The following is a 57285-nucleotide window of genomic DNA, read 5'->3' on the forward strand; positions in this document are numbered from 1 at the left end:
CATCAAACGGATGCCGGTCAACACCTTTGAGGCTCAAAATCGCGGCACTCGCGGCAAAGCAGCCAACAAAATGAAAGAGGATGACGGCATCGAGCATTTCTTAACCTGCTGCGACCACGACAGCGTTTTGTTCTTCAGCGAACGCGGCGTTGTCTACTGCCTGAGCGCCTACCAAATCCCCACCGGCTCTCGCACGGCGCGGGGCGTCCCCATCGTGCAAATGCTGCCCATTCCAAAGGATGAGAAAATTACCTCCATCCTCTCGGTGAGCGAGTTCACTGAAGATGAATATCTGGTGATGCTCACCAAGAAGGGCTTCATCAAAAAAACCGCTCTCTCTGCCTTCAGCAACATCCGCACTAATGGCTTGATTGCCATTTCTCTCGAAGACGGAGACCAGCTGCGCTGGGTGCGGCGGGCCCGCGCCGAAGACAGCGTGATCATCGGAACCCGCCAGGGAATGGCGATTCACTTCCGAACTGACCACGAGCAACTGCGCCCCCTGAATCGCAACACGCGCGGCGTCAAATCCATGAAAATTGAAGAAGGCGACGAACTGATCAGCATGGATATTTTGCCGGCAAATGTCATCGCCACTATGGATCAGAGCGAATCTGAAGAAGCAGAATCCGAGGAAGAAGAGTTGGAACTTCAGAACGAAGATTCCGAACCCAACTCTCCAAATACAGCACTCAGCGCCGGTCACGGTCCTTGGGTGCTGGTGATCACCACCGGCGGCTATGGCAAGCGCGTGCCGGTGTCCAAGTTCCGGCTGCAAAATCGCGCCGGCAAGGGAGTCATCGCCACCAAATTCAAGTCCCGCAAGCGCCCAGACCAGCTCGCCGCCCTGCACATTGTCAATGCGGATGATGAACTGATGATTGTCACCAGTCGGGGGATTATCATCCGTCAAGCTGTCAAAGCCATTTCCCCACAATCGCGCAACGCCACCGGCGTGCGGGTGCAGCGCTTGGATGAAGATGACGCCATCGCCGCTGTGGCGCTCGTCCCCCCATCCAATGGAGAGGAGGAAGAGGTAGAATAACTAGGAACTATTAACCGCAAATTAACGCAGATTAACGCAGATATAGCGTTTCTCACAGAAGTGAGGTACTGAGAAACCCGGTTTCTTTAAGAAACAGGGTTTCTGGAGCCTACTTCACTCAACTGAAAACCGCTATATTTTTCTTATTTCTGCGTTATATCAATAGACAGTCAGTTTAGGACACTGGGATACTAAGTATAGACGTAGGTACGGCGTTCGCCGGGCCTAAATATCTCGCTTGACAGGCGAGACGCCTGTCTTACGTCCGTGCCCTAAGTGGCTACTGCTATAGTCTGCCTGCGTCTCCAGTTGCCAATTCAAGACCCAATCAAAACTTCATCACATGCGCTCGCTTTTCAAGACTTTGCAGCCCAGCTGGGCGGTTTTTTTTCCCCTGGGAATTGCCCTCACCAGTGGCATTTTCATGGGGCTTGCCGCCGCGCCAGTTTCGGCTTGGCCACTGGCGTGGGTGGCACTCGCTCCCCTGTGGGTGCTAGTGCTTGAAACAAGCAAGAATGCAGGGAACCCCACCCTCAGCCCGGGCGCTAGGTTTGGCCGGCACCGCCTCCTGAGCGCCAACTCCACATTTTTAAACAGCTTGGCGTGGGGGATTGGCTACCACGGCACAGCTTTATTTTGGATTACCGGCATTCACCCCATGACCTGGATGGGGGTGCCTTGGCTTGCCAGTCTGGCTATCGCAATTTTCTGCTGGGTTTTTATCACCCTCTGGGGCGCAGCATTAGTTGCAATCTGGTCAACCTGTCTGGTTTGGATTTTGGATTTTGGATTTTGGATTGGGAACGATAAGAAGAAAATATCAGGCTGGGTTTGTGTTATAATCGGAACAGCCCTGTGGTGCGGGTTAGAATCCCTCTGGAGTGCCGGCCCCCTGTGGTGGACCTCCGTCTCCTACACCCAAAGCCCTCACAACCTCGCAATTTTGCACCTCGGCCAACTCTCAGGCCCTAGCGCAGTGACAGCAGCGATTGTTGCCGTGAATGGGTTGATTGCGGAGGCTTGGATGAACCGCACGAACGCCGGAACCGCAGAGGATAAGAAGTTCTTTTCAGCACCGTTGGCGAGCGTGCGGTTGAATAATAAATATTTGCGCTTAGCTGTGGGATTGTTGCTGAGTTTGCACCTGGCCGGTTTTGCCCTCTACAGCCGCCCCCTGACTCAGCAACCGGCAGATGCCTTGAAAGTGGGCGTAATTCAGGGCAATATTCCCAACACAATCAAGCTTTACTCAGAAGGCGGGCGTCGCGCAATCGAAGGCTACACCACCGGCTACCGAACTTTAGCAGACCAGGGAGCAGACGCCATTCTCACTCCGGAAACCGCTTTGCCCTTTGTGTGGACAGAAGAGAATCTGCAGCACAGTTCTCTGTATCAGGCGATTCTGGATAAGGGTGTGCTTCTTTGGCTGGGAGGATTTGGGCAGAAAGGGCTGAGCTTTACCAACAGTTTGTTTACTGTCACCGGCACCGGGGAGATTTTCAGCCACTACGACAAGGCTAAGCTAGTCCCCCTGGGGGAGTACATTCCCTTTGAAGAATTTTTGGGAGGCTTCATTAACCGGCTGTCGCCTTTGGACGCGCACTTGGCTGCCGGTTCAGCGAACCAGCTGCTGGACACGCCTTTTGGTCGGGCGATTGTCGGTATTTGCTACGAGTCGGCTTTTGCCCAACACTTCCGGCGTCAGGCGGCGCAGGGGGGGCAATTTATCCTCACCGCCTCTAACAACGCCCACTACAGCCCGTCAATGCCGGCGCAGCACCACGCCCAAGACGTGATGCGGGCCATTGAAACCGACCGCTGGGCGGTGCGGGCGACCAACACCGGCTATTCTGGAATTGTTGACCCCCACGGCAGAACTTTGTGGATGTCAGGGATAAATACCTACGAGATTCATGCGGCGACGATTGACCGCCGGCAAACTCAGACGCCCTATGTGCGCTGGGGGGATTGGCTGACGCCGGTGCTGTTGGCGGTGGCGGGGGCAGTTGGGTTGCTCAACTCGCGAGCGCGGTGAGCCCTAGATCCGCAGTTTGCCTGAGAGGCGCATCCGTGAAATTACAGACATCTGAGCCGTATTTTTCCGGACAGCCCCTTACCGTGAATGTAACACTACGCAAAATCCCTGAAAAAAGTATTGAAGGATACTTATGAGCTATGATGTTCCCGGTCGTGCTGACCAACTGAGCGCTGAGCTCGTGGAAAAATGGAATGACAGCATCCGGGCTGCCTGCGAGCGCTTGCAGCCAGACTGGGGGAGCCGGTTTTTCAGTCTGTCGCCACAAAGCTTGACGAATCCCGTAGCGGTGGCCATTAAGTGGTTTGGCGATCCGGCAGAGCCGGCGTTCTGCCTGGGGGGGGAAATTGGGCGGCAACTCTCCAACTGGGGGGTCAGGGGCCGGCACGTCCTCCACAACGAATATTGCGAGTACCGCACCATCGAGAAACCGGACGCTACCGGCAGAATGCGGCCAAAGCGAATTCAGGTCACAACCGAACTGCGAGAGTATTGGGTCTGTATTGCCAAGCACGACCCCGTTACCGTCCGCGCAATGGCAGAGAGCACTCTCGGCTTTCAGCCGGCGTGGGAGGATCTTTATGGAGTCAGTGACCCAAAGCAGCTAACCGAAGAACAGAGGGAAATTGCCTTTTCCACACTGGTTGCCGGTAATGGCGGCGACAGGAAGCTTAAAGATGCTGGTGTTCCTGACCAGCCGGCAGGAAGGCTCAACACTGAGAGCGCCCTGTTCATGACCCATCCGATCAACGGGCTCGACGACTTGCTGTATATTGTCATGTTTGGCGCTAAGCCTTTCGCTCGCCCCACCTCCAGCGGGTTTGAGCCGGTGACGAAAGAGCAAATCTTCCGCGAATACGGCTCCGAGCATTTGGCGTGCCGGCACGCAGACCCAGCCGCCGCGATGGGCGCTTATGGAGCTGTTTTCAACGGCCAACCCGTCGCTTTTGCCAACCCTCTGGGGATGTATATTCAGTCCTTCACCAAAGATGTTTTCCTTTACCAGGACAGTCCTGTTCCAGATTCCTGGGTTCGCTTCAGCCGGGGCGAGCCCGGTATGTATCAGCGCCTGGAATTTGGGCCAGGTGACGGAGAGCCAGTCTTTCTGGATGATATTATCGTAGCGGTCGGCAGCAGCGAGGAACCCCTGACTGGCGGGTTTCAACTCCTGCAACAGCTGGAAGTCGGGCCGGTGGTGCTGATTGGAGCCCCCACGCCAGTAAAAGAGGAAGACTACCAGATTATAACTGCAAGTGATGCTGCCATTAACTGCAGCGAAGCCCGCGTGTGTGACACGATAAAAGCGCTCAAACAAGAGTATGATTCCTCCCACCAAACTGTTCGCGTAGCGCCGCGCACAATGGGAAAAATACAAGCTTGACAAATTGACTCTCCTCAGGTTTTGCCCTCGTCCTGTAGGGGCGGTTGGCTAGGAACCGTCCCGATTTTGTTTCTGTCCCGCCCCCAGGGTAAGTCAGCAAACCAGACTAATTAAATGTTGAAAGATTATGCTTCAAGAAGGCATCTATCACGCCCCGGGCGTGCGTCCCGGAAAGTTTTTTACCATCTTGTTTCTCCGAGCGGGAAGGACTTGCAGCGCTTCTCAAGTCGGAGAAGCATTTAAAACCCTGTGGGAGATGTATCAGGCTCTCAAGCGGGGCGAGGTGCGAGATTTACCCGAACATCCCCTCCCGAGTGGGGATTTAACCGTTTTGGTGGGATATGGGCCGAATGTATTTAAACTCTCTGATATCCGCCGACCTCTGCCGCCCGATCTGGGCACTCAAAATCAGTTTCGCTCGCCGCGCCCAACAGGCGGAGGACGGCTGCTCGCCGCATCGGGTCTTTCCTATGCAGATGACGTGCGGACTAATCCGGCTACTGAGGAAATTGCGGTGCAATTTATTGCTGAAACCGAACTGGCGGTGAGTCGCGCTGTTGTGGAAACCTGGAAAGTCCTGCAAGACATGACTGACCCGGAAACCGGATCGTCACCGTTATTTTTGACGAGTTTTTACGCTGGGTTTCAGCGGGATGACGGGCGCAGCTGGATTGATTTTCATGACGGGATTTCTAACCTGAAAAGCTCGGAACGAGAAAAAGCGATCGCGATCAAGCCTAGCAATGTGCCAGAGGCTCAGTGGGCGGAGGGGGGGACTTATCTTGCCTTCCTGAGGCTGGGAGTAGATTTGACGATTTGGCGGAGGCTCAACCGGCAGGAACAGGAGCGTATTGTCGGGAGGGATAAATTGTCTGGCTGTCCTCTAATATCGCTCGACAGTGAGGGGGAGCCGGTGGCGGTGAGCGGCTGTCCTTTTGCCGGCACGCGAGAAGTTATCGAGCCGGCTAACGAGGCTTTCCGCGAGGCTGCTGCTGTTTCCCTGGACTCGCCTTTGAATAAAAGCCATATCCACAGGGCGAATCAGAACAAGAAAGAGGACGCTGGATCTCGCAACTCTCTGCGCATTTTCCGCCAAGGCTACGAGTTTCTCGAAGCTGTTGATAGCGCTCCTGGCTTCAGGACTGGGCTGAATTTTGTGAGTTTCCAAGACACGCCTGAACGCCTGTTCCGAATGCTGACATCAGAGGGTTGGCTTGGCGGCACAAATTTCGGCGGGGACAGCAAAAATCAGCAGCCAGGAATGGATCGGTTGCTTAGCGTGCGTGCGGCTGCGGTGTTTTTGGTGCCACCGGCTGTTGAGGGGGAAGTATTTCCAGGCGCGAGCATTCTCATGTAGCTATAGCGAGCAGGCATAAGAAACCCGGTTTCTTATTACCTCACTAATATGAGAAAGGTTATATAGCGGGTCTAAATCATTCGTGTAAATTTCAGAACCCCGGTTTCTTAAAGAAACCGGGGTTCTGGACGAGCGATTGCGTAAATCATTTAGAACTGCTATAGCAATAGACAGTCAGTTTAGGACAGGGCATCTCGCTTAGTAGCAGGTATAGGGACAGGCGAGACGCCTGTCCTACGTCCTAACCTAAGTGGCTAGTGCTATAGCAATAAACAGTCAGTTTCGGACACGCTCGATCGGAGGGAACGCCTGTCCTACGAGGTATAGACGTAGGTACGGCGTTCGCCGGGCCTCAAAATCTAATGTCCTAACCTAACTGGCTACTGCTATATATCTCGCAGGACAGGCAAGATGCCTGTCCCAGAAACCCCGTTTCAGAGAGTTTCAGAGATGTCAATACCGGCTCTCTAGACAAACTTGAAGTCTAAAGATAAATCGGCATCGGTTCGGTCAACCAAAACAGCGATTACATCATTGCCTCTCATCACTAAGCCATCTTGAACACTGGCACTGCCGGCACCCGGCTCGTACCGGCTGCTCAGCGAGTATTCACTGCGACTTCCGCGCACTTGGATTTGATCTCCTTGCTGCCAGGAAAAGTCTTGAATAATTGCCCAGGAAGATCCCAGGTAGAAGACTCCGCTGGAATCGCCAAGCACGAAAGTATCTGCGGCGGCTCCACCTGTTAAAACATCAACTTCCCCATTCATGCTAACACTTGTCGCGCCAGCAAGCGTATCATTTCCATCATCGCCATTCAGGCTGTCATTGCCGGTTCCGCCCCACAGCTGGTCGTTCCCTGTACCGCCTATCAGGGTATCGCTATCATTTTCGCCATATAGCTGGTCGTTGCCGGCGCTTCCCAACAGCCGGTCGTTCCCATCAAAACCGTACAGCAGGTCGTTGTCAGCGTTGCCATCGAGGGTATCGTTACCCAGTCCTCCATAAAGCTGGTCGTTACCAGAATTTCCTAACAGGCTGTCGTTCCCAGCGTCTCCCCACACCCTGTCGCTGCCGGCGTTGCCTAAAATCGTGTCGTTACCTGTTCCTCCCCACAGATAGTCGTCACCAGACAAACCATCTATAAGGTCATTCCCGCTATCCCCACGAATAGTGTCATTCCCGCTATTGCCAAACAAGGTATCATTCCCGTCAAGACCAGACATACTGACTGATGTGGAACTTTGCCAATAGTAGGCGTTTGCAGCGTTTGTTCCTGTCCAGACCGCCATTGTGAGTTCCTCCCGATAAAATTCGATTTGCACTCCTTCTATACCTGTCTGTCGATCTCGTTTCAGGATGGTTCCCGATTCTTTTTCGTCAGCAGACAGTTATTAAACAGACCTCCATCCTGACTCTCACCATAAAGTTAATGCTAAGGTAGCATTAGGTTTATCAATCCCAACAATAGATAATTATTAATAGGTCTATAAACCGGCCAGGCTCTTCGAGAAAAAGCTAAAAGCCACCTGAACGACTTCTAAACTGTTAGGCTCCCAATCGGCTTGTCTCTTGAAACGAGGCAGTCACGATGAACTTCGCACACCGCCACCAATGAAAACTTGGCCGGAGCGCGGGAGATCCGGTAGGGCTAAAGCCCAACTACGAACCTTTTCAAGGCAGTCACGATGAACTTCGCACACCGCCACCAATGAAAACTTGGCCGGAGCGCGGGAGATCCGGTAGGGCTAAAGCCCAACTACGAACCTTTTCAAGTCAGAGCCTCCAAAGGGGCATTCCCAGGGGGAGTCTGGAAGGGTATAATTTAGAGGGCGGGCGCTCGGCACTAGGCCCTCGGCATCCAGTGGCCCGGGGGCAACACGCCACAGCAGACTTGTAGGGTGCGTTCCTCTTGCAACCCCCCCTACAGCCCACTGTATTATGCCGGCTTATTTAGGAATTGGTAATACTACAGCTCGACCGACGGGCTGAAAGGGCTGTGTTTGCCAAACATTACCAAATATGACAATTGAAGCCTGTTTATCTGTCCGGCTCGCTAAGATTAGGACAGGAGGCTTCTGAGTGGAGTTGAGGCTATGCAAACGCTGAGTTTCTCTGGCACTAAACAGGCTGAGCTTTTCCAGCAGCTGCAGGCACAGCTGCGCGATCGCTGGCACACGATTGAGCAGTTCGACCGTGGGGATTACGATATTTTGGTCGTCCCCTCTCTCAGCCTCGACCAGCGAGAATTGGAGAAGATTCAGGGCGCAGATCACTACGAAGAGCGACACCTTTTTTCTTTAATCCGTCTGCGGAACCCCCGGACGCGGCTGATTTACGTCACGTCGCAACCGCTGCACCCCAGCGTGATTGATTACTACCTCCACCTGTTGCCGGGAATTCCGTTTTCTCACGCTCGCGAGCGCTTGCTGCTCTTATCGACTTACGATTCTTCTCCCAAGTCTTTAATCCACAAGATTCTAGAGCGCCACCGGCTGATCGAGCGGATACGGCAGGCATTGCGACCGGGAAAATCGTACATGGTATGCTTTAACTCCACTTCTTTAGAGAAGGAGTTTTCTTTACTGTTGGGCATCCCCTTGCTGGCGCTCGATCCCGATTTGCTCTGCTGGGGCACTAAAAGCGGCAGCCGGCAAATTTTTGCTGAGTGCGGTATCCCCCATCCCGCCGGCAGCTCCCTGGTTTGGAATGCTGACGATCTTGCTGAAGCCACCGCCGAAATTTGGGGCGCGCAACCGGCTTTGCAGCGGATGGTGGTTAAACTTAATGAGGGGTTTTCTGGGGAGGGCAACGCGCTGCTAGAATTGCGCCCCCTGCAGGATGTCCCGCCGGCACAGCGAGCGGCGGCGATTCGCGCCAGCTTCCCCTTTTTGCGCTTCCAAGCTGCCGGTGAAACCTGGGAAAATTTCACCACCCGCATCCGGGAGTTGGGGGCTATTGTCGAGGCGTTTGTGGGAGGGGAAGTGAAGCGATCTCCCAGCGTCCAAGCGCGCATCACCCCCACCGGCGAGGTGGAAATCCTCTCCACCCACGACCAGATTTTAGGCGGGCCCGATGGCCAGATTTTTCTCGGCTGCCGGTTTCCGGCGGATGAGGCTTACCGGCTGAGGTTGCAGGAGCTGGGAGCGACAGTTGGCATGAAATTGGCGGAAAAAGGGGCGCTGGAGCGGTTTGGGGTGGATTTTATGGCGGTGCGGCAAGAGGATGGCCGGTGGGATTTGCAGGCGATTGAGATTAACCTGCGCAAAGGCGGGACGACTCATCCGTTTATGACGCTCAAGCTGCTCACGAATGGCCGGTACGAGCGCTCGACCGGCCTGTTTTACAGCCAGCACGGGCGTCCGAAGTATTACGTCGCCACCGACAACCTGCAAAAAGAGCGCTACCGGGGGTTGCTGCCCAACGATTTGATGGATATCATTGCTTACAACCAGCTGCACTTTGACAGCAGCACGGAAACCGGCACGGTTTTCCATCTCATGGGCTGTCTGTCTCAGTTCGGCAAGTTGGGGCTGACGAGTATTGGCAATTCTCCGCAGCAGGCTGAGGAGATTTACAGCAGAGCGGTTAGCATGCTCGATCTCGAAACCCAACCCAGTGCCGGTGATGCCGGTGAGCAAGCCCAGCCCAGTCTCCCCATTTCTTGGCACACACAGGATTGATGTCCTGTTTGCAGTAAGGGCTTTAGCCCCTACCTTTAGCCCTTACTTGGGTGAGGGCTAAATCTCTCACTACACACTGAGAGCGTTTTTCATATGAGTGAGCTGCTGAAAAACCCGGTTTCTTAAAGAAACCGGGTTTCTGGAATTTAATCGGTCAGCAAGCTCGGTGAAGTCAGGACAAATACGTCCCGCGTTCCCTCAGCGTCAGCTACCGGTTTAATGGGAGTGGTGAAGTGGAAAAATTCCCTGTCATCCAGCAACAGCAGTTCGCCCGGGTTCAGGATTTTATGAAAAATGGGCTTTTCTTTCTTGGCTGTGTACAGATGGGTTTCTCCGCCTTGGATATTTTGCCGGTCAACCGAGAAGATGCCGATAAACTCGCACCCGTCTCGGTGAATCCCTTCCGGCGCAGGGTTGCCAAAATTGTTCGGCGAGCAGGTTGTCCTGATTTGGTGAACCCCTATTTCAACTCCCGGAGCGAGTTTGCAGTAATCGCTAAATTCAAAGACAAGTTTTTTAAACTCATCAAGGGCGATAAGCGCCTCATCGAGTTCGGCAAACTCTCTCTTGACATCTCCCACTAAGGGGTTGTAGTCTTTGCTTTGGTAAAGGTAGCCATGAGGGAGCTGGATTAGCTCGTTCCCAGAGATTTGGAAACGAGATAATCTCCGGTAGCGATATTTCCCTCTCACATAAGGGTCTGCCGGCAGATCGGCAAAAAATCGCTTGAATCCCTCTAGCTTTATGGAACTGACTTTTTCTAAAGCAAAGCTAATCGCGTAATCTAAAATTGGCCATCCCAATACGGTTTGCATACTTTTTTCCCTCGTTTTCCCGCGAGCCTTGTCCTTAATCCTTACTTAAGGGGGTTTCTACCCTCAGTATAGAACACATTTTTTAAAAGCGTTGCTAAATTGACTACAAAAAGTGCCAAGTTATGATATAGCGCGGTGGGACTTGCCAGCCAGCTCGGAGCGGAGGCGAACGGTCCTGCCAGAGAGAACAGCCGTTCGCCGGTGCAGCAAAACTCTCCGCCGTTTCAATCCGGCAGAAACGTCAGTTTTTGAGTTGGGTGAGCAGACGGTAGGGCCTTCCCTAACTCCGCACCGCTTTGACGAGCGCCTCGCACGCTCGCAGGAAGATGGCCACATCGACGCCCAGTCCAATGTACTGAACACCGGCATCAATCCACTGCTTGGCGATTTCGGGACTGTCGGCAAAGGTGCCGGCAGCTTTGCCTGCGCTGCGGATGCGGGCCACGGCGCTTTGCATCAGCTCGATGACGCGCGGATCTCGCACCTGTCCGGGAATGCCCAAGGACTGGGACAGGTCGTAAGGTCCGAGAAAGATAACGTCAATGTGAGGTGCGGTGAGGATCTCTTCGAGGTTCTCGACACCGCGCCGCCCTTCGACGTGAATCACCACCAGGGATTCTTCGTTGAGCTGGTCTGTGATTTGGGTGCCGGCGGCTGTGTAAAGTCCAGCGCGGGTGTTGAAGGAAAGACCGCGCGCACCGAGGGGGCTGTATTTGGCACCCCGCACCGCCGCTTCGGCGTCTTCTTTGGTTTCAATTTGCGGGACTTGGACGCCGGCACTGCCGATGTCAAGGGCTCGCTGGATTTGCGGCGCGTCATTCTTGCGCACCCGCACCACCGGCGCGAGTCCAACGCAGTCGGCGGCGCGGCAGAGGTCTTCGGCGGCGAGGGTGTCCAGCGGACCGTGCTCCATGTCAATAACGGCGAAGTCAAAGCCCGCCAGTCCGCAGATTTCAATGAAGGCGGGGTAGGGGCAGTTGACAAATGGGCCCAGTACGGCTTCGCCCCGCTTGAGTTTTCGTTTGAGTTGGTTTTCGCGCATGGCTGGGTTTCGCTCTGCTGTGTTACAGCCTCAAATTACCAGAATTAGGCGCTGCCGGATTACAGCAGTCTGTGCTATACTACATTTGTAGCTTTTGACAGGATTGGCCCATGTTGTTGAAAACGGCGAACGGCTACATGTTCTCTGAAGTTGCGTCTGCGTTCCAGAAATCCATTCGGCGCGGACTGGAGGAAGAGGCGCTTTACTGGGGAACAGAACTGGATAAGAGCGGTTATGGCGAGTATGCCTGGAAACGGATGCGGATTATTGTTTCGGAGGATATCGGGCTGGCTGAGCCGGTGATGCCGGCGGTTCTCTGGTCACTGTATCAGATGTGGCTGGCGCAGCGCAAGAAGAAAGACGAAAAACACAATCCAGAACGGCTGTTTTTAGTGCACGGGATTCTGCTGTTGGTGCGGGCGAAGAAGTCGCGGATTGTAGATCGCGCAACCATCACTTACTATGCGGGCGCGCTGCCCCATCAGGAGATTCCCGATTGCGCTCTTGACAAGCACACTTCGGCGCGGGCGTCGCATGGGTCGCGGGGCAAGACCACTTTTTCACCGAGGGGATTCAGCTGGCAAATCAGGCAGATTTGGAAGACCGGTATTTAGAACGGGCGAAGCAAATTTTAGTGGGTGCCGGCACGGCTGCGGGCGAGCTGTTTGACACGTCCGATTACGAGGAGGATGCGGGCGTGTAGCGCTCTCGTTCAGAAGAAGAAAAAAAATCCCCCCCCAGCATTTGTCTGGGAGGGGGGTGCATCAGGGTGCATCTTGCTCTTTCTATTCCCCCGCCGGTTGAGCGCTTCCGGGAAGGTTTGAAGAAGAAAAAAAATCCCCCCCCAGCACTTGTCTGGGAGGGGGGTGCATCAGGGTGCATCTTGCTCTTTGTATTCCCCCGCCGGTTGGGGGCTTCCGGGAAGGTTTGAAGAAGAAAAAAAAATCCCCCCCCAGAACTTGTCTGGGAGGGGGGTGCATCAGGGTGCATCTTGCTCTTTCTATTCCCCCGCCGGTTGGGGGCTTCCGGGAAGGTTTGAAATTTTTTCAGGGAGCCGGTGGGGGGGACTTGGGGATAAACCGCCACAGACGCGCCAGCAGCTTCCCGCAGGGTTGAGCTACCGGCGCAAAGCGCCTAGGGCATACGGCTTCCCGCAGTGCAGAGCGCCAAGAACGCGCCCGGTGCGCGGAGAGGAGGGCGTTCAGGGGTTGGGCCGGTTGGCAAAAGCTGCCTGTTGAGTCAGAAATAGAACAGGGAATATCAATTCCAGCGCCGGGCCTGATTTTATATTTATTTCAATCTTCTCTCGCCAATCGTGGGTCTGAAGCAGTTATAATAATTAGAATATGCCCCCGGAACATCAGAAAGCTCGTGAACTTTCGGCCTAAAATCCCACTCAAACGATTCCTAATTGCTGCGGCAATTGCTGTTGTAGGATTGCCGGCACTCTTCTATGGCGGACTGGCTCTCAGCCGCCCGCACCGCACCCCGCTACAGAAACAGCTGTTTCAAGGCATCACCTACAAGCGCGAACCCCGCTCAGCGCCGCGCCCTTTGATGATACACGTCGTTACTATCGACCTCACCGCGCCGGGAATTGGGGCGCTTGTTACGCCGGGAAAGAGAGACTGGCTTGAGGAGTATCCCGCCCGCACCACCTCTGAATTTCTCAGGCAGTTCAACTTGCAACTCGCCATCAATGGCAGCTTCTTTTACCCCTTCCATGAGAAAGGGCCGTTCGATTACTATCCCCACAGCGGAGATCCGGTCAATTTATTGGGGCAAGGGATCTCAAATGGCGTCAGCTACTCCCCTAGCAAGGCAGACTGGCCGGTCTTGTGTTTGGCGGCGAATAACCGTGCTCAAATCCGTCAGGAGAGTTGCCCTAAAGGTACGCTCCACGGGCTGTCCGGCAGCGATATTCTGGTGGAGCGGGGCGCAATCGTGCCCCTGCCCGATCGTCTGAACCAGGACAGCAAGCTGCATCCCCGCACAGCGGTTGCCACTGATGAGCGCGGCGAGAAAATGTGGCTGGTTGTTATTGACGGACGCCAGCCTCTCTACAGCGAGGGCGTTACCTTACCTGAACTGACGGATATTGTCATGGAGTTGGGCGCTCACACGGTACTCAACCTCGACGGCGGCGGATCGACAGCGCTGGTTGCTGCCGGTTTTTGGGGCCCGCACTCTTTGAACGCACCGATTCACACTCGCATTCCCATGAGGCAGCGCCCGGTTGCGAACCACTTGGGCTTTTACGCGCGACCGGCTTTCTGAGGGCAAGTCGTTTTTGCACGGGGGGATGCAAGGATTTCAGACCCCATCTAAAATCTAAAATCTCAACTCTAAAATCCCCTAGGCAACTTCCAGAATCATCCCCTCGCGAGCCAGAACCGAATTCGGATGAGCTTCCAGCACTTGCTCTGCCATCCCGTCGAGAAAATCATCCGAGTGAGTTGGCTCGTGATGAAAGATTACCAGTCGCTTGACACCGGCAGTCTTTGCCACTTTCACGCCTTCCTGCCAAGTCGAGTGCCCCCAGCCCACTTTGGGGGATTTGGGGTGGTGATATTCCTCGTCAGTGTACATGGCGTCGTAAATCAGCAAATCGGCGTTTTGCGCCAGGTGCAGCACGCTTTCATCCATGCGGTCGGGGAAATGTTCTGTATCCGTGCAGTAAAATACGGAGTGTCCATTCCACGTCACCCGATATCCCATTGCCTTATTCGGGTGATTGAGGTAGCCAGTTTCCAGGGTGATGTCGTCCAGCGTCACCGTATCGCCCGGTACGATGTCATAAAACTTCAGGTCAGCTTGCAAACCCGCCAGGGGAACGGGGGAGTTCGGGTGCAGCACCCGCTCGATGAAGTGGTGCTTCATGGACTCCGCATCAGGCGGCACTGTCCCGTGAATGTAAAAGCAGTTGCCGGGAATGAAGGCGGGGGTAAAAAATGGAAACCCTTGAATGTGGTCCCAGTGGTAGTGGGTAAAAAAGATGTAGGCTTCCACCGGCATCTGAGACAGCAGGCTCTGGCCGAGGCGCTGCAAGCCGGTGCCGCCATCAAAAATCAGGCGTTTGCCGCCCACGCGCATTTCTACGCAGGAGGTGTTGCCGCCGTAGCGAACCGTATCTTTTCCGGGGGAGGGAATACTGCCCCTGACACCCCAGAATTGAATCACAAACTCGGACGAAGAACTCTTTGCCATGTTGAACTTGCTAGCGAATGCGCGGGAAGACTGCACGGAATGGCCGCCGCGCCGGGTGGGGATAATCACCCAGGCTCTGGGAAGATATCACCCTGGCAACGACCCATCGGGGTATTCTTCGACTCTATCCCAACGCCACTCAAACCTCCAAGATGTTCGAGTGGGGATATTTGTACGGTAACATTTACAATTTAGCGCTTTGCGCCCCTTCAGTAAACTGGTTCAAGGCAGCCAAATATTATATCATATTTTGTTTCCTTTTAGCAGGGTTGGCTTGAGGCAACACCGGCGCTCTCAAATATCTGCAAGCCTCTCGCAACGACGAGTCCGGGGGCAGTCGGCTCGGGCGAAAGAGGGCTGCGGGCAGCTTGTATCTGGCTGCCCCCTAGCGCTGCCAGCCTGGGCCACAACAGGGCCAGACGCCCCGCCGGCGCAGGGGGGACTTGCGCTCGCGCCTCACCGGCAGCAGGCTTTGCCTCTGGTGCTGGCCACCCGACAGGGGCGTTACAGCAGCTGGCACTGGCCGTGATGGCGCAGCAGGTGGTCGCACAGGACTAAGGCAACCATTGCTTCTACCATAGGCACGGCTCTGGGCAAAACGCAAGGGTCATGCCGGCCTTTCGCCGCCAGTACCGTCTCGACACCCTCACTGGTCACTGTGCGCTGCTCTTTGCGAATTGTAGCAGTTGGCTTAAAAGCCACTCGCAAAATAATGTTTTCCCCGTTGGAAATTCCGCCTTGAATGCCGCCAGAGCGATTGGTCTGAGTGCGGACAGCGCCCTGTGAGTCGATGTAAAATTCGTCGTTGTGCTCGCTGCCGGTGAGCAGGGTGCCGGCGAAGCCGGAGCCTATTTCAAAGCCTTTACTCGCCGGTAAAGACATCACCGCTTTCGCCAAGTCCGCTTCCAGTTTATCGAATACCGGCTCTCCCAAACCTTTGGGCGCATTCCTAACCGCGCACTCCACAACCCCACCGATGGAGTCGCCCTGCCGGCGCACTTCTTCGATCAGCTCAATCATCCGCTCAGCGCATTCCGCGTCGGGACAGCGGACAATGTTACTTTCCACTTGTTCCAGCGTTACCGTGTTGGGATCGACCGCACCTTCTAAGTCTTTAATGCGCTTCACATAGCCGACAATTTCCACACCGGCCACTTTGTTAAGGATTTTTTTAGCAATTGCGCCGGCAGCGACTCGCCCAATGGTTTCCCGCGCCGAGGAACGCCCGCCCCCCTGCCAGTTGCGGATGCCATATTTAGCGTCATAAGTGGCGTCCGCGTGGGAGGGGCGGTATGTGCTCGCCATCTCGTCGTAGTCTTGGGGGCGGGTGTCTTGATTGCGCACCAAGAGGGCAATCGGCGTGCCGAGAGTTTTCCCCTCAAACACCCCGGAGAGGATTTCGCAGGTGTCTGCTTCTTTGCGAGGGGTTGTGATTTTACTCTGTCCGGGACGCCGCCGGTCGAGCTCTACTTGAATCTCTCCGGCAGAAATTTCCAGTCGCGGCGGACATCCGTCTATGACGACGCCGACGCCGCCGCCGTGCGACTCGCCGAAGGTGGTGATGCGGAACAGGTGACCGAAGGTATTGCCCATGATGTTTGCGGCTAAGCAAAGAGTGTATATTTCAATATTCTCACTCCTTGCCCACAATCCCACCCCTGCCGGCGTGGCGTTGCACCAGGATGATTAAAACTCGGGAACCCCACCCCCCAACCCCCTCCCCGCGCTTCGGCTATCCATTACCCACATCTTTCTTAATGAAGATTTATGTATAGCCCATTTGGAAGTCCATCACCTCTTTGGGGTGGCCAGAGTCCCTCAGTTGCCAAGTAGAGGCAATATCATGGAGTCTACACAGCCCACGCCAAATTGTCTTGACTCCCGGTTCCCCATCACCCTTACGACCCAAAAAGCCTCCAAGTTGCGCAATCATGCGCACGGCTTCTCGCAACGAAGGCGGTGTGGACGGGGGATTTGGCGTCCGGTGAATCGTTGCATAAAGAGACTGCCACTCGTGAGCTGACAAAACCGTGTCACAAGGAGTGTCTGGATTCTTGCGAGCTTCATAGGTCAGCCACAACAATCGCCACGCCACAATTGAATAAGTGGCCAAAGCCATCTCAAGACGACGGGCTGTTTCTAACTGAAGCTTTTCCAGACCGCAGCCACTTTTCAGAGTGTAGTGATAGCGTTCAATCAGCCATCGATAACTGTACCAGCGCAGGCAACGAACTGCATCATCAAAACTGGACACCGGAACAGTTGTGAGTAATAACCAGCTGACTGGAGTTTCACCCTGGGGTGGATTTTCTTCAACTGCTCTCACCACAGTCAGGCGAACTGGGTTGAGCTTCCGTCGGTTCAAATGATGGCGCGGTGGTTGAATTTTAATGGGGGTGAAGCCTAGGGTGAGGGTGGCCATTCTTGCCGGACGCTCTGGATGACGCTGCAGCTCTAAAATTAGGTGGCCAACTGAGGGAGTTTGACGCATGGCTTCATGCAAATAAGTTGCCTGATGTTCGACACGGCGATTGTGGGTGCAGCGAATTAACAAATGTGAATTAGCCGGGCGGAGCATGGCAAATAGTTCGTAGATGTCTCCTTCCCGATCCGCTACTGTCACTACCTCAATGTCTGGCGGGACTATCTGTTGTGTCAGCGACAGTCCATTCAGCCAGCGCTGACTCTCTTTATCTTTGGTTTCTCGCTGACGGCGCTTTTGAGCAATGCCCACCGTTTGTGGATCTCTTGCCCATACCTGTTGATCTATTAATCCCAGTGGCACTCCGAGCTCGCTGACGGCAAAGGTTGAATGGACTTTTAGCCCCCGCAGTGCCGGATGATCAGTCGGGCCAAGTCCTGAGGTGGCCGGATGATGAGTAAAGTTTAAGTCTGTGGTATCCTGAATTGCTAAAACTCGCTCAAGGCGCTGAATTCTGCCAATCGTACTCTTTTGATGAGCTTGACGGATATCAGCCGGACTAAAATAGGGAGACTTCCAAAAATCATAGGCGGCGGTAGTGGCCGCTTTATCTCCTGATGCCTGTGGCACGCTCGCCCCAGGTTGGCTCACCAAATCGTCCACAATCCGAATGAAGCGCTTGTGGCGTCGCTGATCTCCTAGTTGAGCGTATTGTAGCTCACTACTGGCCCATTCAAGCATAACTTAATTGCTCCCCGCTTCTAGCCCCAGGATGCTTAAAACTATAGCCCATCAATGTTCCAGGATTTTTTAAGAAATATGTACTTTATGTTAAGAAAAATGTGGGTAATGGATAGCCGCGCTTCGGGGAGGGGGGGAGGAGAGAAATTTATCTCACTAATGCGCAACGCTGCCGCACAGTGTCAAACCAGGGTTTCACTGTGAGTGAACCTGTAACCCGCCGCCTTGAGCTTTTGATTGGACACGCGCAGGCTGTAGGAGCGGCTGTTGTGTTCCGCCGGCTCCCACTGTATTTTGGCAAAACCGTAACGAACGCACACCCGGTCCGCCAGTTCCCGTGCCAGCACCGGCTCATCGTTAACCAGATTGTAGATTCCTTGCAATCGGTTAGCTAGGGCAAACTCCACAGCGCCTGCAATGTCGTCGAGGTGAATCCAATTGGTGAAATTGTCGCCACTTCCAGGAAGGGTTTTCCCGCAGACATTAAACCGTTTTCTAATTTCCCGTCCCGGACCGTAAATCCCTCCCAGGCGCAGGATACAGACCTGGAGGCTTTCACCAGCGGCTCCCAACAATACTTGCTCCGTGTCGCGCAGGATTTCGGCTTGCCTGTTAGCAGGAGAAAGCGGCGATTCTTCACTCACCCACTCTCCGTTCCTGTTGCCGCAGACAGCGCAGCTGCTCGTATAGATGAGCTGTTTGACCGCTGGAGAATGCTTCAAGGCGGCGACAAGATTTTCTGCTGTGCCGAGGTAGGTTTTTTCGTACCCCTCGGCGTCAACTTGTTTGTCGCCTGCCGGTGCGACGCTCAGGAGGACAGCCTCCTGATTTTGGATGGCAGATAGAAGTGATGCTTCGCTGTCAGCTTTCGTCACCACCACGCGCTGAGCGACCTCTTCCAATTCTGCCACGCGCCGGTCGCTCGTGGTGGTTGCGGTGACGAAACAGCCCAAGTTCCGCCAGTGGCGAGCGACAGCAGTTCCCACATAGCCACAGCCGATGATTGCAACGTTCATCAGTCTTATTCTCCGAGTGATATTGTGAGCCGGTTGCGTGGAATGTGAATCCAAACCCCACCACCCACTGGTGTACAATATCTACTGCCGGCTGTCCGGGGAAACACGGAATTTTTCAAAAGTCAGCGTCGCAAAAGCTTTTACAGGGGGGCTCGTGCGGCTGCCGGTGGGACTGAAGTCAGGGGCACGGAACCGATTGCTTGCCCTGAAACTCGCGAGCGCGCTATAATTTTATAATCTATAAAATGCCGTACTGAAGAGTGAGGGGCGATGGCAGAAAAGGAGCTTAGCACAATAGAAGTTGCCCGCCGGGCATTCGGGCATTTCACTCACGCCCTGAAAACCGGCGAGTCGGAAGCGTTTTTAGATATGCTCACCGACGATTTCACTTTCTGGTTCCCCGTGGGCAAATACCACGGCTTGAACGCCGGTAAAGAGCGGTTTCGCGAATTCTTGCAGTATGTTTATGAAGCCTTCCCCGGCGGGATTTCGGTGACGCTGGTAGAGCGCGTCACCAGCAACGAGACGACTGCTGTCTTCGAGTTTCGGGACGAAGGGACGCTGTTGGGAGAACCCTACAAAAATCGGATAGCGGTTTCTTTTGACATTCGGGGAGGCAAGATTTGTGGCTATCGCGAGTATTTTGGCAGCGATGGCAAATCGTATTGAAATAATTTTTTATGAGACAGTGCCGCCCCTACTGGTCCAGCCGGTGCAACTGTTCAAAAGCCAGTAGGGAGGGCACTGCCGGCTCTAGGGGTCAAGCCGGTGGAATTCTTCAAACGTCACCGTCGAAAAAGCTCCCGAATCGTCATACTTGATGGTGAGCTGTTGCAGGTAAGAGGGTGTCACCAGCCAATTTGCAGCAAGACTAAACGGAGTTCCAACACTCACTTGGCTGGGACAGCTCAACGAAATTCCGTCAGGGAAAAAGAAGCTTTGGTTTCCTTCCACCGGCCATTCCAGTTGTGCCGGCACAGGCGGCGAAACCTGTAAATCGGGTGTCATCGTCACCGAAGTTCCTTGCCAATTGCCGGTGATATTTCGATCCGGCAACAAATTGAGTTCCGCTGACCAGTATTCACTGGGGAAGCCGGTGGCGTCTTCGCGAACACTAGCCGTCCGCATCAAACTGCCGGTGCCGTCATAAACTATGCCTACGCTGTGCCGCAACTCCTCGTGCCTAAAAAACAACTCCACTCCAAAAGCCGACCCTGTTTCTATCTTTTTCTCTGCCCAAGTAGCAGCCCCCTGGTCAAAGAAAACCCCTCTCATCGACTCGCGCTGTGGGTGGAAAAGTCCATCTAGCAAGTTATTCGACTGCTTATTAAACTCCCAACTTTGCTCCTCTGTTTTGCCCTCAGCGTACATGTACCGATTGGTTTGCTCCACTTCCGTCTGTTCTGGATTAGTTTGGAAGTGTCGGAGACTTTGAAAAGATTCGGTTATCTCTCCTTGCGGGGAATATCGCGTCCAAATCCCGTGCCAGTCCCTCACATGATTATTGCATAAATTCTTCCAATTTCGCTCCTGAACATCCATAGGGCTTCTCAACCTCCTGCCGGTTTAGCCTACTATGGTAGCACATTTCCACGAATCCCAGCTGAAAACCCCTGGCTAACTTTTTGCCCTCCCTCCGATCAGAGCTTAGAGGATAGCGCCTTCGCCCGCTATGCGCCTGAGCGCGGTCGTGCGGCTCACATTTTCTTGGCCACTCTTCACGGCGGCGGTTCAAACAAAAAAGCGCCCCCCGGAAACGGAGAGCGCTTTTTTTGTCTTGCAGAGACGCAACATGTCGCGTCTCTACAGAATGACATTTCTTAGCCCTTGATAGCGGGAGCTTCAACGCTGGCCAAGTCGAGGGGGAAGTTGTGAGCATTGCGCTCGTGCATCACTTCCATACCCAGGTTGGCGCGGTTGATCACATCAGCCCAGGTGTTGATAACGCGACCTTGGCTGTCAATCACGGACTGGTTGAAGTTGAAACCGTTCAGGTTGAAAGCCATCGTGCTGATCCCCAGAGCGGTGAACCAGATACCGACGACCGGCCAAGCACCCAGGAAGAAGTGCAGAGAACGGCTGTTGTTGAAGGAAGCGTATTGGAAGATCAAACGACCGAAGTAGCCGTGGGCTGCAACGATGTTGTAGGTTTCTTCTTCTTGACCGAACTTGTAACCGTAGTTTTGAGATTCGGTTTCGGTGGTTTCACGCACCAAGGAAGAAGTCACCAGAGAACCGTGCATAGCGGAGAACAAGCTACCGCCGAACACGCCGGCAACACCCAGCATGTGGAAGGGGTGCATCAGGATGTTGTGCTCAGCTTGGAACACCAACATGAAGTTGAAGGTTCCGCTGATACCCAGAGGCATACCGTCGGAGAAAGAACCTTGGCCGATCGGGTAGATCAGGAAGACTGCGGTAGCAGCAGCAACCGGAGCGCTGTAAGCAACACAGATCCAAGGACGCATACCCAAGCGGTAGCTGAGTTCCCACTCACGACCCATGTAGCAGAAAACGCCAATGAGGAAGTGGAAGATCACCAGCTGGTACGGGCCACCGTTGTACAGCCACTCATCCAAGGAAGCAGCTTCCCAGATGGGGTAGAAGTGCAGACCGATAGCGTTCGAGCTGGGGACAACAGCACCGCTGATAATGTTGTTGCCGTAGAGCAGAGAGCCTGCAACCGGCTCGCGGATGCCGTCGATGTCCACTGGGGGAGCGGCGACAAAGGCGATGATGTAGCAGATGGTGGCGGTCAGCAGGGTGGGGATCATCAGAACCCCGAACCAGCCAACATAGATGCGGTTCTCAGTGCTGGTGATCCAGCTGCAGAACCGTTCCCAAACGTTGGCGCTTTCGCGACGCTGTAAGGTGGTGGTCATTGATTTATGAGTCCGTTATTTATTTTTCAAGGTTGTCGGTAGCGTTTTTTCTACCTTGATTACTAGATTACACACCTAATTAAGATTTGTAAAGGGGTTTAACGAAATTTTTTACTTATGAGAGTGATTAGGTTTTCTTATGGGTTGTCGGATGGAGCAGCCTGGACTTGTACCGGCGCGACGGGCGCGTTCGCACATACCCGTACACCTCGGAGCTCGACTGATGGGGCATGGCGCATGGGGCATGGCACATGGGGCATGCGGAAGATTGTCAGCAATGCCCAACGATGATGCCCCATCGCCCACTGCCCCAATGCCCAATGCCCCAATCCAAAATCCACAATCCACAATCCACAATCCAAATGTCCCGAACCGTCACCTACTGCCCCGCTCACACGCTGGTTCCGACATACGAGTGCTTTAACCGCTGCACCTACTGCAACTTCCGCACCGATCCGGGGAAGAGTCCCTGGATGGAATTGGCCCATGCAGAAAAGCAGCTGCAGGCGCTCCAAGGCACCGGCACTATCGAAATCCTCATCCTCAGCGGGGAGGTTCACCCCCAAAGTCCCCGGCGATCTGCCTGGTTCCAGCGCATTTACGACCTGTGCGAACTGGCGCTGTCTCTGGGATTTCTGCCCCACACCAATGCCGGCCCGCTGAGTTTTGAGGAAATGGCCCTCCTCAAAGAGGTCAATGTTTCGATGGGGCTGATGCTCGAACAGCTGACGCCGAAGCTGCTGGAAACGGTTCACCGGCACGCCCCGAGCAAAGTCCCAGAACGCCGGCTGCAACAGCTGGAATGGGCGGGCCAGCTCCAGATTCCCTTCACCACCGGCCTATTATTAGGAATTGGGGAGACTCCCGACGACTGGCGGGCTTCCTTGGACGCGATTGCCTTGATTCACTGCCGGTGGGGCCACATTCAAGAAGTTATCCTGCAACCCCACAGCCCCGGAAGCCAGCAGACAGGCAAGATTTCGGCGTTTAGCGCCGAAAAGCTGCCAGAAGTCGTTGCCCTCGCCCGCCAGATCCTGCCACCGGCAATGACCCTGCAAATCCCACCCAATTTAGTCCAGCAACCGCACCTGTTGCTGGCTTGCTTGGAAGCAGGTGGCCGAGATTTGGGCGGCATTGGCCCCCGCGATGAGGTGAATCCCGATTACCCCCACCCCCATTACCGGGCGCTGGCAGAAATCCTCCAGCCGGCATCTTGGCATCTGGTGCGGCGCTTGCCGGTTTACCCGCAGTATGACAGCCTCGCGCCGGTGCGCTTGCGAACTGCCGTCACCCACTGGCGCAATCGCATCGCCGGTGCCCCCTACTGAGAAACCCGGAAGGGGCGGTCTCCGTGGGTGGCACCGCCCCTACGAAACCGGGTTTCTGGGGTGCCCCACCGGCACTCCCCGCACCGGCATGAGCGCCGGCGGGCCGCTCAGACGTGGCCCAACCGGCACCGCAAAAATTTTCCTAAAAATTTTCCAAATTTTCCAGATAATTTCACGCCGGCTTCTTGCGCAGCGGTGAAAAGTTGCTATAATGAACAATGTTGCGAGCAATAAACTCTGGCGGCATAGCCAAGTGGTAAGGCAGGGGTCTGCAAAACCCCGATTCCCCAGTTCAAATCTGGGTGCCGCCTTTGCTGGAGATTAATAGAGATGCCGGCTCTAGGGGCGGGCTTCCCCCAGATGTGTGCCGGTGGCAGGGGCGGGGCTGACCCGATCTATCAAGGTCTCGCTTGACAGGCGAGACGCCTGTCCAATTCCCCGCGCCCCATACCGCATGCCCTTTCTACGCCAATTCAGCCTGTCGGGGAAGAAACCAGAGATTGAGGAACAGCCGGCTGCCCGGTAAATTGGATTTCGGGACGCTTTCTGTGGCGCACTCCACGCTGTGAGCCGCCACCAGCATTGAGTCACTGGAACGCACCACCATTTCGCCGGATGCCAGTGCTTGTCGCAGCTGACGCCCGGACTTCCAGGCATGAAACTTAACAGCGTTCCAGCGGGGGTTGGCAGGATAGCCGGCAAACCCGGCTCGCAGTGCGGGCAGGTTGGCGCTGGGGATTGCGGTGGGAAAGAAGACTCCCTCCGCTATATCTACTACAGGATTATCGTGATGCTTGAGTGTTGTGGTCACTGGCTTCACCCCCCTTGCCGTTTCCGGCCTATAAATTTATTGTTGAGCTTTTATATTACATCTATAATACAAAAACCCGGGTTTTACAGCTAGTCTCTGAGCGTCAGTTGGTATGGATTTCAGGGCGGATTGCCCCCAAGCGGCGGTTGGGGAAACCCGGCCCCCATACTACAGCCGGTGAGAGCAGGTCGCTTTGGCCTTTGCCTCGCACCGGCCCGGTAATTTACATTTCTTAGGATTATACCGGGGTGTGTAACATTTTGCAACAATCCGCGAGCCGGCAATTTTCAGTGCGCGAGACAGGAGCTGTGCATATTAAGCCCAAAAATTGATATACAACCGGCAGTGACACCTGTCAACATTTTTTTCCAGGGCTGTGCCGGCGTGGCGGGGAGCGGAAGTGCGGGGGGGAGTGCCGGCGGCAGCGGACTGGGCCAGGAGCCGGCGGGCTGAACGGGAGCCGGCTGCGGGGAGATGGGGCGAGGGTGCCGATTTGACAGCTGGCTAGCCGCCCGGATATAGATTGCAACAAGCCGGTTACAATAAAAGAAGACTTATCTGTACAGTTCCACACCGCACTTCCTGTATCGAAAAGTGCGGGGTTATATATGACCAACAACTCTGCTCTTGTTGCCGGCTCAATTTTAGAGAATCGCTATCGGATAGTGCGTGAATTGGGACATGGCGGGTTTGGGCGCACTTACCTGGCTGAAGATATGAATCGGTTCAGCGAGTCTTGCGTGCTCAAGGAATTTGCCCCCCAGGTTCAAGGGGCGAATGAGTTGCGAAAAGCTCAAGAGCTGTTTGAGCGGGAAGCCGGCATGCTCTACAAGCTGCAGCACCCCCAAGTGCCCCGCTTTCGCGAGCTGATCCGGGTCAGGAATGCCAGTCGGGAATCGCTGTTTTTGGTGCAGGACTATGTGGAGGGGCCAACCTACTACCAGCTTCTCAAGTCCCGCAAGCGGTTGAGCGAAACGGAAGTGATTCAGCTGCTGATCCAGCTTTTGCCGGTGCTGGAGTATGTCCACTCACAGGGGGTTGTCCACCGAGATATTTCGCCAGATAATTTGATTTTGCGGACGGCAGACCGGCTGCCGGTTTTAATTGATTTTGGTGCGGTCAAGCAGATAGCGGCTAGCGCCCTGTCGCAGTACACGCAACAGCCCGCCGGCACGTCGGTGGGGAAGGAGGGCTACGCCCCAGATGAGCAGATGCGTCAGGGGAAGGCTTTTCCTTGCAGCGATTTGTACGCTTTGGCGGTGACGGTTTTGGTGTTGCTTAGCGGCAAAGATCCGAAGGATCTGTACGACAGCGTTAATGCGACTTGGCGCTGGCGGAACGAGGTGAGTGTCAGTCCCCAGTTAGGCGCGGTGCTCGATAGAATGCTATCGTACCGCCCCCGGGACCGCTACCAGTCGGCTAGGGAGGTGATCGGGGCTTTGCCAGGGGGAGCTTACACTGTGCCGACGTCACCTTTTGTGCCGGTGAATCCCACCCCGACTCCAGTCTATTACACCCCACCTGCTCCTCAACCTGCTGTGCCGGTGAATCCCAAACCTGGGCAAGTGCCGGCAAATGCCAACTTTTCGACGCTCGCTACGCAAATTGTGGCTCGCGCACTGGGGCGGAATGTTCCCAATCCTACCGGGATCAGCAACAGCCAGCTGATTTGGCGTCAGCGAGGATCGTTTGCAAAAGGGATTGGGGTGGTTCTGGTTCCTGGAATTATTATTGCGTTTTTGGTACAATCAGTTGTTTCTGTGGTGAAGTTGCCGGCACTGCCGAAGTTGCCGGAACTGCCGAAGTTTCCGGAAATCCCGAAGTTGCCAAATGCGCCAAAGCTGCCGGGCACATCCATGAGCAAGACAGAACTGGCTCGCCAGGAAAAAATTGGCGAGCGCCGCAAGAAGTTGAAAATTGATAGGGCGGTGTTTTATCCGAAGGTGGATGAGCTGTTTTATCGCCGGCACCCGGAATTAAAGGGGCGTGCTTTGAGTGATAAGCCTGAAGATACTCGCTTGCGGGAGGAGTGGATGCGGGTTGCTGAGGATTTGCTGGACAGGTTGGAGCGGGGGCAGACAAAGCTTTAAGCTTTGTACCTTTGTAGGGTGCGGAGCGCGTTGCGTAACGCACCGTAATTATGGCTGAGCTATTACCCTCGTTCCCAGGCAGAGACTGGGAACGCGCCTCGGTCGGCTCTGACTTGAAAATAATCTTGTAGGGGCGATGCCCCCGTGCTCGCCCCGCCCCCGGGACAATTTTCATTGGTGGCGGTGTGCGCAGTTCATCGTGACTGCCTCTTTGGGAACGGTTTTAAGTATTCTACGGTAGTCTTGCATAGGAAAGACAGGCGTGCGCTCCCCCACCGGCAACCCCCTCTGCCCCATGACAGCCGGCTTATTCTCCCAACTCGATTTCTCTTGCCGGTGAGGGGGCGTGTATTTGCTTCGTTTGGCTTAGCTCAATCTCTGCCTCAGCTTCGACAGGTCTTCGCTCCGGAAATTCGTCTTTTTTTTGCGGGGATTTTATCGGGTTGGGCGGAACTGCTAGGGTGAGCGCTCGCGCTGTCTGGGCGATGGCGTTGTGGGGGTCGATTTGCAGAACTGTATTAAAGCAGGCTAGGGCTTCAGAGTGCCGGCGCAAATTGGAAAGCGTCACTCCTTTATTGTACCACAGGTCTGCGACGTTGGGATTGATTTCAATTGCCTTGCTGTAGCGGGCAATGGCTTCTTCGTAGTTTCCCAATTGCTCTAGGGCTATACCTTGGTAAACCCAGGCCGGTATAAAATGGGGGTTAATCTCAGTGGCTTTTTGGAAGCACTCCAGCGCTTCGGCGTGTTTGCCCTCATCCTGGAGGGCCATGCCTTCGTCAAACCAGCTTTCTTCTGTGCGGGATTTAGTCACGGTTCCTTAACTCCTGCCAGGTTTGTTTGTTGACATTTTAATGCGATTGTGATAAAGTTGTGCTGTGAAAGGCAAGATTTTAAGCGTTTGCCAAGACGGTATAATTAGCCTAACGCAAGTAGAGAGGGGAGTCGCCGGTCGAGGACTCCAGCAATGCCGCCAGGGGTATGAGCGAAATTTGGGGTGCCGGTTGGGCCAACCAAGGGAGAGTCAGATGGAAGATAAGGACATCGATAGGTTGATTGAAATCCTGCGCACCAGTCGGGATGAGGAAACTCGCCGGGAAGCCGCAGAAAGCCTGGGGAAAATCGGCACCGGCAACTCTACTGCTATCGAAGCGCTCGCAGAACTGCTGCGCACCAGTCGGGATGAGCGCACCCGCCTGCTCTCACCGCAAGCCTTACAATTTGTCGCCCATTTCCTGACATACCGGGCAGAAAATGAGAGTGAACTAGCCACTTATGAACTGCTAGAAATACCTGGTTTTATGGAATCCTTTGAGCGCGGTCAAAAAGATATCCAGGAAGGTCGTGTTGCCGAATGGAGAAGCATCCGGTCGGATTTATAGAGTATATTGATGGAGTCGGGTTAGGAGTTGGCGACGAATAACAAGTTTTTGATTACAGTTGGGGGAGATTGTAACAGTTTATATGCAAGAGAGAGGAACACCGGCACTTGTTGACACTTTTATTAAAGTGTGGTAAAACAAGAGCCGGCTTCACAATATGCGCGTTTCCCCTGCCGATGGTGTGGCAAGGGCAAGGGGTAAGCGCGGTTATTCAGGAGTAGTTGCATGAGCTAGCCTGAATTTCTTGCATCTGCAAATATTTCTGTTGCGCGGGGTGAACCTACAAATCGCCAGTGCCAGGGCTCGTAGCTTACTCCTTGAGAGTTGTTAGCAGGGAAAGACATCTCAAAGCCAAACTCTTTTGCGTGAAGAGTTAGCCACCGATAGGCATTAGTTTTTTCAAATTCATAGGTAATATCCTTTTTGGGAGATAAACCATCTGCCATATCGAGAGCGTAGCCAGTGTGGTGCTCACTATAGCCCGCTGGCGCACTTAACTTTGCGGCTTCTTCAGGAGATCCGCGCCGCTCAATCTGGCTTTTGAACAGCAACTCCTGAGCCGCAATATTACGAAATCCTGAAACTGGAATAATCCAGACCCCTTCATCACGGGCAGCATAAATCAGCTTCATTAGTGCTAGCCCAGCTTCTCGATCCAGTTGCTCAAATCGTTGATATTCCTGCTGAGCATAGCTAGCAATAATCATCAATCTGCTGCTGTCGGCTTCTGCCTAAGGAAAATAAACCGGGTTTCTGCGACCAACTTTGCCTTTATCGAGACTGGGCTTGAAGTTGCAAAAAGCGATCGCCTCTTATTTTCTATATCCATAGAAGCAATCGCTTGTATTATTTTTTGTTAACGACCGTTTATCAATTGCTATCGCAGCTTCCTCCTCCTGCACAATTATCACTACAAGTAGAACAATTATCGGAACAATCTACTGTACAATTAGGGCCGCAGCTAGAAGATTTTCCTAATCGAGACAATGAATCTTTGAAGTGAATCGAAAATAGATTGAAAAGGTTTTGCTGCGCTATTTTCTTTTCTTGTAGTGAGGTCGCTCTACTGTGGGGAGCGTGGTGTATAAAATCTCCCGAAATATTTTTTTTGCAAAATTTTTGATATAATTGTGTGTGAATTATGTGGGAATGCCAAAATTTATCAACTTCATCAGAAGGAACACCTAGAGAGATGTTCTTGGGTTTAATAGCACAGAGGTACATATATTGTCGGTAAAGCATATCGATACTTTCTAGACGATTCGCTAATTCTGGATAATCCTTCAAAAATCGCTCTTGAATTACTGATAAATCGTAACTCATTACTCGCTCCAGTATGGGGGCTGATGTTTGAGCGAGGGATTTCATTTGCTCTGAATCAGATAAAAAAATGTTGGGGTCATAATTTTGGGGGAATAAAATTAGGAAGTGAAAGATCACCAGTTGGTACGGGTCCCCGTTGTACAGCCACTCATCGAGGGAAGCCGCTTCCCAGATGGGGTAGAAGTGCAGACCGATAGCGTTCGATCTGGGGACAAAAGCACCGCTGATGATGTTGTTGCCGTAGAGCAGAGAACCTTCAACAGGTTCTCGTTGGGTGCTACCTTAACCAGGTTACCGGCTGTACGGCTTTGGATAGTTGGACGGTACTCTGGGGTCTGGGTCATGTATTTTTTGAGGCCCAAATTTTTTATCGTCTGCACCACGATCTAATCGTGGTGCAGACGATTGCACAACCCCTTGCAAGCCGCACAACAATAAGAAATATTACAAATCGAAACCGTAGAACTGGCCATTCTAGCCCCAGCTCGGCTCCCGACAGGTTGGTGCTGGGGTGATTGAAGACAGCCACAGCGAACTGGCGACAGAGCGTTTACTGGGCCAGGGAACTGCAACTGCAGATTCCTATAGATCCAGTATGCCCTAATACCTGAAGCAGCAGCCACACAAGCATAGGCCCCAGGGATTATCCGATAGATAGACTGCCTTTGCCACTCTCACATCTTATCAGAGCCTCAAAGGCCGCACCAGTGCCCCCCACGGAGACTGCCACCTCTTAGCCCCAGGCAGCTGTTGCCCGCCCGGATCAACTACAGGGAGATTGCCCCTACAGTTTCATCCTTTTGATGTGCAACGCCTCCCCTGGTGCCGCCTCCTCACTGGGCACCACCTTGAGCAGCCCTCGCCCTATCTGCTCTATCAGCTCCGAGCGGCTCAGGTTCATCTCAGCCGCCACTGCATCCAGCCCTCGCACTCCTGTCGGCGTCACCGTGATACAGATCCTCCCCTTCACCTCATCCCAGATGTCAGGTTTCCCTCTTTTGCCCATAGTTGCCATTTCCTAAACCTTAGGCTAGTATATATCAATAAAAATCTTGTGCAATCGCACTGCTACTAACAGATGCGATTGCCGGCCCTGCCTACAAAGGAGGCAAAGCATGAGTCAGTCTAATACAGCGCGAGCCAGACGCGCAGTTATACAGCTGGGAAATATTTCCCTGGAAGTCTTCCTTCTAGAAGATGGCCAGTACCGTCTGAGCCAGACTCAGATAGCGGAAGCGGTAGGAAAAGGCGAGCTTAGTGTTCGCCAGTTCTGGAAGTCTGCAAGTCCTGAAGCCTTGCCATATAAGGATTTGGTCTTGGACAAGGTATTAATAGAAAAAGACCATAAAGGACGGGGGCTTCCTAAAATATCGGCTATTCCTCCAGCATTAGCAATGGCTTATTGGATTTATCAGGCAAGGAAAGGAAACCCAAGAGATCGGCTAATCCTAGAAAGTATTGTCCAAAATACTGTTGCCCCTTTTCAGGAATATGCTGGGACATATCTTATCTATCCTAAACCAAAAGACAAAGCACTTCAAAGCCGTTGCAGTGGCCCAATAAAACACTTAGAAGATTGGTATGTCAACAAGCTCAAAAAAAAGTTAGGTGGGGAGACGGAAGTCTTCACACCCGCCGGACTTATTGACTTACTAACCGCAGAGCAGCTTATTGAAGTAAAAGAAGTAAAACGCTGGAAGTGCGCCATAGGTCAAGTTGAGACGTATGGGGATTATTATCCCTCGCATCAGAAACGCATTCATCTATTTGGGCCATGTCACGAGAGTTTTTATGCAATAATTGAATTTCACTGCACAAAAAGAAAAATTATTTTGACGTGGGAGAGTTAATACGCCCATTAATTCCATCCGTCTACAGCACCAGAAGCCTTGCCATACAATGGTTCTACGCCCTACAAAGACGCATCGAGTTGCGGATCGAGGGCAAGATTATCCGCCGGGAGTTCACCGATGCCATCAAGGATTACATCGCTCGTCACCCAGAACTCTCCGACAATGCGCTAAGAGCGCTTAGGCGTTGCGCCTACGCAAGCAGTGGATGTACGTTAACGCCTCAGAGAAAATTAACCTGCTGCTGTTTGGCGCGAAGGCCAGCAAGCTGCGAGAACAGAACCAGTGCAACAGTAGCGCAGCACTGCGGGAAGGGCACACAATCCGGGAGCATCCCGGTTGTGCAAAGAAGCCCATATTAATGCGATCATGATTTTAGCAGGGGGTAGGAGGAGAAGATTTTTGGCCAGCTGAATCCCGGAAACGGGATTGAAACCACTCTATCTTGTTCTAAGCACACCTGCGAAGTTCTCGCCACCCAAGCGAGGACTTTTACCACTCTACCTTGCCCGCCCCACCGGCTCTCACCCATCCCCCACCCCAAAACAGGCGAGACGCCCCTGGAAAGCCAGTCGGAGGGAACGCCTGCCCTACGCCTTCTAGACCTTAAGGGCAGGCGAGACGCCTGCCCTACGCCTTAATTAAGACGTAGCACAGGCGTCTCGCCTGTGCCCACACCGGCATCTCGCCTGTGCACTCCCCTGTACCCACACCGGCATCCCAACCCAGGCACCGGCATCTCGCATGCACACAGGACATTACGGGCAGGCGAGACGCCTGCCCTACGCCTTAATGAAGACGTAGCACAGGCGTCTCGCCTGTGCACTCCCCTGTGCACTCGCCTGTGCCCACACCGGCAACTCCCCTGCGCCGGCACCAAACCTACCCAGGCAGCCCAATCAAACCACCGGCACCCTCAACCACCTCCCCAATCCTATAACAGGCGATCGCACGAGATGCAAACCACTCCATCGCCGCCTCAGCCTCAACTGCCGGCACCAGCACCACAAACCCAATCCCCATATTGAACGTATTAAACATCTCCCCAACACTCACCCCACCGGCATCCGCCAGCCACTCAAACACCGGCGGCACGCGCCAACTCCCCGGCTCAATCCGCACCGACTGCCCCTCACCCAGACAGCGGGGCAAATTCTCAGGCAGCCCCCCACCCGTAATGTGCGCCATCCCGCGAATCCCCACACCGGCACGCCGCGCCTCCAGAATCTCCTTAACATAAATCCGTGTCGGCGTCAAGAGCACTTCTCCCAAACTTCCCCCCAACCTTTCCGGAGAGTCGCCCCAATCAAAACCCCCATCCGCAACAATCTTGCGCACCAAACTGAAGCCATTGCTGTGCACCCCGGAACTCGCCAGCCCGATGGCAACATCCCCCACCCGCACCTGCGTTCCATCCAGCAGCTGGCTCCTCTCCACAACCCCCACACAAAAGCCGGCTAAATCGTACTCCCCCGGCTGGTAAAAACCCGGCATCTCCGCCGTCTCACCCCCCAGCAGCGCACACCCAGCCTGCTTGCAGCCTTCCGCAATGCCGGCAACCACCTCAGCCAGCTGCTCCTGATTCAGCTTCCCCGTCGCCAGATAATCCAAAAAGAACAGCGGCTCCGCCCCAGATGTCAGCACATCATTGACACACATCGCCACCAAATCCACCCCCACCGTATCGTGCCGGTTCAGCTGGTGAGCCAACTTCAACTTCGTACCAACCCCATCCGTACCCGACACCAGCACCGGCTCCCGGTAGCCCGCCGGCATTGCAAAGAAACCGCTGAAACCCCCCAGCCCGCCCAAAACCTCACGCCGGTGGGTGCTGTGCACCATATTGCGAATCCGCCCCACAAAAGCCCGCCCCGCCTCAACATCCACACCCGCTTCCCGATAATCCATCTGTCAAACCCTCACATTCATCCGGTGATTGCAGCATGTATTTTACTGAAAAGCCGCCAGCCACCAGCACCCGCACCAGGCTTTTTCTGTCTCTTCCCGGCTTAGGGCGACAAGCAAAACTTATTTCTCCCACCCAAAGGCGAACGGCACCCACGCCCTCACCCCACAACCCATTTTCAACGCCCATCGCGATGATGCCCCATCGCGATGATGCCCCATGCCCCATGCCCCATGCCCCATCGCCCACTGCCCCATCCCCCACACTCCGTCCCTTTTGAGCAGTGAACAATCAACAATAAACAATGAACAATCAACAATAAACTTAAGTTCTATTACCACAAAATATAAAATATGTCAAGATAAATAAAATTTTATGAAAATTTTATCCGGGGCGAAACCCTGCAAAAATCCCGACAGCAAAGCATTTTGGGCTTTCTTCAAATCTCCAATCGCTGGCGCTTGTGTGGGAAAATTCAGCGGCATCGCGATCCCCAGTGCCAAAGCTTCGTGCTACTCTATTCCAATCGCAAAAACAAACGTGAACACGGAACGAGCCCGATATCTTTCGGTGCATCTAACAGCTGGGTGCGACCCACCAAAACAGCTCAAAGCTCGATTTCCTATCGCTTTTCACACTGAACCTATGCATGAAAGAGTTTGGATTAGCCTGACGACTGCTGTGTTCGTGACAGCCTGCGGGCCGCAGACCTACAGTCAAGCAGCGCAAAATCAGGCAGCTGACCAAAGCGCCAAGGCCAATGTCACCCAGGCCAAGACGCTCACTGCAAAAACGTCCCAGGAAGCCGTCTCTACCCCGCCTCCCACCCCCTCAGGCGCTGTCCCGCCAACTCCAGTTAAGGTGGGCCAGTACCAGTCGCAAGTCAGAACGCAGGAAGAAGCCGCAGCGATTGCCAAAATTTACCCCCACCAATGGGCGGGGCGACCGGCAGCCACACTGTATCTGCGCAACATTCCCGTCCTGATGTTTGTCAGTTCCAGTGCCGGTGAGGCAGGCATTGCCAATGGAACCAAAATGGGGGAAACCGACGAAGGTACTTCAGCGGAGGTGCCGGTCAGCCCAGAGGCTTTCCAAGCTCAGAATCAAGCTAATCAGCCCCAGCAGGACGATCCCGTTTGGCGGGCGAGCGAGGTGGCGGCCAAAATTAACCAGCTGAATCGGGACAGCGCAGATGCCAGTACCATCACCGTCACCCCCGACGCCCGGGGCGAACGCTACACTATCGAGGTGAATGGCCAAGCATTAGTCGCCATCGACGGTCAAACCATTCTGCCAGACACAACCCGCAACCTTGCAGACGACGCACTGCAAGCCACCAACCGGCTGCGGCGGCTCCTCGGCAACGCCCCACCCCTGGCCGCCATTCCAGGAATGCCAAAGCCGGCCACCCCCACCAGCAGCCCATCCAACGACATTTCCCTCGGGCCGGTCCTGTACCGCATGACCGGCCTGGCATCCTGGTACGGGCCAGGGTTTGACGGCAATCTCAGCGCCAATGGGGAAATCTTCGACCAGAACGCCCTCACCGCCGCCCATACCGAATTGCCGTTCGGAACCCGCGTGCGAGTCACCAACCTGGATAACGGTCGTTCCGTTATCGTTCGGATTAACGATCGCGGGCCCTACGTTGGGGGCCGGATTATTGACCTCTCCGCCGCCGCCGCCGAGGTGCTTGGCATGCTCGACACCGGCGTGGCGCGGGTGAGCCTGGAGATTCTCGGCTCTCAGAACGCAGTCACTGCCCCTTAACAGCACGCTGATTGAGTTTTGAAGATTTCTCGATCCCTGCAGTTGGGATTGGGGGATTGCCAGAGGCTCCTGCGGCAAGCTAGACGCCCTCCCCCGGGGTGCCGCCGCGCCTTCCGGAATGGCTCCAAGACTTCCCCACTCCCCATTCCCCATCCCCCACCCCCCGAGTGTTTGCTTTCTGCGAATATACTGACAGGAAGAAAATTCAAGCAAACACTCGGGGGATACGGTGCGCCTGTTTACTACGGTTGCTGGATTGCGGTGCTATTTAGACCGGCACCGGCCCAACCCAAACCTGGGCCAGACGGTGGGCTTTGTCCCCACAATGGGAGCGCTGCACACCGGCCATTTAAGCTTAATCCAAAGGGCTAGACAAGAGAACGCCGCTGTCATCGTCAGTATCTTTGTCAATCCCCTGCAGTTTGGCCCTGCGGAAGATTTCCAAAAGTACCCCCGCACCCTCGAACAGGACCGGCACCTCTGTCAGGAAGCCGGCGTGGATGTAATTTTCGCCCCGGCACCCGAAGAAATTTACGGACAGCCGGTGGCAGCCAGCGGCACCCCCCACCCCCCGCAATCCCAAAACCAAACTCCCACCACCACTGTCGCGCCGCCTGAGTCCATGACATCCGTGCTGTGCGGGCGGTTTCGACCGGGACACTTTCAGGGCGTCGCCACCATCGTCACCAAACTTTTCAACCTCGTACAGCCCGACCGCGCCTATTTTGGCCAAAAAGACGCCCAGCAGGTGGCCATTATCCAGCGGCTCGTGGCCGATTTAAACTTGCCGGTGGAGATTGTCCCCTGCCCCATCGTGCGCGAGGCGTCAGGACTGGCGTGCAGCTCTCGCAATAAATATTTAACTCCAGAAGAAAAAGAGCGCGCGGCAGTGCTGTATCGTAGTTTACAGCAAGCAGAAATTGCCTTTCAGGCAGGGAAGCGCACCGGCACTGCTATCATTGCAGCTGTGAAAGCGGAGCTGGCTGCCGTGCCAGCCGTCGGGCTCGAATATGTTGAATTGGTACACCCCACCACTCTAATGTCTTTAGACACCATCGATGATGTCGGGCTGCTAGCAGTCGCCGCCCGCATCGGTTCCACTCGCTTAATTGACAATATTTTGCTGCACGAGCGCAAGCCCATTGTCGCTATAGATGGCCCTGCCGGTGCCGGCAAGTCCACCGTAGCCAGCCTTGTCGCCCGAAAGCTGGGGCTGCTGTATCTCGACACCGGCGCAATGTACCGGGCTGTGACCTGGCTTGTTGTGCAATCTGGCATCCCCATAGAGGATGAAGCAGCAGTAGCTGAGGCGGTTGCCCGCTGCCAGATTGAATTTAAAACGCACAATTCTGAATTTAGAATACAGGTGAGTGGCTCCGATGTCACCGGGGCGATTCGCTCTCCCTCGGTGACCGCTCAGGTGTCAGCCGTGTCAGCGCAGCCGGCTGTGCGCCAGTTGCTCGTCAAACAGCAGCAGCTCTACGGTCAAAAGGGCGGGCTAGTTGCTGAAGGGCGCGACATTGGCACCCACGTTTTTCCCGATGCGGATGTGAAGATTTTTCTCACCGCCTCCGTGGGGGAGCGCGCGCGACGCCGCCAGCAAGACATGCAGCAGCAAGGTCTGGGCGCTGTCAGTCTGGAGGGGCTCCAGAGGCAAATCGCCGAGCGGGACCGCTTGGACAGCACCCGCGCTGTGGCCCCCCTGCAAAAAGCGCCTGACGCCATTGAAATCCAAACCGATGGTCTGAGCGTTGAGGAAGTTGTCGATCGGATTGTTAAGTGCTACCAACAAAAGTTCTCTGCTGCTGTATAGTAAGCCTGCATCTACCCTAATGTGCCAGGAGAGATGGCGTGGCAGATATCCAATCGCTGGTTTGGCAGCACAAAGGATTCCTAACTCTGGGTGCGGCAGTGAGCAGTTTCGTCCTCGGCATCATCGTGCCGGTATGCCCACCCCCCGCTGAGGGGGTGAACTTGCCGCCTCCCCGCCTCACCGGCGGTGCGGAAGATATCGCGGCAGTCCCTGCTGTAAAACCGGCTGTCGAGCAGCGGGTTAAGGGCTTCACGCTGGCGCTGGCAACCATAGAGCAAGAAAAAGCGAGCTCTCTGAGTTTTTCAGTGCCGGCTCGCTTTCAGGGGCAAATCGTTTATCGCTTGAATGTCAGCGCTCAGGAAAAAGTCGTGGCCCTGACTTTTGATGACGGCCCCTGGCCAAGTACGCCGGCGGTACTGGACATTCTCAAGCGGAACAAGATCAAGGCCACCTTTTTCTGGGTTGGGCGGCACCTGCAATATTATCCGGACATTGCCCGCAGAGTTGTTGCTGAAGGTCACGCTATTGGCAACCACACCTGGAACCACAAGTACCATCGGGTAGATGAGTCCACTGCTGCCAAGGAAATTGGCCGCACGGCGGCACTTATCTACCAGATTACCGGCGTCAAAACCTCTCTGTTTCGCCCGCCGGGAGGTGTCCTGAATAACGGGTTGGCTGCTTGCGCCCAAAAACAAAACATGGCGGTAGCGATGTGGTCTACTGACACTCCAGAACTCAGGTATGCGAGAGCCGATCGAATTGTCAGCACTGTACTTAATAACGTCCAGTCTGGCGGTGTTGTGCTGATGCACGATGGCGGCGGCGATCGCTCGGCTACCGTGCGGGCTTTACCCAAAATCATCGCTGAGCTCAAGAAGCGCGGATATAAATTTGTCACGCTCCCAGAACTGCTCGAGATGAAAGACAAGCAACTGCAGGTGGCTGCAGCGGCAGCATCTGCTAAACGTGCCGGTGAGCAAAAAAAAGCGCCGGTCAATCCACAGCAGTAGCACCGGCTGACAGAACTCAGAAACCCGGTTTGTTGAAGAAACCGGGTTTCTTTCAAGCAACGCGCCCCAGACACCCGGCTGAGTGCAGTTGACAATCCGCACAGAGGCGTAAAAAATAAAACGCAGCCCGACACTATCGGTACTGCGGAGAAAAACAATGATTATCTCTAGACACAGACTAACAAAACCCCTAGCACGAACCTGTGATTTGGGTCACAACTGTTTGTGATGTTGATTAACTTCAACCATGATTTAAATCGCCACAAGACAACCCTGACTCCCCGCCGGCTCGTGCAGTAGGCTTTTTGCCTTCCCGCAGGGTGCGGCGGCGCTAAGGGGAACGCCGGCACCTCCCGCTAAGTGGCCTAAGAAACCCGGTTTCTGCAAGAAACCGGGTTTCTTGCATTTCGGCTGGCACCTCAGCCCCACCCACCCTACCGCCCGCCGGTGCGGCGTTCCCCACCCCGCAGGCGGGTTTTCACGCCATCTATACCCCCTTGACGCTCTTGGCAAGCAGTTGTTACATTTATTTACATAAAGAAACAAAAGTTTAGGAGAGAGAAGCAATGGCTATCGTGATTATGCTGCTGGTTGTGGGTTGGGTCGCTGTTGCGGTGCTGGGCACACAAGCCTATTTCCGGGGCGAGCAGTCGAAGCCCATCCACATGCGGAACTGGAATTCTGACTCCTTTGAGAAGCTGGCTGAGTCTGTTACGGGAACGAAGATTGATTACAGCCTGCGGGAGCCGGCATACTTAATGGATGCCTATGCTTGCAATAACCTGCCCAAATAGTAGTGCCGGCAGTGCTGCCATGAGGCAATATAGCCGTTCTAAATGATTTGTTAAACCTCTAGGTGCCAGAAACCGGGTTTCTCCAAGAAACCCGGTTTCTTATTTTCCATGCCGGCTAGGTGCCAGAAACCGGGTTTCTCCAAGAAACCCGGTTTCTTATTTCCTTGCCGGCAGTCAATTAAATTGCTCTCATACTAGCCATCCCAACAGACAGCTCCATGCGCGCAGTTCAAAATCCGTGTCGTGGGGTGGGCTAGCGCCAGTTACCTGATAAATAGCACCGGCATCTAGGACATCAGTCACAAAACGCCCTCCCCTCCCAGTCAATTTCTTCCTGTTGGTGACGGGCAAACTCTTCACTGCTATTGGGAAGATGAGCGTATTTTCCTTTTGCGGCGCGAATCAAATCAGCCCCTGAGGGGGTGCTGTCTCTTTCCGCTCTTTTTCTGCCAAGGAAGCCAGTAACTCAGCGGCTAGAAGCAGACGGTCAGGTGAGAGCTGCTCAAGATACTGGTTGATTTGCTGGCGTATTTCAGATATGCTCACAGTCCCTCCTAATCCAGCAGTATGGCTGGAATTGCCCCCTCAATTTGTGCTATCAATTCAAGCTTTTTCAATGATATCACAAGCAGCAGTGTGGGGCAACCGGCAGCTTTCAGAACCCGCCTATCTGGGACTGCAGTCTGGCCGCCGGCAACCTGTGGCAGATGTAAACTGGATGCAGCAGGCGTGTGGGGCAGGGTGCGGGCATGTCACCGGCGTGGCAGAGATTGCCAGTGATGTTCGGCGGGCTGTCCCGCCGGCCCGGGGCATTGCGGCTGAGCGTGCTGGGAAATGTTAAGGATTAATGCAAAATTGCGGTAGCTAAAGCTAAATCAGTTTATAATCGCTTCCTGTGGTCTGCTCTCCGCATGCGGAGAGGGACGCGCTATCCCGTCACCAAAGGAGATAAAGCGGCTCGTTTGGCTCCCGCGCGGAACGGGCTTCAGCTGGCACTGAAGAAGATGGAAAGCGTAAGAGAAATTGCCCGCACCTGTATTTTGGAGAGGAAAAGGTATGGATATAAAAGAAGTGAAACAAGTAGCATCACAGCTGCTATCTGGCCTGCTATCTAACCCACATGTTTACCCTAACTACAGTGATGATGGGGTTAGAGGGGAAAGGGAGCAGATTCTCATAAATTTATCCATTGAGATGGCGTCCGAGTTAATTGAGAAGATTGATAAAAGAGCTCGCTGAACCGGCTGCCCTTGTCCGTCCCCCGGCTGCCGGTGTCTCCTGAATTTGACCGGGAGGCATCCGAGCAGCCAGACTGGCATGAATAAATTAGGGCTATTTTGGATTTTGGATTTTGGATTTTGGATTGGACAAGGCGGGAGGAAAGCCTTTTCAGTTCCTGGGGAAAATCCTATTTATCCGAAGTAGGTGTTACACAGGAGTAGCGATGATCTATAGCATGGATGAAGGGTGCGAGTCGCCCAACGCGCTGCGGCTGACATGGAAGCTTGGTTGAGGAGCCGGCCTGAAACAGTGGGGGTGCGGAATGTAGACAATGACCCCACTTTCCAGAAGATTGATGTAGATTTAATTGTAACCGATAGCACTGAAGTTAGCGCGTAGGGGCGCGTCCCGCCACCATTAGTGTCAACTTAAGCCCCCGGCGATTGAAAGAAGCTGTTGGCGAATTAACGGGGGGTTAGACCTCAGGCTAGTTGGCCAGGTTCCTGGCGATTGGAAATCGCGGCTATACAGACGAAGCCCGCCTTCGCGGGCTAAAGAGTAGAGCGAGACTCTCACAAGCTGCGCGGTTTTTCCTCCTCCCAGCTTAAGCTGGGAACGAGGAAACTTAGGGGTGGGGTCTTACCCCGCATCAATTCGCCAACAGTCTCTTGAAATCGCGGCTATACAAACGAAGTCCGCCTCCCTTGGACTTAAGAGAAGAGCGGGACTTTTCAAACCCGCGCAGGCGGGTTTTGTCTGTATAGCTGCGGTTTCAACCGCCCAGAGACTACGGGACACAGCTTAAGTTGACACCAGTGGTCCCGCCACGCTCCGCCTCAAACAGCAGAGAATAACCCAACAACTCTCTCAGAATGATGTCGTTCTGAACATAGGGTCAAGTCAACCGCAGGGATGCAGATACCCCACCACCGGCAACCAGAGGGCAGATGCTGAGGCAAGTGGATAGGGGAGTGGCGGGGTTGGGAGTGGCGGGAAACCCTCCTCAGCCTGCCGGTGTCAGCAGTAAGCAGTCTGCCGCTGAGTCGCTCCAGCCGGCACACCGGCAGTTCCCCCCCTCTCTCATATAACAAACTAAGCCAACATAAAATAAGCTATTTTGACGACACTTAGAACGCCAAGATGCCACTAAGCCATATATTTCAGCTTATTGTGAATTGTAACAATTATATTAATCCTTATGTAGACTCATCGAACAGACTGTATGGCCTTTCTTCCCGGCACTCCCCCAAACTACACTTGCGCGCCGGCGCACCGTTTGTAGTTGGGCTAAAGCCCAAAGTTTGTAGTTGGGCTTTAGCCCCACCGGCGCTGACCCGCAAGATTGCCGATGGGATGCCGGTGCGGCGTCACCCTTTCTCATATAACCAACTGATTCCTCAGAAATTCTAACATTTTTCCATTACCTTGAACGTCACGCTGCCCTTAATACAGGCATGGCAGCATATTGCAGATTGTAACAATTATATTAATCCTTATGTAGACTCATCGAATATACTGGTGGCCTTTTCTTCCCGGCACTCCCCCACACTACACTTGCGCGCCGGCGCGTGCCGGGGCCGGGGCGGAGGTTGCCGGTGTTCTGGGGGTTCGGGTGTTGCGGGGGCGGGTTTATCCATATTGTGCGCTTTGCGGAAAGATTGTTGGCTTCCCCGCCCCTACAGCGGTTTGGGGTGTTCTGGGGTTTGGGGTATTGTGGGGGTTGCCGGTGTTGCCGTTTGTAGTTGGGCTAATGCCCCACCGTTTGTAGTTGGGCTAATGCCCCACCCTCCCCTGCAAAGGGTTGCCGGTATTGCGGGGTTGCCGGTGTTGTGGGGGGCGGGTTTATCTATATTGTGCACTTTCCCGAAATATTGTTGGCGAACCCGCCCCTACAAAAAGGGAAGCAGGATTCTGGGCGTCATCGAAACCCTTACCTCTTTCTCCCCCTATTCGCGTGCGGGGTGGGGGTTGGGGTGCCGGGTTTATCCCCAGAACACACAACACCGGCTTTTTGCCTATTGTAACCGGCACATCTATAAAATAGAGATGCGCGTGGGGCAAAATAGAAACAACACCCACCGGCACCTTTTCCCCATGCTCTACTGCCTCAACCCTACCTGCTTCAAACCCGAAAATCAAGATGGGACAAAGTTCTGCACGAGTTGCGGGACAAAACTCGAACCCCTGCTCAGAGGAAGATATAGCATAATTCGCCCTATCGGTCAAGGGGGTTTTGGCAAAACTTACTTGGCGCAAGACACAGACCGGCGATCCGCCTACTGTGTCGTCAAACAGTTCTCTCCCTCCCCCGCAATTCAAAACCACCCGCCGGCGCTGGAAAAAGCGCGGGATCTCTTCAACCTTGAAGCTGAGAAACTGCTGCATTTAGAAGATCACCCGCAGATTCCCACCCTATTCGCTTACTTCGAGTCAGACAGCCGGCTGTACTTGGTGCAGCAGTTCATCAAAGGTCAAACCTTGCTCGACGAGTTGGAGGGAGAGGGAACCTTCAGCGAGGCAAAGATCCGGGAACTTCTGGGCGATTTGCTGCCGGTCCTGCAATTCGTGCATGCGAGAAAAGTCATTCACCGAGATATCAAAGCGGATAACATTATCCGCCGGGAAAGCGATGGCAAATTGGTGCTGATAGACTTCGGGGTGGCCAAACAGTGGGCCGGCACTTTGTTGAGCCAGGGGGGAACAATGACCGGCACCCCCGGATATGCGCCGGTGGAACAAATGCGCGGCGTCGCTTACCCCGCCAGCGATTTGTACAGTTTGGCTGTAACTTGCATTCGCCTGATGACGGGATGCTTTCCGCAATACGACGGTTCCGATGAACTTTACGATGCTATAGAAGTCAAATGGGTGTGGCGAGAAAAACTGCCGGTGGGAGTACCTGTCAGTTCCGAGTTGGGAGAAATTTTGGATAAATTGCTCTCAGATTATCTCAAAGAACGATATCAGTCAGCGGCGGAAGTGATGGCGGCATTGTCTGCACCCTCACCCCCCAACTCCGTCTCGCAAGAGGCGGGAAATGCGCCCTCACCCCCCAACTCTGTCTCGCAAGAGGCGGGAAATGCGCCCTCACCCTCGAACCCCGTATCCCAACAAAGCGAGAAAGGGGGGGTAAGAGGTTTGCCTCTCAGTTCATTCGCCTTTGACACAGTGACAGTAGATGCGCAGGGGCGAGAAATCAACCGCAGTCGCCAGCAAACTGAATTCTTCCCCGAAGACTTGGGAGGCGGGGTGATGCTGGAAATGGTTTCCATTCCGGGGGGAACTTTTGGCATGGGTTCGCCAAATTCGGAATCAGGGCGATATGACAGTGAAAGTCCGCAACACTGGGTGACGGTGCAGCCCTTTTTTATGGGAAAGTACGCCGTAACTCAGGCGCAGTGGAAAGCTGTGGCAGCTTTGCCTAAGGTAAATTGCGACTTAAATCCAGATCCGTCTCGATTCAAAGGCGCAAACAGGCCGGTGGAGAATGTATCTTGGGATGATGCGATAGAATTTTGCGCCCGACTGTCCAAAAAGACTGGGCGCGACTACCGCTTACCCAGCGAAGCTGAGTGGGAATATGCCTGTCGCGCCGGCACCACAACGCCTTTCCACTTCGGCGAGACAATTACAACTGATTTAGCTAACTACGACGGGAAACACACCTACGCCTCCGCACCGAAAGGTGTTTATCGCCGGCAGACAACCGATGTGGGGAGTTTTCCTCCCAACACCTTTGGATTGTACGACATGCATGGCAATGTCTGGGAGTGGTGCGCCGATCCTTGGCACGCTAATTACAGTGGTGCGCCCTCTGATGGGAGTGTTTGGAGTTCTGGCGGAAACGAAAATCGCCGTTATCGGTTGCAGCGTGGGGGTTCTTGGTACGTCTATCCCAGGAATTGCCGTGCGGCTTTCCGCGACTGGGTCGGACCGGACTTCAGGATTGGCAACATTGGTTTCCGCGCAGTCGTTTCTTTGGCCAGGACTTAGTAACCCGCCAGAAACCGGGTTTCTGCGACCAACTTTGCTTCTCACCCGAAACCTTAATTCAGAAACCCGGTTTCTTACATCCGCCAGAAACCCAGAAACCCAGAAACCCAGAAACCGGGTTTCTGCGACCAACTTTGCTTCTCACCCGAAACCTTAATTCAGAAACCCGGTTTCTCAACCCCGCCAGAAACCCGAAATCTTCTCCCATCATCAGTGCCGGCTCAACCCGATTTAGATAATCTGCCAGCGCTTTATGCAACATTATTTAACCGGCTTTCTAAGTCCTGACGCAACCCCAAATAGTGGCGATAATCATTGGCCCATTCAATAAAAACCGCTTCGTCAGAAAGTTCCCCTTTACTGTAGAGATCGAAAAAATCCTCAGAATCCATATTGTGCTGGCTTTCAAACACACTCAGGCGCTTTGCCACAGCAATCAGCGCATCCAGCGGCGATGTATATTGCACCTGCTGTTTTCGCATTTGTCCCTCCTCTCATTAGCTGATATAGCAATAGACAGTCAGTTTAGGACACTGGAACAGGCGAGACGCCTGTCCTACGAAATATAGGCGTAGGGCAGGCGTCTCGCCTGCCCTCAATATCTCTGGGACAGGCGCGACGCCTGTCCAACGTCCTAACCTAATCCGCAGCACCGGCATCTCCCCTGCACCCACCGGCACCCACCGGCACTCCGTGGAAAATCGCTTAATTGCCAGCAGAGAGGGAGGCGGAGCCTCCTTTCAGGCGTTCCCAGGCGGAGCCTGGGAACGAGGCAATGGGACAGGCAAGATGCCTGTCCTACGCCCCAACAGCCACCTTCTCACCGGCACCCCCAGCAGAAGCCTCAGGCGAATCCGCTTCCGAAGGCGGAACCACTTGCCAAAACTTCGGCAAATATTCCCCCCAATTCGCCAAAATCGCCTTAGCCTTCACACTACCCGTGCGATCCGCATGCAGCGAAATCAACTCCTTCAATTGCTCCTCCCCAGCAGGCGTGCAAACCCGCTGAATCCTCACAATTTCCCCATTCACCTTTTGCGGAAAACTGCCATCCTCATCCAGGAAGTATCCCAACCCGCCGGTCATCCCAGCGCCCACATTGCGACCCACCTTACCCAGCACAACAACCACACCCCCTGTCATATACTCAGCGCAGTGATCCCCCGCACCCTCAATAACCGCCTTAGCCATCGAATTGCGAACCGCAAACCGCTCACCGGCTATCCCACAGGCAAACAGGAAACCCCCCGTCGCCCCATACAGACAGGTATTGCCAATAATCACATTTTGTGCTGCCTCATAAGTAGCCCCCGCCGGCGGCTTAATAACAATCTCCCCACCGTGCATCCCCTTGCCCACATAATCATTCGAGTCGCCCTCAATAACGAGCCTCATCCCAGGCAAATTAAATGCAGCAAAACTCTGGCCGGCAGACCCCAAAAACTCCAGTTCAATATGCCCCTCAAAGCCGCTATTGCCGTATTTATCCGCAATAACACCCGCAAGACGCGCACCGGCAGTCCGGTCAGTATTCACCACCTTCAACTTCTTCTTCACACATCCATGTGTTTCAATCGCCGCCTGAATTTCCGGATCGGCAAGCAGCTCATCATCCAGCACCGGCCCATTGCTGTGCACCGGCTCATGCTCCAGCCAGCTGCGATTTTCCCGCGTATCCGGGAGCCGCACCAGACAGTCCAAATTCACAGATTGCGCCTTCTTCAGTAGAACATCAGACCGCACCTTCAGCAAATCCGCCCGCCCGACAATCTCATTCAGAGAGCGATACCCCAGACGCGCCAGCAGCGAGCGCACCTCCTCCGCCACAAAGCTGAAGAAATTCACCACATGTTCCGGAATCCCCGTAAACCGCTGCCGCAACTTCTCCTGCTGAGTCGCCACCCCAACTGGGCACTGGTTGCTGTGACAGATGCGAGCCATAATGCAGCCTTCAGCAATCATAGCAATCGAGCCGAAGCCAAACTCCTCAGCACCCATCAAAGCGCCCATCACCACATCCCAGCCGGTCTTCAAACCGCCGTCAACCCGCAGCACCACCCGGTTCCGCAGCCCGTTGTTCATCAACACCCGGTGCACTTCCGTCAAACCGAGCTCCCACGGCGAACCGGCATGCTTAATCGAACTCAGGGGAGACGCGCCGGTGCCGCCATCGTGACCCGAAATTTGGATAATATCCGCATTCGCCTTCGCCACACCGGCAGCAATCGTGCCAATCCCAACCTCCGCCACCAACTTCACCGAAACCGGTGCCTTGGGATTAATCTGGTGCAAGTCAAAAATCAGCTGCGCCAAATCCTCAATCGAATAAATATCGTGGTGAGGCGGCGGCGAAATCAGCGTCACCCCCGGTTTCGACCGGCGCAAAAAAGCGATATACGAACTCACCTTCTTACCGGGCAACTGCCCCCCTTCTCCCGGTTTCGCCCCCTGAGCGATCTTAATTTCCACCTGCTTGGCGTGCATCAAATACTCCGGCGTCACCCCAAAACGACCCGAAGCCACCTGCTTAATCGCCGAAGAAGCCGTATCCCCATTGCGCAAACCCTTCAAATCGGGCAGCAACTTAGAGCGACCTTCCTCATCCACATCATCCAATATCTGGAAGCGCACCGGATCTTCGCCCCCCTCGCCGGAGTTCGACTTGCCCCCGATGCGGTTCATCGCAATGGCCAGCACCTCGTGAGCTTCTGGCGACAGCGCCCCCAGAGACATCCCGCCGGTGCAGAACCGCTTCATAATCTCTTCCACCGGCTCCACTTCCTCAATAGGCACCGGCGGACGATCCCCACTGAACTCCAGCAAATCCCGCAGCGCCGTTACCGGACGCCCTTGCAGGGTCTGCCGGTACACCTCATAGTGGTCGTATGCTTTCTTCCCCACCGCCTTGTGCAGCGCCTTGGCCATTTCCGGGCTGTTCATGTGGTACTCCCCACCCGGGCGGTACTGGACAAAGCCAAAATTTTCCAACTTCTTCCCCGTCAGTTCCGGGAAAGCGCGACTGTGGAAAGACAGCACCTCCTGGGCCAATTCCGCAACGCTCAGCCCGCCAATCCGGGACGCCGTGCCCTCAAAGCCCAACTGCTGCAAATCCGGGCCAATCCCAATCGCCTCAAAAATCTGCGCCCCGTGATAGCTGGAGAGCAGGGAAATCCCCATCTTAGAAAGGATCTTCAGCAGCCCCTCTCCCACTGCCTTGCGGTAGTTCGCTTGCGCCGCGCTCAGGGTAACAGCCGGCACCTTGCCAAGCTCCATCAATTTTTGAGTCCTGGAATCTGACCACCACTGGCGCACACTTTCCAGCGCCAGGTAGGGGCAAACCGCACTCGCACCATTGCCAATCAGACAGGCAAAGTGGTGAGTGCTCCAGCACTGCGCCGTATCGACAAGCAGCGACGCCTTCATCCGCAGCCCTTCCCGGATCAGGTGGTGGTGCAGTGCGCCAACAGCCAGCAGGGGAGGGATGTAGCTGTACTCAGCCCCAATTGCTTGGGGGGTGCGGTCGCTCAAAATCAGGATTTTCTTGCCGGCACGCACCGCATCTGCAGCCTCCGAGCACAGGCGTTCCGTGGCCTTTTTCAGGCCCTCCGGGCCGGTGGCAATCTCAAATAGAGTTGACAGCGCAGCCGTCTCAAAGCCAGACTGCCGTATCTGTTCCAGTTCCGCCTCATTGACAACCGGCGTGTCCAGTTTCAGCAACCGGGCGAATTCTGGCTTCGCTTCCAGAAAATTCCCCCGCTCTCCCAGCTCCAAGGTCAGGGACATGACCAGCTTTTCCCGCAGCGGGTCAATTGCCGGGTTAGTCACCTGCGCGAACCGCTGCTTGAAGTAATCATAGAGCAAGTGGGGTTTGTCCGAGAGCACGGCGAGGGGGATATCGTCGCCCATGCAGAACGTCGGCTCCTTGCCGGTGCTGGCCATTTCGGCGATCACCATATCCAGGTCTTCGCTGGTGTAGCCAAAGGCGGTTTGGTAGCGCAGCGCCGTTTCGGCGTCCACTGTCGCCGAAGCCTCGAAGGGTTGGGCTTCCAGCTTGCGCCGGTGGGCTTGCAACCACTCCCCGTAGGGATTCGCACCGGCAACCCGCTGCTTGATCTCCCAGTTTTTCAGAATTTCGTGGCTTTCCAGGTCAACGGCGATCGTCTGTCCGGGTCCGAGCCGGCCTTTTTCCGCGATGTCTTCTTCTGGAATATCCACCACACCGGCTTCCGAAGCCACCACCACCAGCCCGCTGCGGGTAATAACATAGCGTGCCGGTCGCAAGCCATTGCGGTCGAGGCTGGCTGCCACTTTTTTGCCATCGCTGTACAGCACCAGAGCTGGGCCATCCCAAGCTTCCTGAATGCCGCTGTAATATTCGTAGAAATCAACTATTTCCGGATGGCTTGACAAATCTGGCTGATTCTGGTATGCTTCCGGCACCAAAATCATCATTGCTTCCAGGGGGCTGCGCCCAGAGCGCACCAGCAACTCCATCACATTGTCCAGGGTGGCGGAGTCGCTGTTGTTGGGGTTGACAATTGGCTTGAGTTCCTGTAAGCGTTCCCCCCAGCCGGCACCGGCCAAGTCAGCTTCCCGGGCCATCATCCAGTTGATGTTGCCCAGAAGGGTGTTAATTTCCCCATTGTGTCCCAGCATGCGCAGTGGCTGAGCCAGTGGCCACTTGGGCATCGTGTTCGTGCTGAAGCGCCGGTGGTAGATGGCAAAGTTACTTTTATATGCTGGATTTTTTAAATCGGTGTAGAACTCGCCGAGCACCGCTGAGCGCACCATACCTTTATAGACAATGCGCCGGTGAGACAGGGAGCAAATGTAAAAATCCTCAGCCCCTTCAAAAGAACATTTCCCGTCAGCCACCGCTGCCTTTTCAATCCGCTTGCGCACTAAGTATAATTCCCGCTCCAGAGCGTCTCCTTGGAAATGCGGGCACTGCAGCAGAACCTGCTCAATCTGGGGCTGATTTTCCCGCGCTTGCGCCCCCAAAACTTCTGGGCGAACCGGCACAACCCGCCAGCCGAGGACAGTCAGCCCTTCCGAAATCGCCACTTTCTCGACAATTTGTCGCGCCCCGGCTGCGGCTGCCGGTTCTTGGGGCAGAAACACCATCCCCACAGCTATTTCAGCCGTTCCATCCATACTGACGCCGCGCTCAGCCAGCCACTCCCCAAACAAGTCCCAGGGGATCGCCGTCATCAGCCCCGCGCCATCTCCGGAATCTTGGTCAGCGCTGCAGCCACCCCGGTGTTCCATACAGGTTAGAGCCGACAGGGAAGCTGCAATAATCTTGTGTGTCGCCCCGCCAGCTGGATTGGCAATAAAGCCCACACCGCAAGCATCTCGCTCTTCTACCAGCCAGCGCTGCCCCTGATAATTTGCACTATCACATTGTTTCTGCTGATTGATTGTGCCTGGTAAATTCACGCTCGAAGTGTTCATGGGATGGTTCATTCTTATCCTTGTTGCTCTAGTTTTGGTTGGGATTTATTGATGGGATTTTCTCAGGTCAGCCGCCCGAATTTATCTCCGTAAGGGATATGGAATCCTTTCCGGGCGCAAAACTCGGTAATAATTCTTATCAGCAGGGAAGCTTCAAGGGTTCCCTCGCGCTTACCTTTCCCAGCTTCTGGAGCTGATAGCCTCCGACCGAAGTGCCAGTCGTGCGCACGTTGGGAGCTCGCGCCTGGAAATTTCGACGAATGTCATTTTTGGCGTGGGGCAAGCAGACATCCTCTATTACCAGCAAATATCGCACAGTCACGCCGCCCCTGACAAATGTTGCCGGCACACACGCGCCGGCTCCCATTTGGCCGCAAGGGAATGCGCTTCAGGTCAGCGTGAGTTTTGCTTCTGGTCGGATGGCAGGAAAATATTAGAGAATTTACTCCGCACGAGCAATCCCCTGCTTTACGCACTGTGCCATTCCGACCGGCGTGGCCAATCCGCTTTACTGATACCCCCTCTCGGGACGCGACAGCGCCCTTTCTTTGGGGGGTACTAAATTATAGCACAGATTAAAAAATTAACCGTTTGTAGTTGGGCTTTAGCCCAAAGCTTGTAGTTGGGCTTTAGCCCAAAGCTTGTAGTTGGACTGCGGCGCAGGGCCTTTAGGAGGCCCTGTGTGAATTCACCCTGAACTGCTGAACCTCATGGCTTTTTTGTTGAGAAATCTTGCCCTCGCACCCCTGATTGCCACTCTTGTGAGCTTAGCACCGGCTCACTCGGCCCCAGAAAACCAATCGCTGCCTCCCGGGCCAACTTTGGCCCCCTCAGCGGTCCCGCCTTTTGCCAGAGATCCTCAAATAGCGTCACAAACCGCCGCACAGGGAAGTCAGGTGTCTTTAAATGGCCGGACTTGGCCAGCAGCTTGGAGCCAGTGGGCCGGTGCCTCCCCAGGCAGCCTCCGCACCGGCATCAGTGACGCGGGAGTCAGGCATGTCCTCGGCGTGGAACTGCTGAGCACAGGGGATGCGACAAAACAGCCGGTGTACTGGTTCGGGATCTCACCGGCACCCGCGATCCTGCCGGTGCGGCTGACAGGCCCATATCGCTATCTGGACATTACCGATTTGGCAGCGCAAGCCGGCTGGCAGGTGGCTGTCAGTGGCGACACCCTGCGAATCACTACGCCAGTCGCCCGGGTCAAGGACATTCAACAGGTTGAGATTCCCCAACCCCTGACCTCGTATATCGAAAGAATAAGGACTGCAGGACAGGCAAAGCCTGCGCCCAGCTTTCGCATTGTCGTCGATCTCGACCGTCCCGCACCCTGGCAAGCGAATTTTTCTCGGACGGTGACTCCACCGCCGCCACCCGCGCCGGTCAAACCGCCAGAAGTCCCCAATCCCAATCTGGCACCGCCGGCACCGGCAGGTCCCCCCGATGACGAGTCCAAGCCCCAGGGTTCCGGCACCGGCAGCCAGATTGCCCCGCAAAGTGCCCCCAGCGAGAAACCGGATGACGAGTCCAAGCCCCAGGGTTCCGGCACCGGCAGCCAGATTGCCCCGCAAAATTCTCTTTTTAGGGGGGCCGGCAGCGAGAAACCGGATGACGAGTCCAAGCCGGTGCGGAACAAACAGGTCAAGTTTGATGAGTGGCTGATCGCACTGGATGGCCTGACGGAGCCGGCCCTGGCGCAGCGCTTTAACCCACCGGCAGCAGCTGGTGTCGGGAATGGGGGCAGTCCAGTTGGGAATGGGGAAAAAGAGCAGTTAGCGCCCACCGATCTGTGCCCAGCGCCAACCCCCCAGTGCCCTGTGGCCAATTTCGTCAGAGTGGAGCAGGCGGGCAACCAGACCAATATCCGAGTGGCGGTGCCTGCCGGCTGGCGTCCGCGAGTTTCCACACTCAGCAATCCCAGTCGCTTGGAGATTGACATTCGACCCGATTCTATGGTAGCGAAAGATATTCTCTGGGCGCAGGGGTTGCGGTGGCGGCAGCGATATCTGAATTTGGGGGCTGACCGCTTTCCGGTGGTGTGGCTGGAAGTGGATCTCCGCCAGCCGGGAATTCGTCTCAAACCGCTGCGGCGGGAAGTGACTAATCAAATGGGGATTGAGCCGCTGATTGAGACAGCAAGCCAGTTGCGGGCGTCAGCTGCGATTAACGGCGGCTTTTTCAATCGCAATAACCACCTGCCTCTGGGTGCGATTCGCCTGGATGGCCGGTGGCTGTCCAGCCCGATTCTCAACCGGGGCGCAATCGCCTGGGATGATGCCGGCAATGTCAAAATCGGGCGTCTCAGTTTGCAGGAAATTGTCAGCACAGGAACTGGACAGCGCTTGCCGGTGCTTTTGCTCAACAGCGCTTATGTGGCGGAGGGCATTGCCCGCTATACCGGGGAGTGGGGGGCGAGTTACACTCCCCTGAGCGATAATGAAACGATTGTCTCAGTTCAGGATAATCAGGTCACGGGCCAGGTGCTGGGAGGGGAAGCCGGCAAAGGTGCTTTTCCCATTCCGCCTATGGGCTACCTTCTGGTTTTTCGGAAGGTGCCGGCAGACGCCCTCCCCACCGGCACTCGTGTGAGCGTGGACAGCGCCACTGTGCCGGCGGAGTTTGCCAGCTTCCCGCACATCCTAGGGGCGGGGCCGGTTTTGCTGGGAGCGGCCACAGGGGGGGCGGCCACGAAAGGCGGGCCCTCCGCTGCTGGTTTGAGGGGGCAAATTGTTCTGGATGCCAAAGGGGAAGGGTTCAGCGAGGCGTTTAACCAGCAAACTGCCTCTCGCAGCGCCATTGGTGTGACGCCGGCGGGAACACTATTAATAGTGGCGGTTCACAACCGCGCTGGGGGTGCCGGTGCCACTTTGCCGGAATTGGCGCAACTGATGCAGCAACTGGGCGCAGCTGACGCCCTCAATCTTGACGGCGGCAGTTCCACCGGCCTCTATCTCGGTGGCCAGCTCCTCGACCGCCCGCCCCGCACGGCGGCTCCCGTTCACAATGGTTTGGGGGTTTTTCTGGATTTCGGGCAGTAGGGTGGGGAGTCCTATTAAAAGCGTAATAGTTTAGCAGCTAAGCCTTAGGGACAGGCGGGACGCCTGTCCTACGCCTTAACTCCATCGTTCGAGCTCAGAACTCCATCGTTCGAGCTCAGAACTCCATCGTTCGAGCTCAGAACTCCATTGTTCGAGCTCAGAACTCCATCAGTCGAGTTCAGAACTCCATCAGTCGAGTTCAGAACTCCATCAGTCGAGCTCAGAACTCCATCGCTGGAAGTAGGCGCTCCATCATCCGAGATCCAAGCTCAATCGGCTTACTGCAGGGGCGGGTTCACCCACAATGTCTGTTGGAAGTTCCGGATGTGGGTTTATCGCCTGTCTCTGTCCCGGATGAGCGAGGGAAGGGAAAAATCTGCTGCCACGCTCTGATAAACGCCATAAATTATGTTATGATTAGTGGTTTTTTATCTGTTCCTGTTCTCTCCGGCAGCGCGGGCCATGCCGGCGTGTTTTTTTCTGGGATCGCCCTTGAGGAGTTAAAGCTTGGTTAAAGCGGAGGGGGGGACAGGTAAAGATTCTGTGTGAATTGGCGAAATTGACCAGTTTACTGATGGCAGCACCTGGGGAACACTTGCTATGTTGGAGTTCGGTGCCCGAAACTGGAAGATTCAACAGCTGGATGACACGCCCTGCTTTTTAGTTATCTTAAGGCACGCTCAACTTATTTTCAAAAAAATCCGTCCCAGACGTTGCAGCATTTCCCAGAAGTTATGGCTGCGGGATGTTACAGCCTTTGTCGAAATCATGGCCCGAATGGCCAGCCTCATGGCCAGAACCCATCTGTGAATCGGGCACCTCAATTCCACAAGCAATCCTCAAGGAGCTAAAATTTAATCCTGGATTTCTTGCACAATCTTACAAAACGTGATACAATACAGGCAAAGCTGAGAAATAGACATGGCCTAATGGTCAGCTCCGAACAGGCAAATCGCGACTTCAATTCCCGCGCTTATTTTTCAGCCAACCTCCCTTGACTTCCGACACGGAAGCCTAGGTCTTGGCGAAAAATCAGGTCAAAAACGGCGAGAGCGATGCTCGGTACGGCGCACGACCAGTTCAAAAGTTCAAAATGACTTTAAAGCATCAGGCTGAATTGACGGGAACCAGGCCCTGTGGATGTCACCGAAGAATTCGCCAGCGGCACCGGCACTCGCAGTCGGCCATGTCCACACCTGCAAGGGGTGGCTCTAAAGTTTTCCACTGTCTGGGGCTGCGGATTTACGCACTTCGCAAGACTGGAACGGTGCTTTTAGGATATTCCTGAAAGCTTTGCGGGATACCGCCTCTATCACTTTTAATGGGGAAGCGTGCTATCGGTGCATTGTCCTGGAATACCCGGAATAATGTCGCGTAAATGTATCAGAAAATCATGGTCCAAGTTAAAGAACTGTCTCAAGTGCAAGCCATGCTGGGAGCTGCCGGCAGCAATGAAGTGGCCGCGACGGAAATGCGTCCTTGGGGATCGTTCACCGTTCTCGAAGAGGGGCGCGGATACAAAATCAAGCGCATTGAAGTCAAACCCGGACACCGGCTGAGCTTGCAAATGCACCACCACCGCAGCGAGCACTGGATCGTCGTATCGGGGACAGCGAAGGTGACCTGCGGCGACATCGAGGAGCTGCTCTGCAGCAATCAGTCCACCTACGTCCCCCCTTGCACGTCCCACCGGCTGGAAAATCCCGGCGCGATCCCCCTAGTGCTGATTGAGGTGCAGAATGGGGAGTACCTGGGAGAAGACGACATTGTGCGGTTCCAAGACGACTATGCCCGCGCCCAATCCTAGAGAGTGGGGATTCGACCGGCTCCGCACGCGGGTCGAGGCCATCCCAGAAACCGTCAATCATGAACCGCCCCCGTCAAGGAGCGCAAAAGGAAGCTTCTTGGCGTCCCCTCCCGAGGGCGGTTGATTATGGATACAGGGCGTTAAAGTTGACAAGAGCTGGACTTGCGCCCAGAAGGCCACCCGGGGGGCGGGAGGGGGTTTACTTGCTGTGCCGTAGCGAAGAGGGCAGCTTCCGTGTGAGGATAAAAAGGAAGCTCGTTTCCTTTTTGACCAGGCACAAGTCGATGATTCACCTGAGCCCAGCAGCCGTCCGCGAAATCAAGCGCCTGAAGTCCAAGCATGAGAGTCCCAATGCTTTGTTTCGGCTTGGGGTGGGGGAAGGCGGCTGCGCAGGCTTGTACTATATAATGGAAATCGCCGCCGCCAGACCTGACGACCGAGTCTGTGAGAGCAGCGGGATCGTGGTGGCTGTCGATGGCGAGAGCGTCAAAACCCTCACCGGCCTGACTTTAGATTACTCAGAGGATCTGATGGGGGGCGGTTTCCGCTTCCACAACCCCAACGCCACCGCCAGCTGTGGGTGCGGTCACTCCTTCTCCACCGACTTTGAGCGAGGTGCCGGCTGACCCCTAGAGCAGGGGACTAGCGGCGGTTTTGAAGTTTTTGAAGAAAAGATTTGACAGCAGAGCGTCAAAATAGATACAATGTCCTTTTGTTGAAAGTTTGAACAGCAAAAAGCTGCACACGCCTTAATCCATGCCCACAATTCAGCAGCTCATTCGTAGCGAACGCCAAAAAATCCAGAAGAAAACGAAATCGCCGGCTTTGAAGAGTTGCCCTCAGCGTCGTGGCGTTTGTACAAGAGTTTACACCACAACCCCGAAAAAGCCCAACTCAGCGCTGCGGAAGGTGGCGCGGGTTCGCCTCACTTCCGGATTTGAGGTGACAGCGTACATTCCAGGGATAGGCCACAACCTGCAAGAGCACTCAGTAGTGATGATTCGGGGCGGACGGGTGAAAGACTTACCCGGTGTTAGATACCACATTATTCGTGGGACGCTAGATACCGCTGGGGTGAAAGACCGCCGGCAAGGTCGCTCTAAATATGGGGCCAAGCGTCCCAAAGCAGCGGCGAAGTAGGTTGAGCGGTCGATCGCCAGATGCGAGGGACGCCCAAGGCGTTAGCAGCAAGCATAGGGCAGAGGCCCGCTCACAGAAAAGTAGATAGCCTCTGTTTGTATGGGGCTCCTCCCGCCAGCCGGCAGCCGGAGCGATAAAGCAGCAGGAATCAACCCTTCAGACAATCCCGTGTGGCCAGCGGGAACAGAACGGTTCATAGGGCAGGGGGAGGCTCCCGGACGCTGCCCCGACCGGCGGCTGTCCGCGCTCTCGCTGGCAGGGGAATTGAATGGAAACGAAAAAACACACTAATTATATCATTGAAGACTGATTATGTCGCGACGCAGTAGCGCTCAAAAACGTACCGTTCCTCCAGATTCCGTCTATAACAGCCGCTTGGTGAGCATGATGGTGCGGCGGGTGATGGAGAGTGGCAAAAAATCTCTCGCCTACCGGATTGTCTACGACGCCTTCAAAACGATTCAGGAGCGCACCGGCGGAGATCCCCTGGAAACGTTTGAAAAAGCCGTGCGCAACGCCACCCCGCTGGTGGAGGTGAAAGCGCGGCGGGTTGGGGGTGCCACTTACCAGGTGCCGATGGAAGTCCGTTCGGAACGGGGGACGGCACTGGCGCTGCGCTGGCTGATCCAGTACGCCCGGGCGAGAGGGGGCCGGACAATGTCCTCCAAGTTGGCCAACGAGCTGATGGATGCCGCCAACGAGACAGGAAGTGCGATTCGCAAGCGGGAAGAAACCCACCGGATGGCGGAAGCCAACAAGGCGTTCGCTCACTACCGGTACTAACGCTCAGGAGTCCGAGTTCCCGCCCGGGGGTTCCCACGTGAACAAAACGTAACGAAAAATATTAAAATATATTAAGGGGGAACTCGGTATCCACGAGGCCGTTACCTGGGGCGGCAAAAGAAACGCCTGGACGAGCGCTCAAAAAGTCCCAAACGCTTTCAGCGATGGGACAGGATTCTCATGTTGGGCCAGCGAAGGTTGCAGCTGTATGGCCTGAGCAGAGCATTTTGAGGCGATTCCAAGTGCCGGTGCCAGCTTTTGCAGGCACAGAATCCCCCAGAAAGCGGCAACCCATAAATATCAGCGGCAGAAATAAAGGAGGTAGCTGTGGCACGTAACAACCCGCTCGAGAAAGTGCGCAATATAGGGATTGCAGCCCATATTGACGCCGGCAAGACGACAACAACAGAGCGCATTCTGTTCTATTCCGGTGTGGTCCACAAAATTGGTGAGGTTCACGAAGGGACCACGGTAACAGACTGGATGGAGCAGGAGCGGGAGCGGGGCATTACCATTACTGCCGCTGCTATCAGCACCAGCTGGAAAGACCATCAGATCAACATTATCGACACTCCGGGTCACGTAGACTTCACCATCGAAGTGGAGCGCTCCATGCGGGTGTTGGATGGGGTAATCGCGGTGTTCTGCTCGGTGGGGGGCGTGCAGCCCCAGTCCGAGACAGTGTGGAGACAGGCAGACAGGTATAAGGTGCCTCGAATAGCCTTTGTCAACAAGATGGACCGGACAGGAGCCAACTTCTACAAAGTCTATGGCCAGATCCGCGACCGGATGCGGGCGAACGCCGTACCCATCCAAATCCCGATCGGCAGCGAAGACAGTTTCCGGGGGATTGTAGACTTGGTGCGCATGCGGGCCAAAATCTACACCAACGACATCGGAACCGATATTGAGGACACCGAAATTCCCGAAGACATTCGGGATCTGGCTGAGGAGTACCGGCTGAAGCTGGTTGAGTCCGTGGCAGAAACGGATGACGCCCTCACCGAGAAGTACCTGGAAGGGGAAGAGCTCACCGAAGAGGAAATCAAAACCGCGCTGCGCCAAGGCACCATTGCCGGGACGATTGTGCCGATGCTGTGCGGCTCCGCCTTCAAAAATAAAGGCGTGCAGCTGATGCTGGACGCTGTGGTGGATTACCTGCCCTCACCGCTTGACATTCCGCCGATTCAGGGCACCCTGCCTTCCGGCGAAACAGCGGAGCGCCGAGCCGATGACAGCCAGCCCCTGGCAGCTCTGGCGTTCAAGATTATGGCAGATCCCTACGGACGGCTGACCTTTGTGCGCGTCTACTCGGGCGTGCTCAAGAAAGGCAGCTACGTGATCAACTCCACCAAGGGCAAAAAAGAGCGGGTGTCTCGCCTGATCGTTCTCAAGGCGGACGACCGGATTGAGGTGGAGGAACTGCGGGCCGGCGACCTGGGCGCAGCCCTGGGCCTGAAGGAAACCTTTACCGGAGACACAATCTGCGAGGACAGCTCGCAAATTATCCTGGAGTCGCTGTTTATTCCTGAACCGGTGATCTCCGTGGCGGTCGAGCCCAAGACCAAGCAGGACATGGAGAAGCTTTCCAAGGCGCTGCAAGCCCTGTCAGAAGAAGACCCCACCTTCCGCGTCAGTGTCGATCCAGAAACCAACCAGACGGTGATCGCCGGCATGGGCGAACTGCACCTGGAGATTCTGGTGGACCGGATGCTGCGCGAGTACAAAGTGGAAGCCAACGTGGGCCAACCGCAAGTAGCTTACCGAGAGACGATTCGCAAACATGTCCGGGCCGAAGGCAAGTTTATCCGCCAGAGCGGCGGGAAGGGCCAGTACGGTCACGTCGTGATCGAAGTCGAACCGGGAGAGCCCGGAACCGGCTTTGAATTTGTCTCCAAGATTGTCGGGGGTGTGGTGCCGAAAGAGTACATCTCCCCAGCCGAGCAAGGGATGAAAGAAGCCTGCGAGTCCGGCATCCTGGCTGGCTACCCGGTGATTGACATCAAGGCTACTATGGTAGACGGTTCCTTCCACGAAGTGGACTCGTCCGAAATGGCCTTTAAGATCGCTGGGTCGATGGCGATGAAAGAGGCAGTGATGAAAGCCACACCGGTTCTTTTAGAGCCTATGATGAAGGTTGAGG

At 54.9% G+C, this 57285-nt stretch carries 51 protein-coding genes, 1 tRNA gene and 2 pseudogenes (2 of these 54 cut by a window edge); 31 read left to right on the top strand and 23 right to left on the bottom strand.

Features of this window, described 5'->3' with window-relative positions; all coding sequences use genetic code 11:
- The 4 genes from gyrA to OSC10802_RS0117145 form a co-directional block, all read left to right on the top strand.
- Window positions 1-1045: the 3' portion of a DNA topoisomerase (ATP-hydrolyzing) subunit A gene (gyrA, locus tag OSC10802_RS0117130; RefSeq protein ID WP_017717996.1), read on the top strand. The gene continues 1553 nt to the left of window position 1, outside the view; only the last 1045 of its 2598 coding nucleotides appear in the window; the start codon falls outside the window, past its left edge; the stop codon is at window positions 1043-1045.
- Window positions 1046-1388: 343 nt separating this feature from the next.
- Window positions 1389-3080, top strand: a complete 1692-nt coding sequence (lnt, locus tag OSC10802_RS0117135; RefSeq protein WP_017717997.1) for an apolipoprotein N-acyltransferase — start codon at window positions 1389-1391, stop codon at window positions 3078-3080.
- A gap of 133 nt (window positions 3081-3213) precedes the next feature.
- Window positions 3214-4461, top strand: coding sequence for a DUF8225 domain-containing protein (locus OSC10802_RS0117140; protein WP_017717998.1), 1248 nt, complete (start codon window positions 3214-3216; stop codon window positions 4459-4461).
- A gap of 127 nt (window positions 4462-4588) precedes the next feature.
- Entirely contained in the window at window positions 4589-5818 is a 1230-nt protein-coding gene (locus tag OSC10802_RS0117145) for a Dyp-type peroxidase (protein WP_017717999.1), read from the top strand.
- Window positions 5819-6285: 467 nt separating this feature from the next.
- On the opposite strand, the gene OSC10802_RS40635 is transcribed toward OSC10802_RS0117145, so the two are convergent.
- Window positions 6286-7143 carry a calcium-binding protein gene (locus tag OSC10802_RS40635; protein ID WP_017718000.1) on the bottom strand — a complete coding sequence of 286 codons (858 nt, stop codon included), beginning with the start codon at window positions 7141-7143 and terminating at the stop codon, window positions 6286-6288.
- 771 nt (window positions 7144-7914) lie between these two features.
- Between OSC10802_RS40635 and OSC10802_RS40640 the strand changes: the two genes are divergently transcribed.
- Window positions 7915-9501: a peptide ligase PGM1-related protein gene (locus OSC10802_RS40640; protein WP_017718001.1), complete on the top strand. Its 1587-nt coding sequence runs from the start codon at window positions 7915-7917 to the stop codon at window positions 9499-9501.
- 146 nt (window positions 9502-9647) lie between these two features.
- On the opposite strand, the gene OSC10802_RS0117160 is transcribed toward OSC10802_RS40640, so the two are convergent.
- On the bottom strand, window positions 9648-10316 hold the full coding sequence (locus OSC10802_RS0117160; RefSeq protein ID WP_017718002.1) for a 2OG-Fe dioxygenase family protein: 669 nt from the start codon (window positions 10314-10316) through the stop codon (window positions 9648-9650).
- 280 nt (window positions 10317-10596) lie between these two features.
- Window positions 10597-11358 carry an HpcH/HpaI aldolase family protein gene (locus OSC10802_RS0117165; RefSeq protein WP_017718003.1) on the bottom strand — a complete coding sequence of 254 codons (762 nt, stop codon included), beginning with the start codon at window positions 11356-11358 and terminating at the stop codon, window positions 10597-10599.
- Window positions 11359-11468: 110 nt separating this feature from the next.
- On the opposite strand from OSC10802_RS0117165, the gene OSC10802_RS40645 reads away from it, so the two are divergent.
- Together OSC10802_RS40645 and OSC10802_RS0117180 are read left to right on the top strand one after the other, a co-directional pair.
- Window positions 11469-11972, top strand: a complete 504-nt coding sequence (locus OSC10802_RS40645; protein ID WP_155967973.1) for a hypothetical protein — start codon at window positions 11469-11471, stop codon at window positions 11970-11972.
- Window positions 11973-12729: 757 nt separating this feature from the next.
- Window positions 12730-13635 (top strand): phosphodiester glycosidase family protein, encoded by a 906-nt coding sequence (locus OSC10802_RS0117180; RefSeq protein ID WP_017718005.1) that lies wholly within the window; start codon window positions 12730-12732, stop codon window positions 13633-13635.
- Window positions 13636-13713: 78 nt separating this feature from the next.
- On the opposite strand, the gene OSC10802_RS0117185 is transcribed toward OSC10802_RS0117180, so the two are convergent.
- From OSC10802_RS0117185 to OSC10802_RS0117200, 5 genes are all read right to left on the bottom strand, one after another.
- Window positions 13714-14565 (bottom strand): MBL fold metallo-hydrolase, encoded by an 852-nt coding sequence (locus OSC10802_RS0117185; RefSeq protein WP_017718006.1) that lies wholly within the window; start codon window positions 14563-14565, stop codon window positions 13714-13716.
- Window positions 14566-14950: 385 nt separating this feature from the next.
- Complete coding sequence (locus OSC10802_RS55685; RefSeq protein WP_255349147.1) at window positions 14951-15085, bottom strand: hypothetical protein; 135 nt, start codon at window positions 15083-15085, stop codon at window positions 14951-14953.
- On the bottom strand, window positions 15070-16158 hold the full coding sequence (gene aroC, locus OSC10802_RS0117190; RefSeq protein WP_017718007.1) for a chorismate synthase: 1089 nt from the start codon (window positions 16156-16158) through the stop codon (window positions 15070-15072). Before aroC ends, OSC10802_RS55685 begins: the two co-directional genes overlap by 16 nt.
- A gap of 172 nt (window positions 16159-16330) precedes the next feature.
- Complete coding sequence (locus OSC10802_RS0117195) at window positions 16331-17728, bottom strand: IS4 family transposase (RefSeq protein WP_017718008.1); 1398 nt, start codon at window positions 17726-17728, stop codon at window positions 16331-16333.
- A 182-nt stretch (window positions 17729-17910) separates the two neighbouring features.
- Window positions 17911-18744, bottom strand: coding sequence for an SDR family oxidoreductase (locus tag OSC10802_RS0117200; protein ID WP_017718009.1), 834 nt, complete (start codon window positions 18742-18744; stop codon window positions 17911-17913).
- 270 nt (window positions 18745-19014) lie between these two features.
- Between OSC10802_RS0117200 and OSC10802_RS0117205 the strand changes: the two genes are divergently transcribed.
- Complete coding sequence (locus OSC10802_RS0117205; protein WP_017718010.1) at window positions 19015-19413, top strand: nuclear transport factor 2 family protein; 399 nt, start codon at window positions 19015-19017, stop codon at window positions 19411-19413.
- An 84-nt stretch (window positions 19414-19497) separates the two neighbouring features.
- Here OSC10802_RS0117205 and OSC10802_RS0117210 read toward each other — a convergent pair whose 3' ends face one another.
- Both OSC10802_RS0117210 and OSC10802_RS0117215 read right to left on the bottom strand, forming a co-directional pair.
- The gene (locus OSC10802_RS0117210; protein ID WP_017718011.1) at window positions 19498-20286 is read right to left on the bottom strand and encodes a DUF3598 family protein; all 789 of its coding nucleotides are present in this window, start codon (window positions 20284-20286) and stop codon (window positions 19498-19500) included.
- Between the two features lie 278 nt (window positions 20287-20564).
- On the bottom strand, window positions 20565-21626 hold the full coding sequence (locus OSC10802_RS0117215) for a photosystem II reaction center subunit D1 (protein WP_017718012.1): 1062 nt from the start codon (window positions 21624-21626) through the stop codon (window positions 20565-20567).
- A gap of 362 nt (window positions 21627-21988) precedes the next feature.
- Between OSC10802_RS0117215 and cofG the strand changes: the two genes are divergently transcribed.
- The gene (gene cofG / locus OSC10802_RS0117220) at window positions 21989-22954 is read left to right on the top strand and encodes a 7,8-didemethyl-8-hydroxy-5-deazariboflavin synthase subunit CofG (protein ID WP_017718013.1); all 966 of its coding nucleotides are present in this window, start codon (window positions 21989-21991) and stop codon (window positions 22952-22954) included.
- Window positions 22955-23193: 239 nt separating this feature from the next.
- Window positions 23194-23265, top strand: a tRNA-Cys gene (locus tag OSC10802_RS0117230).
- Between the two features lie 152 nt (window positions 23266-23417).
- On the opposite strand, the gene OSC10802_RS0117235 is transcribed toward OSC10802_RS0117230, so the two are convergent.
- Window positions 23418-23765 (bottom strand): hypothetical protein, encoded by a 348-nt coding sequence (locus tag OSC10802_RS0117235; RefSeq protein ID WP_044171140.1) that lies wholly within the window; start codon window positions 23763-23765, stop codon window positions 23418-23420.
- Window positions 23766-24373: 608 nt separating this feature from the next.
- Between OSC10802_RS0117235 and OSC10802_RS40650 the strand changes: the two genes are divergently transcribed.
- Entirely contained in the window at window positions 24374-25855 is a 1482-nt protein-coding gene (locus OSC10802_RS40650; protein WP_017718017.1) for a serine/threonine-protein kinase, read from the top strand.
- Window positions 25856-26162: 307 nt separating this feature from the next.
- Here the strand turns inward: OSC10802_RS40650 and OSC10802_RS0117250 are convergent, their stop codons facing one another.
- Window positions 26163-26669, bottom strand: a complete 507-nt coding sequence (locus OSC10802_RS0117250; RefSeq protein WP_017718018.1) for a tetratricopeptide repeat protein — start codon at window positions 26667-26669, stop codon at window positions 26163-26165.
- A 64-nt stretch (window positions 26670-26733) separates the two neighbouring features.
- Here OSC10802_RS0117250 and OSC10802_RS46360 point away from each other — a divergent pair, with 64 nt between their 5' ends.
- A complete protein-coding gene (locus OSC10802_RS46360) occupies window positions 26734-27237 on the top strand; it encodes a HEAT repeat domain-containing protein (protein WP_155967976.1) in 504 nt (167 codons plus the stop codon).
- Between the two features lie 230 nt (window positions 27238-27467).
- Here the strand turns inward: OSC10802_RS46360 and OSC10802_RS0117260 are convergent, their stop codons facing one another.
- From OSC10802_RS0117260 to OSC10802_RS40655, 4 genes and pseudogenes are all read right to left on the bottom strand, one after another.
- Entirely contained in the window at window positions 27468-27944 is a 477-nt protein-coding gene (locus tag OSC10802_RS0117260) for a M15 family metallopeptidase (protein ID WP_017718020.1), read from the bottom strand.
- Window positions 27945-28107: 163 nt separating this feature from the next.
- Window positions 28108-28560 carry a UCP032817 domain-containing protein gene (locus tag OSC10802_RS50150; protein ID WP_155967979.1) on the bottom strand — a complete coding sequence of 151 codons (453 nt, stop codon included), beginning with the start codon at window positions 28558-28560 and terminating at the stop codon, window positions 28108-28110.
- Window positions 28561-28656: 96 nt separating this feature from the next.
- Window positions 28657-28830 (bottom strand): annotated as a pseudogene (locus tag OSC10802_RS46365) (photosystem II q(b) protein); the annotation flags it as partial.
- A 514-nt stretch (window positions 28831-29344) separates the two neighbouring features.
- Complete coding sequence (locus OSC10802_RS40655) at window positions 29345-29575, bottom strand: hypothetical protein (RefSeq protein ID WP_063711961.1); 231 nt, start codon at window positions 29573-29575, stop codon at window positions 29345-29347.
- 100 nt (window positions 29576-29675) lie between these two features.
- Here OSC10802_RS40655 and OSC10802_RS44515 point away from each other — a divergent pair, with 100 nt between their 5' ends.
- The gene (locus tag OSC10802_RS44515) at window positions 29676-30410 is read left to right on the top strand and encodes a hypothetical protein (protein WP_017718024.1); all 735 of its coding nucleotides are present in this window, start codon (window positions 29676-29678) and stop codon (window positions 30408-30410) included.
- A 630-nt stretch (window positions 30411-31040) separates the two neighbouring features.
- Here OSC10802_RS44515 and OSC10802_RS55690 read toward each other — a convergent pair.
- The 3 genes from OSC10802_RS55690 to OSC10802_RS50155 form a co-directional block, all read right to left on the bottom strand.
- Window positions 31041-31169, bottom strand: coding sequence for a hypothetical protein (locus tag OSC10802_RS55690; RefSeq protein ID WP_255349148.1), 129 nt, complete (start codon window positions 31167-31169; stop codon window positions 31041-31043).
- A gap of 123 nt (window positions 31170-31292) precedes the next feature.
- Entirely contained in the window at window positions 31293-32318 is a 1026-nt protein-coding gene (gene purM, locus OSC10802_RS0117285) for a phosphoribosylformylglycinamidine cyclo-ligase (RefSeq protein ID WP_017718026.1), read from the bottom strand.
- A complete protein-coding gene (locus OSC10802_RS50155) occupies window positions 32287-32607 on the bottom strand; it encodes a hypothetical protein (protein WP_155967982.1) in 321 nt (106 codons plus the stop codon). Before OSC10802_RS50155 ends, purM begins: the two co-directional genes overlap by 32 nt.
- 354 nt (window positions 32608-32961) lie before the next feature.
- Between OSC10802_RS50155 and OSC10802_RS56170 the strand changes: the two genes are divergently transcribed.
- The 4 genes from OSC10802_RS56170 (at window position 32962) to OSC10802_RS0117310 (ending at window position 37706) form a co-directional block, all read left to right on the top strand.
- On the top strand, window positions 32962-34086 hold the full coding sequence (locus tag OSC10802_RS56170) for a septal ring lytic transglycosylase RlpA family protein (protein WP_026098575.1): 1125 nt from the start codon (window positions 32962-32964) through the stop codon (window positions 34084-34086).
- Between the two features lie 229 nt (window positions 34087-34315).
- Complete coding sequence (locus OSC10802_RS0117300; RefSeq protein ID WP_017718029.1) at window positions 34316-35899, top strand: bifunctional pantoate--beta-alanine ligase/(d)CMP kinase; 1584 nt, start codon at window positions 34316-34318, stop codon at window positions 35897-35899.
- A gap of 38 nt (window positions 35900-35937) precedes the next feature.
- A complete protein-coding gene (locus OSC10802_RS0117305; protein WP_017718030.1) occupies window positions 35938-36912 on the top strand; it encodes a polysaccharide deacetylase family protein in 975 nt (324 codons plus the stop codon).
- A 566-nt stretch (window positions 36913-37478) separates the two neighbouring features.
- Complete coding sequence (locus tag OSC10802_RS0117310) at window positions 37479-37706, top strand: photosystem II protein, Psb35-related (RefSeq protein WP_017718031.1); 228 nt, start codon at window positions 37479-37481, stop codon at window positions 37704-37706.
- Between the two features lie 402 nt (window positions 37707-38108).
- Here OSC10802_RS0117310 and OSC10802_RS50160 read toward each other — a convergent pair whose 3' ends face one another.
- Window positions 38109-38252 (bottom strand): hypothetical protein, encoded by a 144-nt coding sequence (locus OSC10802_RS50160; RefSeq protein WP_017718032.1) that lies wholly within the window; start codon window positions 38250-38252, stop codon window positions 38109-38111.
- Between the two features lie 70 nt (window positions 38253-38322).
- Here OSC10802_RS50160 and OSC10802_RS0117320 point away from each other — a divergent pair, with 70 nt between their 5' ends.
- From OSC10802_RS0117320 to OSC10802_RS50170, 4 genes are all read left to right on the top strand, one after another.
- Window positions 38323-38547: a hypothetical protein gene (locus tag OSC10802_RS0117320; RefSeq protein WP_155967984.1), complete on the top strand. Its 225-nt coding sequence runs from the start codon at window positions 38323-38325 to the stop codon at window positions 38545-38547.
- A 215-nt stretch (window positions 38548-38762) separates the two neighbouring features.
- Entirely contained in the window at window positions 38763-38945 is a 183-nt protein-coding gene (locus OSC10802_RS0117325) for a hypothetical protein (RefSeq protein ID WP_017718034.1), read from the top strand.
- Between the two features lie 228 nt (window positions 38946-39173).
- Window positions 39174-39326 carry a hypothetical protein gene (locus tag OSC10802_RS50165; protein ID WP_155967987.1) on the top strand — a complete coding sequence of 51 codons (153 nt, stop codon included), beginning with the start codon at window positions 39174-39176 and terminating at the stop codon, window positions 39324-39326.
- Window positions 39327-39874: 548 nt separating this feature from the next.
- The gene (locus OSC10802_RS50170; RefSeq protein ID WP_155967990.1) at window positions 39875-40015 is read left to right on the top strand and encodes a hypothetical protein; all 141 of its coding nucleotides are present in this window, start codon (window positions 39875-39877) and stop codon (window positions 40013-40015) included.
- A 588-nt stretch (window positions 40016-40603) separates the two neighbouring features.
- Here the strand turns inward: OSC10802_RS50170 and OSC10802_RS54575 are convergent.
- Window positions 40604-40786, bottom strand: coding sequence for a hypothetical protein (locus OSC10802_RS54575; RefSeq protein ID WP_155967993.1), 183 nt, complete (start codon window positions 40784-40786; stop codon window positions 40604-40606).
- Between the two features lie 235 nt (window positions 40787-41021).
- Here OSC10802_RS54575 and OSC10802_RS0117335 point away from each other — a divergent pair, with 235 nt between their 5' ends.
- Window positions 41022-42920, top strand: coding sequence for a bifunctional serine/threonine-protein kinase/formylglycine-generating enzyme family protein (locus tag OSC10802_RS0117335; protein WP_026098576.1), 1899 nt, complete (start codon window positions 41022-41024; stop codon window positions 42918-42920).
- 251 nt (window positions 42921-43171) lie between these two features.
- On the opposite strand, the gene tumA is transcribed toward OSC10802_RS0117335, so the two are convergent.
- Both tumA and OSC10802_RS0117350 read right to left on the bottom strand, forming a co-directional pair.
- Window positions 43172-43402 (bottom strand): antitoxin TumA, encoded by a 231-nt coding sequence (tumA, locus tag OSC10802_RS0117345; RefSeq protein ID WP_017718038.1) that lies wholly within the window; start codon window positions 43400-43402, stop codon window positions 43172-43174.
- 316 nt (window positions 43403-43718) lie between these two features.
- A complete protein-coding gene (locus OSC10802_RS0117350) occupies window positions 43719-48374 on the bottom strand; it encodes a glutamate synthase-related protein (RefSeq protein ID WP_017718039.1) in 4656 nt (1551 codons plus the stop codon).
- A gap of 260 nt (window positions 48375-48634) precedes the next feature.
- Here OSC10802_RS0117350 and OSC10802_RS50180 point away from each other — a divergent pair, with 260 nt between their 5' ends.
- From OSC10802_RS50180 to fusA, 9 genes and pseudogenes are all read left to right on the top strand, one after another.
- The gene (locus OSC10802_RS50180) at window positions 48635-48811 is read left to right on the top strand and encodes a hypothetical protein (RefSeq protein ID WP_017718040.1); all 177 of its coding nucleotides are present in this window, start codon (window positions 48635-48637) and stop codon (window positions 48809-48811) included.
- 273 nt (window positions 48812-49084) lie between these two features.
- Complete coding sequence (locus tag OSC10802_RS40665; RefSeq protein ID WP_017718041.1) at window positions 49085-51412, top strand: phosphodiester glycosidase family protein; 2328 nt, start codon at window positions 49085-49087, stop codon at window positions 51410-51412.
- Window positions 51413-52012: 600 nt separating this feature from the next.
- Window positions 52013-52222 carry a hypothetical protein gene (locus tag OSC10802_RS0117365; RefSeq protein ID WP_017718042.1) on the top strand — a complete coding sequence of 70 codons (210 nt, stop codon included), beginning with the start codon at window positions 52013-52015 and terminating at the stop codon, window positions 52220-52222.
- A 215-nt stretch (window positions 52223-52437) separates the two neighbouring features.
- A pseudogene (locus tag OSC10802_RS54580) lies at window positions 52438-52790 on the top strand (zinc ribbon domain-containing protein); the annotation flags it as partial.
- Window positions 52791-52805: 15 nt separating this feature from the next.
- Window positions 52806-53219, top strand: coding sequence for a phosphomannose isomerase type II C-terminal cupin domain (locus OSC10802_RS0117370; RefSeq protein ID WP_026098577.1), 414 nt, complete (start codon window positions 52806-52808; stop codon window positions 53217-53219).
- 284 nt (window positions 53220-53503) lie between these two features.
- A complete protein-coding gene (locus tag OSC10802_RS0117375; protein ID WP_017718044.1) occupies window positions 53504-53845 on the top strand; it encodes a HesB/IscA family protein in 342 nt (113 codons plus the stop codon).
- A 130-nt stretch (window positions 53846-53975) separates the two neighbouring features.
- Window positions 53976-54359 carry a 30S ribosomal protein S12 gene (rpsL, locus tag OSC10802_RS0117380; protein ID WP_017718045.1) on the top strand — a complete coding sequence of 128 codons (384 nt, stop codon included), beginning with the start codon at window positions 53976-53978 and terminating at the stop codon, window positions 54357-54359.
- Between the two features lie 312 nt (window positions 54360-54671).
- Window positions 54672-55142 carry a 30S ribosomal protein S7 gene (gene rpsG, locus OSC10802_RS0117390; RefSeq protein WP_026098578.1) on the top strand — a complete coding sequence of 157 codons (471 nt, stop codon included), beginning with the start codon at window positions 54672-54674 and terminating at the stop codon, window positions 55140-55142.
- Between the two features lie 327 nt (window positions 55143-55469).
- Window positions 55470-57285: the 5' portion of an elongation factor G gene (gene fusA, locus OSC10802_RS0117400; RefSeq protein ID WP_017718048.1), read on the top strand. Its footprint extends 260 nt past the window's final position; 1816 of the gene's 2076 nt are visible here — the first part of the coding sequence; its start codon is at window positions 55470-55472; the stop codon falls past the right edge of the window.

The organism is Kamptonema formosum PCC 10802, from assembly GCF_000332335.1.
Taxonomy (GTDB): Bacteria; Cyanobacteriota; Cyanobacteriia; order Cyanobacteriales; family Oscillatoriaceae; genus Oscillatoria.

Bases quoted from the DNA above. Each gene is read 5' to 3' on its own strand.
- lnt (WP_017717997.1), top strand. From the start codon at position 1,389: ATGCGCTCGCTTTTCAAGACTTTGCAGCCCAGCTGGGCGGTTTTTTTT.
- OSC10802_RS0117140 (WP_017717998.1), top strand. From the start codon at position 3,214: ATGAGCTATGATGTTCCCGGTCGTGCTGACCAACTGAGCGCTGAGCTC.
- OSC10802_RS0117145 (WP_017717999.1), top strand. From the start codon at position 4,589: ATGCTTCAAGAAGGCATCTATCACGCCCCGGGCGTGCGTCCCGGAAAG.
- OSC10802_RS40640 (WP_017718001.1), top strand. From the start codon at position 7,915: ATGCAAACGCTGAGTTTCTCTGGCACTAAACAGGCTGAGCTTTTCCAG.
- OSC10802_RS0117160 (WP_017718002.1), bottom strand. From the start codon at position 10,316: ATGCAAACCGTATTGGGATGGCCAATTTTAGATTACGCGATTAGCTTT.
- OSC10802_RS0117165 (WP_017718003.1), bottom strand. From the start codon at position 11,358: ATGCGCGAAAACCAACTCAAACGAAAACTCAAGCGGGGCGAAGCCGTA.
- OSC10802_RS40645 (WP_155967973.1), top strand. From the start codon at position 11,469: ATGTTGTTGAAAACGGCGAACGGCTACATGTTCTCTGAAGTTGCGTCT.
- OSC10802_RS0117185 (WP_017718006.1), bottom strand. From the start codon at position 14,565: ATGGCAAAGAGTTCTTCGTCCGAGTTTGTGATTCAATTCTGGGGTGTC.
- aroC (WP_017718007.1), bottom strand. From the start codon at position 16,158: ATGGGCAATACCTTCGGTCACCTGTTCCGCATCACCACCTTCGGCGAG.
- OSC10802_RS0117195 (WP_017718008.1), bottom strand. From the start codon at position 17,728: ATGCTTGAATGGGCCAGTAGTGAGCTACAATACGCTCAACTAGGAGAT.
- OSC10802_RS0117200 (WP_017718009.1), bottom strand. From the start codon at position 18,744: ATGAACGTTGCAATCATCGGCTGTGGCTATGTGGGAACTGCTGTCGCT.
- OSC10802_RS0117205 (WP_017718010.1), top strand. From the start codon at position 19,015: ATGGCAGAAAAGGAGCTTAGCACAATAGAAGTTGCCCGCCGGGCATTC.
- OSC10802_RS0117210 (WP_017718011.1), bottom strand. From the start codon at position 20,286: ATGGATGTTCAGGAGCGAAATTGGAAGAATTTATGCAATAATCATGTG.
- OSC10802_RS0117215 (WP_017718012.1), bottom strand. From the start codon at position 21,626: ATGACCACCACCTTACAGCGTCGCGAAAGCGCCAACGTTTGGGAACGG.
- cofG (WP_017718013.1), top strand. From the start codon at position 21,989: ATGTCCCGAACCGTCACCTACTGCCCCGCTCACACGCTGGTTCCGACA.
- OSC10802_RS40650 (WP_017718017.1), top strand. From the start codon at position 24,374: ATGACCAACAACTCTGCTCTTGTTGCCGGCTCAATTTTAGAGAATCGC.
- OSC10802_RS0117260 (WP_017718020.1), bottom strand. From the start codon at position 27,944: ATGATTATTGCTAGCTATGCTCAGCAGGAATATCAACGATTTGAGCAA.
- OSC10802_RS50150 (WP_155967979.1), bottom strand. From the start codon at position 28,560: ATGAGTTACGATTTATCAGTAATTCAAGAGCGATTTTTGAAGGATTAT.
- OSC10802_RS40655 (WP_063711961.1), bottom strand. From the start codon at position 29,575: ATGGCAACTATGGGCAAAAGAGGGAAACCTGACATCTGGGATGAGGTG.
- OSC10802_RS44515 (WP_017718024.1), top strand. From the start codon at position 29,676: ATGAGTCAGTCTAATACAGCGCGAGCCAGACGCGCAGTTATACAGCTG.
- OSC10802_RS55690 (WP_255349148.1), bottom strand. From the start codon at position 31,169: ATGTCCTGTGTGCATGCGAGATGCCGGTGCCTGGGTTGGGATGCCGGT.
- purM (WP_017718026.1), bottom strand. From the start codon at position 32,318: ATGGATTATCGGGAAGCGGGTGTGGATGTTGAGGCGGGGCGGGCTTTT.
- OSC10802_RS56170 (WP_026098575.1), top strand. From the start codon at position 32,962: ATGCATGAAAGAGTTTGGATTAGCCTGACGACTGCTGTGTTCGTGACA.
- OSC10802_RS0117310 (WP_017718031.1), top strand. From the start codon at position 37,479: ATGGCTATCGTGATTATGCTGCTGGTTGTGGGTTGGGTCGCTGTTGCG.
- OSC10802_RS0117320 (WP_155967984.1), top strand. From the start codon at position 38,323: ATGATATCACAAGCAGCAGTGTGGGGCAACCGGCAGCTTTCAGAACCC.
- OSC10802_RS0117325 (WP_017718034.1), top strand. From the start codon at position 38,763: ATGGATATAAAAGAAGTGAAACAAGTAGCATCACAGCTGCTATCTGGC.
- OSC10802_RS50170 (WP_155967990.1), top strand. From the start codon at position 39,875: ATGCTGAGGCAAGTGGATAGGGGAGTGGCGGGGTTGGGAGTGGCGGGA.
- OSC10802_RS0117335 (WP_026098576.1), top strand. From the start codon at position 41,022: ATGCTCTACTGCCTCAACCCTACCTGCTTCAAACCCGAAAATCAAGAT.
- tumA (WP_017718038.1), bottom strand. From the start codon at position 43,402: ATGCGAAAACAGCAGGTGCAATATACATCGCCGCTGGATGCGCTGATT.
- OSC10802_RS0117350 (WP_017718039.1), bottom strand. From the start codon at position 48,374: ATGAACACTTCGAGCGTGAATTTACCAGGCACAATCAATCAGCAGAAA.
- OSC10802_RS50180 (WP_017718040.1), top strand. From the start codon at position 48,635: ATGTCATTTTTGGCGTGGGGCAAGCAGACATCCTCTATTACCAGCAAA.
- OSC10802_RS40665 (WP_017718041.1), top strand. From the start codon at position 49,085: ATGGCTTTTTTGTTGAGAAATCTTGCCCTCGCACCCCTGATTGCCACT.
- OSC10802_RS0117365 (WP_017718042.1), top strand. From the start codon at position 52,013: ATGTTGGAGTTCGGTGCCCGAAACTGGAAGATTCAACAGCTGGATGAC.
- OSC10802_RS0117370 (WP_026098577.1), top strand. From the start codon at position 52,806: ATGGTCCAAGTTAAAGAACTGTCTCAAGTGCAAGCCATGCTGGGAGCT.
- OSC10802_RS0117375 (WP_017718044.1), top strand. From the start codon at position 53,504: ATGATTCACCTGAGCCCAGCAGCCGTCCGCGAAATCAAGCGCCTGAAG.
- rpsL (WP_017718045.1), top strand. From the start codon at position 53,976: ATGCCCACAATTCAGCAGCTCATTCGTAGCGAACGCCAAAAAATCCAG.
- rpsG (WP_026098578.1), top strand. From the start codon at position 54,672: ATGTCGCGACGCAGTAGCGCTCAAAAACGTACCGTTCCTCCAGATTCC.